Source organism: Aquisphaera insulae (assembly GCF_011064615.1).
GTDB classification, from domain to species: domain Bacteria; phylum Planctomycetota; class Planctomycetia; order Isosphaerales; family Isosphaeraceae; genus Aquisphaera; species Aquisphaera insulae.
The window spans coordinates 1-57,671 of sequence record NZ_JAALJH010000036.1 but is presented as its reverse complement, the minus strand read 5'-3'; the positions used below and the strand labels follow the sequence as shown (position 1 = coordinate 57,671).

The following is a 57,671-nucleotide window of genomic DNA, read 5'->3' as shown; positions in this document are numbered from 1 at the left end:
TCCTGGACGACGAGTGGGGGACGCACTTCCACGGCGTGGACACCGTGGTCCACCTCGCGGCCAACGCCGACTCCGCGTCGACCGCCGCGGACCTGGTGGAACCCAACGTGGATGCGATGGCGAACGTCTTCAACGTCTCCGCCATGCTGGGCGTGGACCGGGTCATCTACGCCAGCTCCGTCCACGTCATGTGGGGCTATCGGGACCGGGGCGACGAGCCGATCAGGGTGGACCTGCCCCCGAAGCCGGTGAGCCCCTACGGCCTCTTCAAGCTCGTCGGCGAGCGACTCGGCCAGAGCCTGGCGGACGCCTTCGACCTGACGTTCATCGCGCTCCGGATCGGCTTCGTCCAGGAGGGGCGGAACCACGCCGAGACCCTGCCCGACGACTGGCACCGCAAGCTCTGGCTCTCCAACCACGACCTCGTCCAGCTCTTCGACTCGGCCGTGGAGGCGGAGATCGAGGACGATCCCTTCGTCGTCGTGAATGGCGTCTCGCGGAATCACGGCACCCGCTGGGACCTCACCGACGCCGCCGAGATCCTGGGCTACCTCCCGGAAGACGACGCATTCGCCCCGCCCCCCCGGGTGGAGGCGGTTGACGAGGTGTCGTGACCGAGGCGGCTTGCCGTGCCGAGCGTGCCGACAAGCTTGGGCGGGGACCGGCAATCGTGCCGGTCCCCCGTCCCGCGTTCGACCGGTCACGCCGTTTCCCTGAGACCCAACCCCAGACCGGTCGCTTTGGCTTCGATTGTCGCATCAGACATTTATAATGCGTAACACAAGTCCTTTGATGGACACCCCTTAACCGTGCACGAAAGCTTGGCTTTGCCCCCCGATTTCCGGGCAAGGTCGGTCCGTCGTGGCATCACGAACCTACCGGTCGCACGTCCGCATCAGGCCCCTCCTCTCAGGGCCAGCTATGCCGATCTCCGGCGCGTACCACCAGCGCGACACAGAGACTCTATCTAGAGAGTGCGCCATGTTTTGCGTTTTTCGTTCCTGGCCCACGAGTATTCCCAGAGGTTGTTTCCGCTGAAATCGGCGAAATCCGGATAACCGGGCCAATCGATCGGGAAATGGATGGGGAGGACGAGTCGATCGGCGAGCGGATCACCAGTGGGCCGAGTTTACCACCACATTTGATCCAGGCGATCCTGGCACTCGCGCGGACAGCCCAAATCAAACTCTCCTCGGCGTGTCGTGACAATGTCGGGCAATCATGGTATGCTTGACAGGGAAGGAAGAGAGGGAGTGCCATGCCGGGACGTTCAACGCGTACTGCCAAGCTGGATCTTCGGCTCACGCCGGAGGCCAAGCATAGGTTACAAACCGCAGCGGAATCGGCGGGGCGGACGGTCAGCGAATTCGTCCTGGAAAGCGCCCTGGTTCGGGCTGACGAAACCCTGGCGGACCGAACTCGCTTCGGCCTGGATGCAGAGCGTTGGACGAGGTTCCTGGAAGCGCTGGACGCCCCTCCCCGTGAACTCCCTCGACTCGGCCGGCTTCTGCAGGAACCCAGCGTCTTCGACCGTAGCGGGTGATGATGGCCGCTCCGCTTCGAATCGAGAAGCTCAAGCCCGATCACCTGGTCGCCGGATTTGACTGCGGCCAGGAGGAGTTGAACCGCTTTCTAGCGCGTTTTGCCCTGATCAACCAGCTTGCGGGCGCCGCTCAGACCTACCTGGCTCTCTCTGGCGAAACGGTGGTCGGCTACCATTCGCTTGCCGTGGGCGAGGTCGCGTATGACGATGCTCAGGGCCGATTGGGCAAGGGGCTGGCCCGTCATCCTGTCCCGATCATGCTCCTCGCCCGGCTTGCCGTAAGTACCGAGGCCCAAGGTCGGGGGATTGGCGCCGGCTTGCTCAAGGACGCGATGCTCCGAACCGTTCAGGCGGCGGATATCGCGGGAATACGTGCCCTGGTCGTTCACGCCAAGGACGAGAACGCCCGCCGCTTCTACGAGCATTTCGGTTTCAGTCCGTCACCGACCGATGCGCTACACCTGTATCTCCTGGTTAAGGATATCAAATTGCAAACACGAACAGAATCGCCCAAAGACCCGACGAACGGCGATCGAGGCTGATCGCGCTTCGGGAGCAATATCGGATCGCTGGCAGGTCGAAGCCAGGGATCAAACGGCCACGCATACAAAACAAAGAAACAAGGATACCAGGGGGAGCACCACCTGAACGGCTCGTCGATATCGCGAGCCGGCTGCTGACAGCCCCAGGGCTCCAACAGTCATGACTGGATCGACCCGAACTCCTCTCTGTATTACCCAGGATACCCGCTTTGAGTGCCTGGCCTTCGATACCTTCGATACCTTGCGAGCCAGCCAGCGCGCTGATGCTGGCCGGGGGCCTCGCCGCCGTGGCAGCGTGGGGTTCTCGCTGGCGTTGCTGACCGCCTCCATCCGGGGTTGGGGCTGAAAACTGAGCCTCAACCCCGGCGAGGAGCGTTCTCGCGAGAGGGAGGCATCGAAGGCCAGGCACCCAGGTGGTGGGAGCAGCATGCATGAAAGAAGATGCGACAAACAACGTCTTTTCGACCCTATCAGAGTTGGTCACGAACAGATCCAATGAGTTTTGCGAGCATGTACGGCAAGAGCCTGGTGTTGCCGAGCTACGGAACGAGTCTGGTGATACACTGTTGTGCATCGCTGCTTGGCAGAAGAATCTAGAGGCGGTAGTTTGTCTGATTGCCGCCGGTGCCGCAGTCAACGCTTCTGGCGACTGCGGCAAGACTCCACTTCATTATGCGGTTTATGAGGGTGATCCAGGAAGCATAGGGATCGTTTCAGCTTTACTAGCAGCAGGCGCGGATCCAGATATCATGGATGATTTCGGCTATCGTCCGGCAGATCTAGCAAAGGTAGAGATGACCGAATGCCTGCCAGAAGTACTTGTTCTGCTTGACCGCGACAATCTACGCGATCGATCGACAGTCGATAAAGGGCCTGATGCATTGTATTATGCGGTTCGCTGCGGCGACCTCACGACCATATACCACATCCTTGATAAGGATCCGGATGCGATCAATCTCCGAAATCGAGATGGCAATAGTCCTCTCCACATGGCATGCGAGGCTAAACAGCCTCACGCTGTGACTCTGCTTGTCGACGCCGGAGCAAACGTAAATGCACGCAATATCAGGGGCTGTACGCCACTCCTGATCGCAGTCGAGGGTTGTAACGTACTATCCTGGCCAATTGTACGAGTGCTATTGGCTGGCGGAGCTGACCCGAGGATTAGCGATGGCGCAGGGCGAAATCCTGTCGGAGTTTTGCTCGCTCAAGCTGAAGGTGTGAATGCCGAGGTGTTCAGCAAGACGATGAGGGTACTCGAGGAATCGACACAACGCTTTTGTGAACAAGAATAGGGAAATCGAAAGCCAGGCACCCGAGGTGGGCTGTTTGGGCAACACAGAGAGAAAGGCGGGGCTATCGAGTCCAGATTGTCGGCGGCGCGGGGCGTGCGGCGGCCGGGACGAGGTTCAACGAAGGGGCATCGAAGGACAGGCCCCCAGGGCATCGAAGATCAGGTACCCAGAGGGAGTAGACCGGGCAAAGCGGATAGCATCTTGGCTGAATCGAAAAGGATCGAAGGCCAGGCACTCAAGGGGAATACTAGGTCGCCGACAGCCCAGACTGGATCGACCCGATCTCCCACTCTGTATTACCCAGGATACGCGCTCTGAGTGGCTGGCCTTCGCGGCCGCTAGGAATGCCTGGTCTTCGATGCCGCTCTGAGATCACGCCGACAAGGCTTCAGCCGAAAACCCTACATGACTCCAACCGCCCCGTGGACTTCTCCCGGCCACAGGGTGAGTGCACCGATGGACAAGGGGCCCTGAAGGGGGGAGCCGAAGCGTAACGCCGGTCTACCTTGATGACGATCCGGCAATCCTGATTCCCTTGCACCCCATGGGGGAAAGGTACCCGGAATCAATGCGACATCTGTCCGATAGTCGAACCGCCACGAATCTGGGATCGGGCGGACGGTTAGAAGGGTGAAGGCCCAGGGGAAGGGCCCATGGGCCGCCAGCCCGAGGGCGGCTCGCCTCGCGGGCCGCAATTCACGAGAATGCGATTGACGACCCACCGGCTCATGATATAACCCGCCGGCATCACTTCGACCCCGACATCGTGCGCAGGTCGCGGGGGGCTTCGGTCTCCGGCCGGCGACGCCGACCGCTCACATCGCCTTGAAGAGGAAACCCGGCCGGGATGGCCGGGGCGGAACATCTCACGGACGAGGAGTCTGCCATCGTGGCGACGAAGAAGAAGCGCTGGCCGCTGCTGAAGAAGATCTGGGCCGTGCTGGCCATGCTGCTCACCGGCGGGGCCGGGGCCGGAGGCTGGGCGTTCAAGGACCGGCCGATCCTCCGGGCGGTCTACACCAAGATCACGGGCCAGGAGCCGCAGGCCGATACCCCGGTGGCGGAGATCAAGGACCGCCTCACGGGCGTGGTCACCGGCGCGATCGCGCGTGACGATCCCAAGCAGCCGGGCGTCTTCCGGGTCAAGATCGACGAGATCCAGCTCGACCCCAAGCTCTTCAAGCCCGGGCGCACCGTGGACATGCAGGCCCGCGTCGTCCGGATCGACCCCGCCGGCAAGCAGGCGATCGTCTGGGAGAGCAAGACGTTCGGCGAGAACCTCGTCGTCGCGGGCAAGGATGACCTGGTGGCGTCGTTCAGCGTCCGCCCGTTCGAGGTCGAGTGGAACCCCGAGGACGAGATCGTCGTCCAGGTCTGGGACCGCAAGGGGGGCCTCTTCGATCGCCGCGAGCTGAAGATGGCCCTCCCCGAGCCCGGCAAGTTCCCCCTCTCCAGCGGCGACCACGCGCTCGAGGTCGTCGGCCAGCGGTCGGACTCGCTCAACTCGCCCCGGAACCGGATCGCCTTCAAGTCGGAACGGCTCCGCTCGGTCGCCGACGCGTCGGCCGCCCGGGTCGCCCGCGGGTCCGCCGATCGGTCCATCCTCATCAAGTAATCCTGTGGAGATTTCACGGTGCAAACGACCGTCTCCCTCGACCGCTTCGAGGGGAAGGATAAGTCCGTCGCCGTGCTGGTGACCGACGGGGGCGAGTCGATCGACGTCCCCCGCTCGCTGCTCCCCGCCGGCGCCAAGGCCGGCGACGTGCTGCGGCTCTCGCTGGAGCGGGACGAGGGGGCGACGCGGAAGCTGGCGGACGACACGCGGAAGGTCCAGGCGGAGCTCCGCGCGACCGATCCGGGAGGTGATATCAAGCTGTGAAATTCCTCAAGCCGTTGCGATATCTGGTCGTCCTCGGCCTCGCTCTCGCGGCGGCTGGCGGGCTCCCTGCCCGGGGCCAGGATGAGGGCCCCGCCCCGCCCGCGTCCAGGCCGCTGATCGTCGACTTCCTGGACGTCGGCCAGGGGGATTCGATCCTCATCCGCTCGCCGGAGGGCAAGGTCGCCCTGATCGACGCCGGGCCCACCCGGGACGCCACCGCGGCCCATCTCAAGTCGCGGGGGATCGATTCGGTGGACATCGCGATCCTCACGCACCACCACCTCGACCACTTCGGGGGGATGGAGCGGGTCGTCCGGGAGTTCAAGCCGAAGTACTTCGTCGTCACCGGCTCGTCCCACACCACCAAGTCCTTCCTGAAGGTCCTGGAGGCGGTCCGGGACCAGGGGATCACCTCGATCGAGCCGACGGCGAAACCCCGCCGGATCGAGCTCGGGTCCGTGCTCCTGACGATCCTGCCGCAGCCCCCGTACAGCACCGACGAGGAGAACGACAACTCCATCGGCGTCCGGCTCGATTACGGCGGATTCTCGGTCCTGATGACCGGGGACAGCGAGGAAACCGAGCGCGCGACGTGGGTCTCGAAGAACCCGGATCTGCTCCGCGAGTGTACGGTCCTCAAGCTGGCGCATCACGGCAGTCGGAATGGGACCGACGAGGGCCTGCTGGACCTGGTCCGCCCCGAGATCGCCGTGGCCAGCCTGGCCACGGGGAACTCGTACGGCCACCCTCATTCGGAGACCGTCTCGTTGCTGCGTCGCGAGGGGATCCCGCTCCTGAGGACCGACCAGCGCGGGACCGTCACGATCGTCAGCAACGGCGAGTCGTGGAACCTGGTGAAGCCGGGGCTGGCGAAACGGAAGTCGTCCCGTGGCTCGGGGGATGACCGGGTCGCCACGGCCTCGGGCCGCGAAGGGCGGACCGCCGCCAAGCCGTCCCGATCGTCCCGGACCAAGAGCGGTTGGCGGTGACGCCGCGTCCTCGATCCGCGATCCGACTTTCCCCCCCGAAGGAATCCGCTATGATCCGGCCGGACGAGGGGGACTCTGGCGTCTCGAGTTCTCGACCGAGGAGGGGCCTGCGATGTCGCTGCCGATCCAGCCCGCCGCAGCCCGCCCCGCCCCTCGTGCCGGAGGGCGCGGCTTCTTGCAAGATCCCGGGCATTTCATCGACGTCTTCCTCGGATCGTTCCGACGTGACCTCCTCTCGTTCTATCCCGGGAGCACGCTGGAACGGGACCAGGACCTGGGCTTGGCCGGCGAGCTTTCGCCCCCGCGTCGGATCGCGGAAGGGGCCGAGATCTCGCTCGATTTCCGGATCGAGGAGGACGATGCGTGGCCGCCCAATACCTTGCGGGTGTCCCTCTTCGGTTGCCGGTATCGGATCAGCGTCCCGTCCCACGCGGCCCTCGGGCCCCGCGATCGGGACCTGATCCGGGCGATCGGCCTCGTGATGAGCCTCTATTTCCGGATCCTCTTCCGCTCCTCGGAGGTCTCCCTGCTCCAGTTGCGCCGGGGGATGCCGGAGGATCACTACGTCGCCGCCTCGGTGGAGCCGGGGCCCTACGCTTCCCCGAGCACCTTCTCGAGCCGAATCGCGGAGGCCATCCTGACCCTCCGGACGATGGCGCTCTCCACCTATGAGAACCGGCGGGTCGCGACCGGCGCGCTGATCCTCGGGCCTCCCGCGGCATCCTCGCCCCACGACGCTCGACCGGCCGCGACGGAGGCCATGCCCTTCGGCGTGGAATTGACGGCGCTCCGGACGCTCCACCGCCTCTGCGACGGCCGGCGGACCCTCTACCTCGTCGATGAGCAGGGGCGCCTGGAGGAGGTCATCGACATCCAGCGCTGGGCACGAACGCGCCGCGGCCGCGGCCTGCGGATCGCGGACCCGAACGCGGGACCATCGGCCGGAGCGGCCGAGCGAGGTCGCGGATCCGCGCTCCCGGTCCCGTGTCCTCGCGTTTACGAGTCTCATGCCCTGGCCACGCAGGGCTCGGGGCACATCTGCCTGGTGCTCAGCCCCAACCAGGAGATCAAGGTCTTCGCGCAGGGTGTCCAGGCGTTCGTCTTCGCCCAGGGCCGCTGGCGGGTCCAGGATCCGGAGACCCGGTTCGCCGAATGGTCCCGCGCGGTGAGGAACCCGGGACTCGCCCGCCGGCTCTTCCAGACCGCGCTCGACCTGGCCGAGGAGCGTCAGGGGGGCCTCCTGGTCGTCGTGGAAGAGGCGGACCGGGCCGTCGGCAACCTGATCTCGGTGCAGGACCTCGTGGAGGGATCGCCGGCCGTATCGCCGTGCGACGACGAGGCCGAATCCCCGTCGCATCTCTTCACGCTCCATGGGCTGACCGTGGATGAGAACTCGGGCACCCGAATCGGCGATCCGACGCGCAGGCCCTCGGCCGCCGCGGCCGATTCCCCGCTCTCGAAACGCTCGATCCACTACCTGGCCCGCGGGGCCCGCGTCATGGAGCTGGCTCCGGCCGTCCTGGAGGCGCTGGCGAGCATCGACGGGGCCCTCGTCACCGACTCGGCCGGGCGGCTGATCGCGTTCGGCGCGATCCTCCGCCACGATGCCCGCGGGCTCGACGCCGAGGGCACCGGTCCCGGTACGGATCCGCCCGTCGCCGAGGGCGCCCGGACGACGGCCGCCCTCGTCGCGAGCCGTTTCGGCCCGGTCCTCAAGGTCAGCGAGGACGGGATCATCTCCTGCTTCATGGACGGTCGCAGGATCTGGGATCTGTGAGGATCAGGGCCCCGACCGGGCCCGGCCGGCGGATCCGGGCGGCCTCACTTCACCTTCGCCCCGGGGACGCACTCCGGATCGTCGGGCGTGAGGACGATCACCTTGTCGCCGGACGTGGCCGCCAGGAGCATGCCCTGGCTGGTCTCGCCGCGGAGCATCGCGGGCGCCAGGTTGTTGACGATGACGATCCGCTTGCCGATGAGCTGCTCCGGCGTGTAGTGCTGCCGGATCCCGGCGACGATCTGCTTCTGCTCGTCGCCGATGTCCACCTGCAGGAGCAGCAGTTTGTCCGCATTGGGATGCGGCCGGGCCTCCACGACCCGGGCCACACGCAGCTCCAGCTTGGCGAAATCCTCGTAGTTGATCGTGTCGGCCATCTTGGTTTCCTTAGCGAGTCGGGTTGCCGGTCAGGATATTGCGAGCGCCCCGGGCCATCTGGCGGATCACCACCCAGGCCATCACGAACGGCGTGCTCGGATGGCGGAAGACCGTGGGCAGATTCCGCTCGAAGACGAAATGCCCGGTCCACATGATCCCGTACGACAGGAAGAAGAGCCCCAGCGACCACCAGGGGCGGAACGGGATCAGGATCACGGCGAGCGCCATGATCGGCCAGCCGACACCGACGTGGAGGGCGTGGTTCACCGGGTTGCGATGGTCTTCCCGATACTTGGCCGTCAGCCGCTCCCAGCGGGTGGATTCGGGGACGGAGGCGAGGACCGGCGATGCGGAGGGTTCACTCATCGGCGAGGCTTCCTGCTCGAGGCTCTGGCGTTTCGACCACGCGATTCACTTCCCGGCCGCGGCGGCGGCGGCGGCCCCCGGCTTGGGTGCGCCCCGGGGGGTCACCGGCTGGTGGACCTTCGGGTCCTTGTACTCGTCCAGGCCCTTGTGGACGATCTGGCCGTAGAAGGTCGCGAACGTGAACTTGGGGGAATTGTCCTCGTCGTGGCAGCGGATGCACATCCGGCCCTTGTCCGCCTGCTCGGCGGTGATCTTCATGGGGGTCCTGGCCGCGAGGTCGTCCGGGTTGGCGATGTGCCGCGAGCCGGGCCCGTGGCAGTTCTCGCACTGGTTCCCCTTCAGGTGCGGGGTCGCGGCCTCGGACTTCCAGCCCGAGGTGTATTCGAAGCCCGTCGTATGGCAGCTTATGCACTCGGCATCGAAGATCGTATTCGGCTTGGGGTCCTTCTCCAGCGACACGAAGGCCTGGGCGTGCTTGGTGGTGGACCAGCGGGCGAAGGTGTTCGGATGGCACTGCTTGCACGTCTCCGCACCGACGAACGTCGCGCCCGCGGAGCCCCCCGTGTAATCGTGGCGCGGGAAGGTCTCGACGGTCCCCGCCGCCTTGAGCATGCTGCGGTATTCGTCCTCGATGACCTTCTTGACGGCCGTGCCGGGGCCGTCGAGCCGGGTGCCCAGGGAGTACAGGTAATAGCGGATCTTCTGTTCGCCGTCGGCGAAGAACCCGACCGCGCCCACCGATTTCCCCCGCCGGCCGACCTGGACGACCATCGTCTTGCCGCCGTTGAGCATCAGGGGATCGCGGTCCACGGGATCGGCGAACTGGGAGCCGGAGACCACGACGTCGAAGCCCGGGTACGAGGTCGCCAGCCGCTTCGCCAACTCGGGCGGCCCCTGGACCATCAGGACCTGATAGTCGCTCTTCGGCTCCATGTCGGCGAGGACGGTGCCCAGGACCTCATCCGGCCGCTTGATCGCGGCGAGCAGCTCCTTCTTGTCCGGATCCGTCAGCTTCTCCAGGAGCTCCGGATCGATGACCGCGGTCACGCCGAGCTTCACCGATCCGGCGGGGAGGATCCGGCTGGCCTCGATCTTGGACTCGAAACCCGCGCCGGGCGTCACGTTGGCGACCACGATCCTCGCCGGGTCGTTGAGGTTGTTCAGGAGCTGGCCGAAGGCTTCCATGACCCCGATCTTGAGGTCCTCCGCGCTGAGGGCGATCGCGTCGTACTTGAGCGTGGAGAGGGCCTTGAGGGCGATCCCATACTTGATCTTGGCCTGCTCGAAGCCGCCGCGGGCGGCGGCCGGATCCTTGATCAGGCTCCCCAGGTCGATGAGGGCGACCTGGCCGTACTGGGCGCGAAGACGGTCGAGGAAATCGAGCCGGCGGATCAGGCCGCCGACCTGGCCCTGGGTGCACCCGCACGGCTCGAGGTAGCCGTCCATCTCGCCCGAGATCACCAGCAGCCCCGCCGGCTTGGGCCAGTCCGCCAGGAGCTTGCCCGATTTCGACATCCCATCCCCGCTGCTCCCCGCGGGCGGACTGTTCTTGGCGGTCTCCTTCGTGGGCGCCGCGGGAGGGGTGCCGGGTGCCTCGGACTTCGAGCACGCCGGGAGGGTCAACCCGCAAGCCAGGAAGAGGACAACCAGGCACATCCGAGATGGGGCGGCAGGCGACATCGTGATCCCTTCGTGAAGCGATTACGGCACCGGGCGAGCCGACGAGCCCGGTCCAGGGGCGGAGATCCTTCCGCCGTCGCCACTCTAGCGACAGGGGACCACGCGGGTAAGTCCAATCGACCCTCCCGCGTGAGCATGGTCAACATGGAGAATTCGGGCCGACCGGCGGGCGCACGACGCGACCTCGCACGGATCCGCGATGTCGCCGGCCGGGGGAGGCAGCAAGGCGTCGGCGAAGGGCCCGTCGTCCGAGGGTGAGGGTATCAGCCCGCACCCACGACGATGCTCACGGGGACCTTGATCTCGGGGACCCCCGGCAGGTCGGTCTTGAGGATGATCGTGTCCTCGACGACGCCCGGCGGGAGACCCGGGGGGACCGAGACGGTCATCCGGTATCGCCCCATGGCACCCGGGGCGTCGTTGGGGACGATATCGACGTCAAGCTTGTCGGGCTTGTGGGCCACCGTGAACTTGGCGGTCTGGCCTCCGCGGACCAGGAGGTTGACCTGAGAGCTGGCGTTCCCTCGGCCGTCGAGCGCCATCAGGCGGAGGCGGGCCGGGACGACGCTGACGGGGCCGGTCGCCGTTCCAGAGAGCGTCAGGGTGATCTTGGGCTCATCGGGATGATCGGTCTCGACGATCAGCTCCTCGCGGAACTCGCCCTGGCCGAACCCCGGCTTGACGTTCAGATTGACGCGGTGCCCCCCCTTGGTCTTGAGCTGAGCCTGATCCTCGGCCGTCAGGGGCACGATGTTCGGGGTGATCAGATCGGGCTTGGAGCTGGTGATCTTGCTGATCTTGAAATCGGGTCGGTTGGGCGAGAAGACCGCGATCGAGATCTGGGACGGCTTGTCCGTGGAGATCGAGCCGACCGCCACCACGCCGTCCAGCGGCTGGGGCAGGATCATCACCGGGGCGCTCACCTGGCCGTGGACGCCGAGCTTGAACTCGGGCCGGGTCGGGTCGTTCGTGGTGATTGTCACGTTCTTGCCGTACTCGCCCACCTGGTCCTTGGTCTTCCACTCGACCTCGACCTCGGTGGATTCGCCCGGCTTGATGGTCTCCTTGGAGCCTTCCTTCTTGAGCTTGCCCACCGTGCACATGCAGCTCGAGGCGCCGAGGTAGATGTCCAGGTCCCCCTCGCCCTCATTCTTGACGACCCACTTGCGGGTGCCCGTCTTCTGGGTGGCCATGTCGCCGAACTCGTACGTGAGCTGGCCCTCGACGACCACCTTGGGCTGCGGCCCCTTCGTTTTCGGGACGGCCGGCAGGTCCCACTCGGCGCTCGACCCACCGACAAGCTGCGTCACGACCGTCGCCACACCGGCCAGGAGGACGACGGCCACGCTCAGAATGACCCACCGCATCATGATAGTCGATAACTCCGGATGAGCGGACCAGCGAAGAAATATGCAATGATGGCCGAGCCGGGTGCGGACCGGGTCGTGAGATGACACCCGGTGCCGAAGGTCCCTCGACTCGTACCCCTTGATCTTAGGTTCGCCTCATCTTCAGGGTCAAGCGCTGGAAACCTCCGAGGGCCTCCGGCCCGCGAGGTTGATCCCATGTCCCTGGCCTTCGTGGAAGAACGTTTGGAGGGCGGAGAGGTCCTCGATCTCGACCAGGCCGGCGGCGCGGAACCATCCCCGGACCTCGTCCGCGGTGTGCCGCGAGAGGAACCCGGGCGCGTACCAGTCCAGGGTGTCGCAGACGCGGACCTCCGGATCCGGGTGCATGGACACCCCGATCGTGGCCAGGTGGAGCGCCACGCCGGCCCGCTGCACGATCCAGGCCCGGCTGCCCATCAGTCGCCGCTTCAGGCCCCCGATCGGCGCGGCGGCCTTCGAGAGCCCGAGCAGGAGCCCCAGGGGGAGGCGGCGGGAGATCGCCCGGTGGACGTCCATGATCCGCTCCACCGCGGGCCGCTCCTTCCGGTAGATCCAGATCGCGATCCGCCCGCCCGGTTTCAGCAGCCTCGCCAGGCCGAGGAACGCGGCCCGGGGATCGGGCGTGTGATCGAGCACCCCGATCGAATAGATGTGATCGAACGAGCCGGGAGCGAACGGCAGCCGGAGCAGGTCGCCGCGGACGACCGCGACCGTGTGCAGGTCCGAGGTCAACTGGGTCGCCGCGCGGGTCGCCTCGCTCAGGTCCATCCCCACGACGATCCTCGGCCCGAGCTCCGCGGCCATCCGGAGATACCTCCCCATGCCGCACCCGGCGTCGAGGACGACCCGACCCGCGAGCTCGTCCGCGGTCAGGGCCGTCCGATTCCGGAACGTGGCCCGGTCCTCCTCGGGTCGGAGGATCCGGAATCGGTTCCACTGGAGGCCATAGGTCGACTTCGTCCGGGCCTGGTCGGCGACGGTCATGACGGCGAGCATCCGAAAGATCCGGGCCCCGGGGAGGAACGACGGCCGGACTCCCCTGGAGGCTGAGAGTCCCGACCCGATAGTGTATCAGGGAGTCCCGGCCCGCGTGCGGTCCACATCGACGCGAATTCCCGCCATCGGGACCGATCACCTGATTGAACCTTCGCGGGATCTCGATCCCTTCTTCGAGGAGACCGACCGTGAGCATCCCCAGGTCCGCGACGCCCGACCACCCGATCCAGGAGCTGCTCGCGACGCGGTGGAGCCCCTACTCGTTCTCGGATCGCCCCGTCTCGGAGGAGGACCTGCGATCGCTCTTCGAGGCGGCGCGGTGGTCGGCCTCGTCGTACAACGAACAACCGTGGCGGTACATCGTCGCGACCAAGGGGGACCCCGACGGCTTCGAGAAGATCCTCTCCTGCCTGGTCGAGGGGAACCAGGCATGGGCGAAGTTCGTGCCGGTGCTCGCGATCGGATGCCACAGCAAGACCTTCGCCCGCAACAACAAGCCGAATGCCGCGGCGGAGCACGACCTGGGAGCCGCCAGCGCCAGCCTGACCTTGGAGGCCACGGCACGCGGGCTCTTCGTCCACCAGATGATCGGCATCCTGCCGGAAAAGGTCAGGGAGACCTACGGGGTCCCCGACGACTACGCCCCCCTCACGGGCATCGCGATCGGCTATCTGGGCGACCCGCCCGACCTGGATCAGCGATACCGGGACCGCGATCAGGCCCCGCGTCAGCGAAAGCCGCTGACCGAGATCGTCTTCAGCGGCACCTGGGGCAGGCCGTCCCCGATTCTCGGCGAGGAGTCCTGAGGCTCACGGGCGCGGGCCGGGCACCGGATTGGCCATCGAGGCCAGCTCGCTCGCGACGCTCCGGAAGACCGAATCCCAGTCCCCCCATCGCGGCTGGCGGAAGAGGCGCATGCTCGGATACCACGGGGTGTCTTGGCGATCCATGAGCCATCGCCACTCCGCCGCGAAGGGGAGGACGACCCAGGCCGGCTTGCCGAGGGCCGAGGCCAGGTGCGCCACGGCCGTGTCCGGCGCGATCACTAGGTCGAGATTCGCGATCGCGGCGGCCGTGTCCATGAAGCTGGCGCAGTCCCGCCCGAGGTCGCGGATCGGGAAGCGGCCCTTCATCTCCTCCAACTGGTCGGCGCCGACGTTCTTCTGGAGGCTGTACAGCCGGACGCCCGGGATCCCTGCCAGCGGCTCGAACCGAGAGAGCCGGAACGACCGAAGGTAGTCCTTCTTGTGATCCGGGTTGCCCTGCCAGACGACGCCGACCTTGAGGCCGATCTCCGGACGCAGCTTTTCGGACCAATCGGCGACGAGGCTCGGATCGGGGTGGAGATAGGGGACCGTCGCCGGGATCGTCTCGAGGGTGATCCCGAGCAGATAGGGGAGGCTCATGATGGCGGCCTGGCAGACGATCTCGGGGTCGACCGGCGGCTTGTCGTCGGTGTAGACCCTGGAAACCCCGGGGCAGGTCGCGGCCAGCGCGAGGAGGGTCCGGGGGCAGCAGACGGCGACGCGGCCGTCGCGTTCCCGGATCATCGGGGCGAACCGAAGGAACTGGATGACGTCGCCGAGGCCCTGCTCGGCGCGGAGGAGGACCGTCTTGCCGCCGAGCGGCCGGCCGTCCCAGAGGGGCAGGGGGAGCTCGGCCTGGATGTGCTCTGGGCATCCCCAGCGGGCCTCATAGGCCTCCCAGCCGCGGACGAAGTCCCCCTTCTGGAGCAGCGTGTAGGCGCGGTTCATGGCGATGTCCGCGTTCGTCGGCGCCAGCGTCAGGGCTTCCTCATAGGCCGCGATCGCCTCGTCGAGCCTCCCCTGACTCTGGAGGACCAGCCCCAGGTGCTCGCGAGCCCCGACGTACCGCGGGTTGAGCTCGATGGCCCGTCGATAGCAAGCCTCGGCCTCGGCGAGCCGACCCGTCGCCTGGAGGGCATTGCCCAGGTTGTTGTGCGCCTGCTCGTAGCGGGGATCGAGCCTCAGGGCCTGGATAATGCACGGCTCGGCCTCTTCCGGCCGGCGGAGGGACAGGAGCGAGGCCCCCAGGTTGTTCCACGCCTCGGCGTTGTAGGGGACGAGCCCGAGCACCTTGCGGTAGTGCTCGACCGACTCGGCGAGCTTGCCCAGGAGCTGGCTGGCGACGGCCAGGATGAACCAGCCGTCCGGAATCCACGGATTTCGGTCGACGGCCAGCCGTGAGGCACGCTCCGCGCCAAGGTAGTCTCCGGCGTGGAGGCAGGCCCCCGCCATCGCGAGCGGATCTTGTGCGATCATCGGAACGCTCCCCGAGGCCCAGATCGAGGGCATTGCATCAGCCCGCCCGGCTCATCCCACGTTCCCGACCGAGCGCGTCCGCGACTCGCTGGAAGACGTCGCCCCAATCGCCGAGCGTCCGCTGGCGGAACAGCCGCATCGTGGGATACCAGGGCGAGTCGTCGCGGACGCTCATCCAGCGCCAGTCGCAGACGGCCGGCAGCACCGTCCAGACCGGGACGCCGAGCGCCCCGGCGAGGTGGGCGGGCGAGCTGTCGGCCGAGATGACCAGGTCCAGGTTCCGCATCAGGGCCTCGGTGTCGAGGAAGTCGTGAAGTCGATCGCCCAGGGGCGTGATCGCGAACCGCCCGGACACCTCGCCGAGCTGGTCGAGGCCGAAGTTCTTCTGGAGCGAGAAGAGCCGGACTCCCGGCAGCCGCGACACGGGCTCGAGGCAGGCGAGCGGGAACGATCGCTCCGCGTCCCGCGTATGGGTCGGGTTCCCCTGCCAGACCACGCCGACCTTCAGGCCGGCGACCGGCTCCATCTCCGCCTTCCAGGCGTCCAGCCGCTGCCGGTCGGTGGCGAGATACGGGACGACCGCGGGGATCGTCTCGAAGGTCGTGCCGAGGATCCGGGCCAGGCTCATCACGGGAGCGATCCGGTCGGCCGGCGGGAACGGGCCGTGCATGGGGACGACCTCGTCCACGCCGGGCGCCGTGGCCAGGAGCTTGGCCAGGATCGTCGGGCACGCCACCACCACTCGGGCACCGCGAGCCTTCGCCAGGGCGGCGTAGCGGATGAACTGGATCGTGTCGCCGAGTCCCTGCTCGGCGGAGACCAGCAGCGTCCGGCCCTCGAGCGGTCGGCCGTCCCACTCCGGCAGCCCCAGGCCGTGGATGGGCAGGCCCTCGCCGCGGAATCGCCATTCGCACTCGGCGAACCCCACCGGCAGGTCCCCCTTCTGGATCGAGACCAGCCCCTTCGCGGTGTGCAGCAGGATGTGGCCGGGATCGAGCCGCAGCCCCGCCTCGTAGCAGTCGAGGGCCTCGTCCAGCCGGTTGAGCGCCCGCAGGGCATTGCCCAGATGCTTCAGGGCCTCGACGTCGTTCGGTCGCACCTCCAGGCAGCGCCGGTAGGCCATCACGGCCTCGTGAAACCGACCCTGATCCTGCAGGACGTTGCCCAGGTTGTTGATCGCCTCGGGATAGCTCGCGTCGATCTCGATCGCCGTGCGGAAATGGTCCTCCGCGGCCGGGAAGTCACGGCGAGCCTGGAGGATCAGCCCGAGGTTGTTGTGGGCCTCCGCGAGGTTCGGGTCGATCTCGATGGCCCGCTCGTAATGCCCCGCCGCGGTCGATGCCTCGTTCCGCTGCTGGCTGACGACCCCGAGCAGGAACCAGGCATCCGCGCAGTCCGGTTCCACGGCGAGCAATCGCCGGAGGAGCGAGCGTGCCCGCTCGCGATCGCCGGCCTGGAGGCACGCCGATGCGGCCCGGAGCGCATGCTCGCGAGCGATCTCCGGCGGGGCGGCAACGCCCACGCCCGTGCTCCGGTCTTCCATGACCTCACCTCGGAATTGGCTGTCCCGACAGAAATGCCCGGCCCAGGCCGGGTCGAAGGGCGCCGAGATCCTGCCGCGGGCGGGGGATTTCGTCAAGGCGGAGCCGGAACCGCTGGCGATTCTCGCCGAGGTCCGCTCTTGGTAAAATCGGAGAAATAGGGTAAATACGACACCAAGAGAAGCGTCGCTTCGCAGTCTCTCATGTCGGACTGGGCCGCTTCGCGAAGTCAACCAGGGCATGACACCATGGCTCATCTCAGGTCGCTCGCCGCGCGGATCCGTTCCCTGGTCGGGACGAGGAAAGCACGCGTCCGGGATTGCCGGCCGGTGGTGGATGGCCTGGAAGCCCGCTGGTTGCTGACGACGCTCCCCAGGGGGTTCGTGCAGTCGGTCGTGGCCGGTGGGCTGGTCCAGCCGAGCGGGATGACGACGCTGCCCGACGGCCGGATCCTGGTCCTCCAGCAAACAGGCCAGGTGCGGGTGATTCAGGGAGGCAAACTCCTGCCGACTCCAATGCTGACCGTGAATACCGAGGCGGTCGCGGAGCGGGGGCTGGTCGGGATCGCGGCCAATCCGAACTTCGCGACCAATCCTTATCTCTTCCTCTATTACACCGTGCCGGGGGCGCCGGCCCACAATCGGATCAGCCGCTTCACCGTCACCGGGAACGTGGCCGATCCGGCGAGCGAGATCGCCCTCATGGACCTCCCGGCGCTGGGGAGCACCCATCACAACGGCGGCTCGCTCCAGTTCGGCTCGGACCTGAAGCTCTATGTCGGCGTCGGCGACAATGAGGTCTCCTCGAATGCCCAGTCGCTGGCCACGCCCTTCGGCAAGGTCCTGCGGATCAACGCCGACGGCACGATCCCGACGGACAACCCGTTCTACAACCAGACGACCGGCGTGAACCGCGCGATCTGGGCCATGGGCCTGCGCAATCCCTTCTCCATGGCGGTGCAGCCGGAGACCGGGGCACTCTACATCAACGACGTGGGCGATTCCACCTGGGAGAAGATCGACCGGGGCGTGGCGGGCGCGAATTACGGCTGGCCGATCACAGAGAACGCCACCGGGGATGCCCGCTTCACCCCGCCGCTCTACGCGTACAACCATGGCAAGAACGACAGCAATGGTGCCGCGATCACCGGGGGCGCGTTCTACAGTCTTGCGCGAGGCAATTTCCCCCGATCCTTCTCCGGCCTCTATTTCTTCGCCGATATCGTGGGCTGGGTGAAAGCGTACAACCCGGCCAACGGGCGCGTCCGGTCGTTTGCGACCAAACTCCCGCCGGTCGTGGACGGGCTGGCCGTCGACAACTCGGGCAGCCTCTACGTTCTGAGCGTGGGACACGACCGCACGTCCGGCACCTTGCTCCGGATCCGCTACGGCCGTCGCTGAGGGAAGGACCTCCCGACAACTCGGAGCCAGACCGATGGAGGATCGGCGGATCCGGGTTCCGATGGAGGAATCGTCCGGATCGTCTCGATGGGTCACGGATCGGGAGAAACCCACGCGGGGAAGGGGTTGGAGACGTCTCGCGCGTCGCCCAGGGCGATGGCGCAGCCGAAGTCGCCCGAGATCGGTGCGGGAATGGTGCCCGGTGAGGAACGGGTACTGACCGCCCTCGGCGAGCCCGCCGCCAACATCGTCCGCCCGCCCCGCACGAGCCGGCCCTGTCAACAGGTAACTGGAGGCCGTGACTTGCGCCCATTGAACGGTATTGTGCCTAGCTCCCCGACGTGGCGTTTGATCAGAGCGGAGGTACTGTCATCAGGCCGAAGTTCCCATCTGGGCTCGTCACGTCCCGAGACGAGGATTTCGTCAAGGCCCAGCGGGTGCTACGGTAGCTCTTGCCGGCCGAGGATCTACGTCGATCGCGGCGGCGGGAGCAGAGGATCATGATCGGTTCGTGGATGATGGCGGTGTCGTTGCTGGGCCTCGCGGGGGAGGACGGGGCAAGGAACACGGGCGGTAACTCGCCGGTGTTCGTGCGCACCTTCGAAGAGCGAAAGCCGTTCGAGGGAACGTCTCCAACCGGGCCCGGAATTCGGGTGCTTGCCGGCGAAGGCCGGGCGGGAACCGCCGGACTCGTGATCGAGCGAGAGCCCGCGTCGGGGTCCGGATCGGCCATGGTGAGCTGGTCACTCCCGATCGAGAAACTACGCGGCGCCCGCGTTCGGGTCGAGGCGTTCGCGCGGGCTGAGGGGGTGTCGCCTCCGCCGAAGTCGTGGAACGGAATCAAGGTCATGCTCCACGTCCGCGGCGCGGGCGACGAGTGGCCGCAGGCTCCGATCGACGCCGGCTCCTTCGGCTGGTCGCGGGTCGGATTCACCGCGACGATTCCCGACGACTCGAAGTCGGCGGACCTGGCCCTCGGGCTCGAACAGGTCACCGGCCGCGTGGTCCTGGACGACGTCCGCATCTCCATCCTCTCGCCCCGCCGTACCGCCGCGACCCCGGCCGCGAACGCGACCGCGGCCGAGGCCCGACCTGGCCACGGCCGACTGCGTGGGGTGATGATCGGGACGAAGGTCGACGCCGACGACCTGACGACCCTGGCCCGAAGCTACGGAGCGAACCATGTACGATGGCAGCTCCTCTGGGACGGTTTCCCGAACGGCCCGGCGGATACGGCCACGGCCGAGGAGTACGACCGCTGGCTCGGCCGCGAGCTCGACCGCCTGGCCCGCCTGCTGACGGTCTGCCGCCGCGAGGGGATCTCGGTCCTGATCGACGTGCACACGCCCCCCGGCGGTCGCGAGCAGGGGACGAGCGTGATGAAGATGTTCCGCAAGCCCGAGCACCAGGCCCATTTCCTCCGGGTCTGGGACAGGATCGCCGGGCGGTTCCACGACGATCCGGCGGTCTGGGGCTATGACCTCGTGAACGAGCCCGTCGTGGGGATGATCCCCGACGGCGTCAAGACCTGGCCGGAGCTGGCGCTCGAGGCCGCGAAGCGGATCCGCGCGATCGATCGCGGGAAGGCCATCATCGTCGAGCCGACGCCCTGGGGTAGCCCGGAGGGCCTGGACGACTTCGAGCCCCTGCCCGGAATCGACGGGGTCGTCTACAGCGTGCACATGTACCAACCTCATCACTTCACCCACCAGGGGGTTTACGACAACCCGGGCCGCGTTTCCTACCCGGGCGTGATCGACGGCAAGCCCTGGGACAAGGCGGCGATCCGACGGGCGCTGGAGCCGGCCCGGCGGTTCGAGCGGGATTTCCACGTGCCGATCTACATCGGCGAGTTCAGCGTCATCCGCTGGGCGCCGGGAGCCAGCGGCCGGGACTGGCTCCGCGACGTGATCGAGGTCATGGAGGAATACCGCTGGGACTGGGCCTATCACGCCTATCGCGAGTGGGACGGCTGGAGCTTCGAGCACGGGCCGGACCGGAATGACCACACGCGCAGCCCGTCGCTCACCGACCGCGGGGCGCTCTTGAAGTCCTATTTCGAACGGAACCCGAGGCAACCGCGGCCGTGAGGAAGAACCCGGTCACGCGTTGGCACCTGGTCCCGGTGACCCTGGACCACGGCCGACTCGGGGGATGGCCTGAGATCCCAGGGCGACCGGCCGGTCAGGCCGGCCCAGGGTCCGCGGGCGGCTCAATGCCGATCCGCGCGGGCAGGATCTCACGGAGGGGGCAGCGGAAGCCCGGCAGGACCACGTCGCCGGTCAGGTCATCGTCCTCGTCCACGACGACCGTCGAGCCATCGCCGCCGAAGACGCGGGCTCGGCGGCGCTCCGGGTAGATCACCCAGACAAGGGGCACACCGGCCTTCGCGTAGTCTTCCAGCTTCCCCTCCAGCTCCTCGGCCGAGTCGTTGGGGGAAACGACCTCGACGACCAGGTCGGGCACAATCCGGACCCAACCCCGGGGGGCAATGTCGCCGGACAGCCGCCCGGCCTTCACAAACGAGATATCCGGCTTGCGAACCATCCCAGGGGCGTGGGGGAAGCACTGATAGCCGTTGTCGGCCCCCCAGACGATCCCCAGGCCGTTGTCTTCGCTGAATCGATCGAGGCGTGAACAAAGCCGCGTCCCCACTCGACTCGACTCCGCCCCCATGGGCCTCTCGAGCAAGCGGCCATCGACGAGTTCGTAGTCCTTGCCGTCGGGCAGGGCGAGCAAATCCTCGGGAGTGAGGCGGCGGGCCGCGATCGCGACGGCGGTGCTCATCCTCGGGCTCCGTCGGGGTTTAACTGCCCAGAATCCACCTCAACGATCCTACCACCGGCCCGGCCCGGCCGCCGCTCCGGCGTCGAGGCGGATCGGAGCGCCGGTCCCGGGACCGATACCAACGGAGGGTTCTGACGGCGCTCAGGCCACGACTTCCTTGACGACGTTGCCGTGGATGTCCGTCAGTCGGTAATCGCGGCCGGCGTAGCGGAAGGTGAACTGCTCGTGGTCGAAGCCCAGGAGGTGGAGGATCGTCGCGTGCAGGTCGTGCACGTGGACCTTCTTCTCGACGGCCTGGAAGCCCATCTCGTCGGTGGCGCCGTGGACGTAACCCCCCTTCACGCCGCCGCCGGCCATCCAGACGCTGAAGCCGTAGTGGTTGTGGTCCCGGCCGTTCATCTTGCCGGCGTTGGCGCCGGGGGTGGGTAGCTCGACGGTCGGCGTGCGGCCGAACTCGCCGCCGCAGACGACCAGGGTGTCGTCGAGCATCCCCCGCTGCTTCAGGTCGGTGAGGAACGCGGCGATCGCCTGGTCGCACTCGACGCCGAGCTTGCGATGGCCATCGGCGATGTCGTCGTGATGGTCCCAGGGCTGGCCGGCTCCGTGCCAGAGTTGGATGAAACGCACGCCGCGCTCGAGGAGGCGGCGAGTGGCCAGCAACTGGCGGGCATGGACGCCGGGCCCGTACATGGCCCGGATGTGTGAGGGTTCGAGGCTGATGTCGAACGCCTCGGCGGCCTCGGACTGCATCCGGTAGGCCAGCTCGAACGACTGGATCCGCGCCTCGAGCTCGGCCTCGTGGCGATGGCGGTCCAGGTGCCGGCGGTTCAGCTCGGCGAGCAGGTCGAGCTGGGCCCGCTGAGCCTGCCGGCCGACGCCGTGATTGCGGATGTGGGCGATCAGCTTCTCGATGTCGGTCTGGCGAGGATCGACGTGCGTCCCCTGGTAGATTCCCGGCAGGAACGCGGACTGCCAGTTCTGGGACTCGGCGATCGGGAACCCGTCGGGGCACATGACCAGGAATCCGGGGAGATTCTGGTTCTCCGCTCCGAGGCCGTAGAGCACCCACGAGCCCAGGCTGGGGCGGGCCTGACGGGCCTCGCCGCAGTTCATGAGCATGAGCGAGGGCTCGTGATTGGGCACGTCGGCGTGCATCGACCGGATGACGCAGATGTCGTCCGCGTGCTCGGCCGTCCGGGCGAAGATCTCGCTGACCTCGATCCCGCTCTCGCCGTACTTGCGGAAGCGATAGGGTGAGCCGAACGCGGCTCCGGTCTTGCGCTCGGTCGGGAGATTGGAGGGGACCGGCTTGCCGTGATGCTTCGCGAGCAGCGGCTTGGGGTCCCAGGTGTCCACGTGCGACGGCCCGCCGTTCATGAACAGGTGGACGACTCGCCGCGCCTTCGCGGGGAAGGGGGGCGCCTTGGGGGCCATCGGCGTGATCGAGGGCGCCGAGGCGCCGGCCGCGGACGTCCCGCCGGTGGCGTCGCCGGCCCTGGCGACCCGGCCCAGGCCGCCGGCGTCGGCCAGGAGGCTCCCCAGCGCGAGTGCGCCGAAACCGGTCCCCGAGCGACAGAGGAGCTGGCGTCGGGTCACGACGGCCTCGGTCAGTCGATCCGGTGCATGCGGCATGGCGGAGGACTCCTGCGGCGACTCGACCCGCGCGGGGGCGTCAGTCGACGAACGTGAACTCGTTGGTGAGCAGCAACACCTGGGCGAGCTGTGCCAGGGGGGGCAGGGCCTCGCGACTTTCTTTGGCCCGGTTCGAGTCCAGGAACGAGGCCCCGAGCTCGAGCTCGCCGGCTTCCGGCTCGCGCCCCAGGACGCGGCGGTAGAGGAGGCGGATCCGGTCCTGCGCGGGGCCGGCATCCGCGGCGGAGGCCGGTCGCGCGTCCTGTTCGACGGAGGCGGCCAGGCGCGTCGCCTGCTGCTGGATGAACGGGCTGTTCATGAGGAAGAGGGCCTGCTGGGGCACCGTGGTCACGAATCGCCGGGGGCTGGTCGCGTCCGGGATGGCGAAATCGAACGTGCGGAAGAGGCTATCGAGGTTCTGCCGATCGATGAAGCCGTAGATGGTCCGCCGGGTCGGGAACGGTGGCTCGCCGAGCATGGTCGAGGGTCCGCCCATCGTGCGGTCGAGCGTCCCGGAGGCGGCCAGGATCGAGTCGCGCATCGCCTCGAAGTCCAGCCGCTGGCGATTGAACCGCCAGACCAGCCGGTTCTGAGGGTCGCGGTCGTGGACCTCGGGCCTCAGGTCGCTCCGCTGCTGATACGTGCTCGAGAGCATGATCCGGCGGTGCAGGGCCTTGACCGACCACCCTCCGTCGCGGAGCGACGCGGCCAGGTCGTCCAGGAGCTCGGGATGCGACGGCGGGTCGCAGCGGAGGCCGAAGTCGCTGGGGGTGGTCACCAGCCCCTGGCCGAAGTGCCAGGCCCAGACTCGATTCGCCAGCACCCGGGCCGTGAGCGGGTTCGAGGGGGCGATGATGGCATCGGCCAGCTCGCGCCGGCCGCTCCCCTTCTGGAACGGCTTCCGTTCCGGACCCGCCAGGACCTGGAGGAACTGGCGAGGGACCGGCTTGCCCGGGCGGCCCGGGTTGCCCCGGAGGAAGACGCGGGGCTCGACGGGATGCGGCGAGTCGTGCATCACCATCGCCCGCCCGGCGCGGCCGGTCCACTTCGCCTCGACGGCCTTGAGCGCGTTGCCGAGATCGGCGTACCGCTCGATGTCGGGCTGGGTGTAGATCGCGACCTTCGGATCCACGTGCGCCAGCGAGGTTAACCCGTCGGGGCCGTACACGAGGAGCCTCAACGAATCCCGTCCGCGGTCCGCGAAGGGGCTCGCCAGGGCGGGGGCCTCGATCGAGGCGAGCAGGTCGGCATAGCGGCCGACCACCTCGTCCATGCTCCGGGGCGGCTTCCCATCCGTGAACAGCGCGGCAACCAGCGGATGGGGGCCGTCGGGTTTGCCGAGGGTCGCCGTGACGTTACGGCAGACCTCGGCCGAACCCTCCACGAACCGGTCCTTGGGCAGCTTGGCGAATGCGGCCAACGGACCGACGACCGCATCCTTCGACGACTCCTCTCGCTCGATCCGTCGCTTCAGGACGGCGAGCGCCGCCCGCAATCGATGCGGCTCCAGCTTGCGCTCGGCCGCGATGGCATCGAGGCGGCCCCCTTTCCGGTTCATGCCGGCTGCGTAGGCGGCCCGGAAATACTGGGAGAAGCGGTCGCGGAACTCCTTCTCGATCTCCCCACGGCGCGAGGCGACGAAGTCATCTCGCTCCCGGCGGGCCTTCATCACCTCGGGGCCGAGGGATTCCGCGTCGGGATCCATCACCACGCCCGGGCGGTGGATTCGGGGGAGCTCGCCGGGCTCCACGGAGCTGGCGAAGACGCCGTAGAGCGAGTAATAGTCCTCGCTCGGGATCGGGTCGAACTTGTGGTCGTGGCAGCGGGCGCAGCTCAGGCTCAGCCCGAGCAGCCCCCGGCCGACCAGGTCGATCCGATCGTCGATGATCTCGTTCTGATCGTTCAGGAACCTCCGGCCCACGGTCAGGAAGCCCATGGCGGCCAGCGGCCGGGGATCGCCGCCGAGCTCGAGCTGGTCGGCGGCGAGCTGCTCGACGATGAAGCGATCGAAGGGCCGGTCCTCGTTGAATGCGTCCACGACGTAATCGCGATAGGTAAACGCATACGGGTAGCGCCTGTCCTCGGTGAAGACGTAGCCCTTGGTGTCGGCGTATCGGGCCACGTCCAGCCAGTGACGCCCCCAGCGCTCGCCGTAGAGGGGCGAGGCGAGTAGGCGGTCGACGACCTTCTCGAAGGCCCGGGGCGACCGGTCGGCCTCGAAGGCCTCGATCTCCTCGACCGTCGGGGGGACGCCCAGCAGGTCGATCGTCGCCCGACGGATGAGGGTCCGCCGGTCGGCGGGTTGCGAGGGGCTGATCCCTTCGCGCTCCAATCGAGCCAAGATGAACGCGTCCACCGGCGTGCGGACCCAGGCCCGATCCCGGACGGCCGGCTCCGCGACGGCATGGAGGGGACGGAACGCCCAGTGCTCCTTCGGATCGGGGGCCGTCGCGGCCGTCGCCGGGTGTTCCTCGGCCCAGGGTGCGCCCATCTCGATCCAGCGCCGGAAGGCCTCGATGGCCGGGGCCGGGAGCTTGCCCTTCGGGGGCATCTTCAGTTCTTCATGCGTGTGCTCGACGACCTGAAGCAGCAGGCTCTCCGCAGGCTTACCCGGGACCATGGCCGGCCCCAGGTCCCCCCCCTTGAGGATCGCCTCGCGACTGTCCAGCCTCAGGCCGGACGACTGCTTCTTAGGGCCGTGACAGCTCGTGCACGACTCGCTGAGCACGGGGCGGACGTATGTCTCGAAGAAATCGCCGCCGGCCCGCTGCGTCACATCCCCCCCCGCCAGGGCCGGGGCGCCAAGGAGGGCGAAGACGGCCAGCGAGATCGATAACTTCGGCGCTTGGCTCATGGCGTGATCACCGAGGAGGGCTGGACGTCATCATCGCTGCGGCACGAAGGCGGGATGCGGGGCGACCGAATCCGTCGACCTCGCTGCCCATATGATTCCCCTCTCGGGCCCATTCGGCAACCACGATTTTCCTCGTTGACTCCCGGAAACTCCGATTTAGAATATGGACTGACTGGTCAGTCCGTTTCAAGGAATTGCGAATGGAACACCTGGGTGAGAAGAAGCGGAAGCGGTGCAGCACCGACGAGGAGATGCTCGAGCGGCGCGAGCAGATCCTGCTCGAAGCGACGGAACTCTTTGCAGAACATGGGTTTTCCGATGCACTCACCCAGGCCCTCGCCGATCGGATGGGGATCGGCAAGGGGACCATTTACCGCCACTTCCCGAGCAAGCGCGACCTGTTCCTGGCCGCCGCGGATCGGGTGATGCGGAAGTTGCAGGAGAAGATCCTGGCGAACATCGCGGGTGTCGAGGATGGGCTGGAGCAGGTCTCTCGCGGTATACGGACGTTCCTGCGGTTTTTCTCGGAGCACCCCGAGTATGTCGAGATGTTGATCCAGGAAAGGGCCCAGTTCAAGGACCGCACGCGTCCGACCTATTTCGAGCACCGCGAGGTCAACGTGCAGCGCTGGCGGCAATTGTACACGAGGTTGATCGCGGACGGCCGGGTCCGGCCGCTGGCCGTGGAGACGATCACCGATGTCATCGGCAACCTGATCTACGGCACGATCTTCACCAATTACTTCGCGGGCCAGGCCAAGCCGGTCGACCAGCAGGCGGACGATATCCTCCGGATTGTCTTCTGCGGCATACTCACCCTCCCCGAAAGTGATCGGTGGCTTTCCGCAAGATCGACGGACAGGGCCGCCTCCTGAGACGCTTACAGGAAGAGCATTGAAGAACCTACTCTCGAAGTCCGGAGTCGCACCGATGGATCCCCGCGTGAGTGCTGCGCTCGTGTTGCTGGCCGCGGCCTCCGTGGCCGGATGCGGACAGGCGAACTCGTCTCCCGCCGGGATGCCGACACAGGCCGAGCCCATGGTCGTCTACGATCGACCGGTCCGGCAGGTCGTGACCGACTTCGAGGACTTCCCCGGGCGGACCGAGGCGATCACCACGGTCTCGGTGCGGGCCAGGGTCTCCGGCTACCTCAAGCGGGTCTACTTCCAGGACGGCCAGCGGGTGAGGAAGGGGGACGTCCTCTTCCAGATCGACGATCGCCCGTTCCAGGCCGCACTCGACCGGGCCAGGGCGACGCTCATGCAGGCCGACTCCCACGCCAAGCGGCTGGGGAACGAATTCCGCCGCGCCAAGGTCCTCTACGACCAGGGGCGATCGATCAGCCGGGAGGAGTTCGACCGCTACACCTTCGACCTGGCCGAGTCCGAGGCCAGCCTGGCGACGGCGAAGGCCAACCTGGACCTGGCGGCCCTCGATCTCGAGTGGACCAACGTGACGGCGGACCTGCCCGAGGGGGCCGTCGGACGGCTCAGCCGGCGCCTCGTCGACCCCGGCAACCTGATCAAGGCCGATGAGACGATGATGACCACGATCATCACCGAGGATCCCATCTACGTCTACTTCGACGTCCACGAGCAGGCCATGCTCCGGATCCGCCGCCTGATCGCCGAGGGCAAGGTCAAGGCCCGGTCGGAGAAGGAGGTCACCATCCAGATCAGCCTCTCCGACGAGAAGGACGCGCAGGGCAACCCGAGGTTCCCGCACGAGGGGACCGTGGACTTCACCGACAATCACGTCGACCTGAGCACCGGCACCCTCCAGTTCCGGGCCCGGATGGCGAATCCCGGCCAGTTCATCACGCCCGGGCTCTTCGTCAAGGTGCGGCTGCCGATCGGCGAGCCCCACCCCGCGCTGCTCGTCCGCGAGCAGTCGCTCCAGTCCGATCAGGGCCTGAAGAAGGTCTTCGTCCTCCAGGCGAAGGACCAGGACGGGAATCCCTATGCGATCACCGACCCGCTCACGGGTAAGCCGGCGATCGACAAGGCGGGCAAGCCGGTCCTGGGTTACCGCCCGGTCGCCGTGGACGTCGGCGAGCTGGGCGTGCTCCGCGGGCGACTCCGGGAGGTCAACGCGGGCGTCAAGGAGGGTGACCTGGTCGTCGCCCAGGGGATGCAGAAGATCCGCCTGGGGACCAATCCGGTCACCGGCAAGCCGTTCCTGGTGAAGGCACGCCCCTGGACACCGGAGGACGATCTCGACTCCCCCGCCTCGACCCGAGGCTCCGCCACGGCCACGCCCACCGCCACGGCGACCCCGGCCGCCGCGACCGCGACGGCCAGCCCGACCTCCGCCCCGACATCCGCGGGCCGTCCCGGGCCCACCGCCGAGGCGCCCGCGGCGCACCCGGGCGGCGTGAAGGGACCTGGGGGCTCCGGCACACACGGGAAGCACTGAGTCGCAGCCAGCAGGACCGACCGGACACCTCCCCTCGGGAGCCTGACTTGTTCACGCGCTTCTTCATCGACCGGCCGATCTTCGCGTCGGTGCTCTCCATCGTGATCACCCTGGCGGGGGGGCTGGCCCTGGCCTCGCTGCCGATCGCGATGTTCCCGCAGATCGCGCCGCCGACCGTCTCCGTCTCCTGCCAGTACCCGGGCGCCAGCGCGCAGGTGGTGGCCGAGACGGTCGCCGCGCCGATCGAGCAGCAGGTCAACGGCGTCGAGAACATGATGTACATGTCCTCGGCCAGCACCAACGACGGCAACTACTCGCTGACCGTCACGTTCAAGCACGGGGTGGACCTGAACCTCGCCCAGGTGCTGGTGCAGAACCGGGTCTCCCTGGCCGTGCCGCTCCTGCCGGACGTGATCAAGGCCACGGGCGTGACCACGAAGAAGCGGTCGCCCGACATCCTGCTGTCGATCGGCCTCTATTCGCCGAACGGGCGCTACGACCAGCTCTACCTGAGCAACTACGCCTACATGCGGATCCGCGACGAGCTGGCCCGACTCCCCGGGGTCAGCGACGTCAGCATGTTCGGCCAGCGCGACTACAGCATGCGGATCTGGCTCGACCCGGACCGGCTGGCCCAGCGCGGGCTGACGGCCGGCGACGTCGTCCGCGCGCTCCGCGAGCAGAACCTGCCGGTGGCCTCCGGCTACGTGGGGCAGTCGCCGGCCATCCCCGGGCAGCAGACCCAGGTCACGCTCACCACGCTCGGCCGGCTGGCGAGCGTCGAGGAGTTCGAGAAGGTCATCGTCCGGAGCACGCCCGACGGGCGCCTGGTGCGGGTCCGCGACGTCGCCCGCGTCGAGCTCGGGGCCAAGAACCAGGACATGAGCGCGGAGATCGGCGCGCGGAAGCATCACGACGACGAGAGGATGGACCTGTACCCCGTGGCCAACCTGGCCATCTTCCAGTTGCCGGACGCCAACGCGCTGGATACCGCGGACGTCGTGAAGGCCAAGATCGAGGAGCTGAAGAAGGACTTCCCCGACGGCATCGACTACATGATCCGGTACGACACCACCCCCTTCATCCGGGAGTCGATCCAGGAGGTCTTCAAGGCCCTGATGGATTCCGTCCTCCTGGTGGCCCTGGTGGTGCTGCTGTTCCTCCAGAACTGGCGGAGCGCCCTGATCCCGCTGATCGCGGTCCCGGTGGGGATCATCGGCACGTTCGCCGTGATGGCGGCGTTCGGGTTCTCGCTCAACAACCTGACGCTCTTCGGGCTGGTGCTGGCGATCGGGATCGTGGTGGACGACGCCATCGTCGTCGTGGAATCGGTGGAGCACCACATCGAGCACGGCCTCTCGCCCCGCGAGGCGACGATCCGGGCGATGAGCGAGGTCTCGGCCCCGGTGATCGCGGTCGGCCTGGTCCTCTCCGCGGTCTTCATCCCGTGTGCGTTCATCTCCGGTATCACCGGCCAGTTCTTCCGCCAGTTCGCCCTCACGATCGCGTCGGCCACCGTGCTCTCGACCATCAACTCGCTGACGCTCAGCCCCGCCCTGTCGGCCATGCTGCTGAAGCCCCGAGAGAAGGGGGCCTACCAGGCCCTGCCGCGGCTGGCCTTCGTCGCGATCGGGATGTGGCAGGGATACGAGCGACTGGGGCCGCTGCTCATGCCGCTCTTGCCGCACTTCGGCCCCGGATCGGCGGCCCACGTCTCGACCGCGAGCACGCTGCCGGGGCTGGGGGGCGTCGAGGGGCTCACGCGGGAGACCGCGAGCGGATTGGCCGGGGCGGTGCTCGGGGGGATCCTGGGCTGGCTCCTGGCCGGTCCGATCAACGTCCTGCTGGGCCGGTTCTTCGACGCCTTCAATCGGGGATTCACGGCGACGGCGCACGGCTATTCTCGGGTCGTCGCCGGGATGTTGCGGGTCTGCGGCCTCGTCTTCCTGGTCTACCTGGGCCTGCTCTACCTGACCTTCGGCAAGTTCGCGAGCACGCCGCGGGGATTCATCCCGAGCCAGGACATGGGCTACCTGCTGGTCAACATCCAGCTCCCGGACTCGGCCGCGGTGGAGCGGACCAAGGCCTCGGTCCGCAAGATCAGCGACGTCGCCTCGGCGACGCCCGGCGTCGCGGCCACGGTCGGGATCACCGGCCAGTCGCTCCTGCTGAATGCCTTCGGCTCGAACTTCGGCACGATGTTCGTGACGCTGGATGAGTTCGCCAAGCGGCCCTCGCCGAGCCCGATGAGCCATGCGGCCGCCAACTGGTTGCGGAGGAAGCTCGGCTGGAAGGAGCTCCCCCCGGAGCCCGACCTCTATTTCGAGACGATCATGAACCGGCTCCGGGGGCAGCTCGCGATGGCCGTGCCGGAGGCGACGGTGTCCGTGTTCGGCCCGCCGCCGGTCCGGGGCGTCGGCCGCGCCGGCGGCTGGATGCTGATGATCGAGGACCGGGGCGACATCGGCGCCGCCGGGCTCCAGAGGGAGGTGGAGGGACTGGTCCGGAAGGGGAACGACGGCATCGACCTGACGGGCACGCCCATCGCCGCGGCGGGCCCGGGCGCCACCCCGGCCAGGGCCGGCGCGGCCGGGGTGGCCTCCGGGGCCGCGGCCGGCGCCAGGCAGGCCGTGCAGGGGCTGACCTCCGTCTTCCGGGCCAACGTCCCCCAGGTCTACCTGGACGTCGACCGCACCGCCTGCATGATCAAGGGCGTGGCGCTCCGGGACGTCTTCACCACGCTCCAGGCCTACCTCGGATCGCTCTACGTCAACGACTTCAACCGCTTCGGCCGGACCTGGCAGGTGGTCGTCCAGGCGATGCCGACGTATCGCGACCAGCGGGACGACATCCGCCGCCTCAAGGTCCGGAACCGGGCCGGGACGATGGTACCCCTGGGGGCCCTGGCGGCCCTCCGCGAGATCAACGGCCCGCTGGTCCTGACCCGCTACAACATGTACCCGGCCGCGTCGATCAACGGCAACGCGGCGCGGGGCGTCAGCTCCGGCAGCGCCATCCACGCCATGGAAGAGCTGGCCACCCGCGAGCTGCCCCAGTCGATGAGCTACGAGTGGACCGAGATGGCCTTCCTCGAGCTCCAGGCCGGCAGCACGGCGGTGATCGTCTTCGGCTTCTCGATCGTGATGGTCTTCCTCGTCCTCGCGGCCCAGTTCGAGAGCTGGGCCATGCCCCTGGCGGTGATCCTGTCGGTCCCGCTCTGCATGCTCAGCGCCCTCCACGGGGTGACGAACGCCCCGCTCCTGGGGGCGAACAACACGGGGCTGGACATCAACATCTTCACGCAGATCGGCCTGGTGGTCCTGGTGGGCCTGGCGAGCAAGAACTCGATCCTGATCGTCCAGTTCGCCAAGCTGATCCACGGCCGCGGCGATTCGCTGCGCGAGGCGACGGTCGAGGCCTGCCGGCTCCGGCTGCGACCGATCATCATGACCTCGATGGCGTTCATCCTGGGGGTGGTCCCGCTCCTCTTCGCCCACGGCGCGGGCGCCGAGATGCGGCAGTCCCTGGGGGTGGCGGTCTTCAGCGGGATGCTCGGCGTGACGGTCTTCGGCGTGCTCCTGACGCCGGTCTTCTTCTACATGATCGAGGGCATGGCGGAATCCCGCTTCTTCTCCAACCCGGTGGTCCGACGCGTCGGGAAGGTCCTGCTCCTGACCCTGTTCCCGGTGCTGATCCTCCGAGACCTCGCGAGGGTGTCCGCCCGCCGGATCCGGGCCCGGGCGGGAAGCCCCGAGGCGTCCTCCCCGGCGGACGCGGAGCTCGACCAAGAGGCCGAAATCGTCCAATCCAAGTGAGGGGTCCCCGTGTTCTCGCGCTTCTTCATCGATCGGCCGATCTTCGCCTCCGTGCTCTCGATCGTCGTCACGCTGGCCGGGGCGATCTCGCTCATGAAGCTGCCGGTGGCGCAGTATCCGGAGATCACCCCACCGACCGTGGAGGTGTCCGCCTACTACCCGGGGGCCAACGCCGAGGTCGTGGCCGACACCGTGGCCGCGCCCATCGAGCAGCAGGTCAACGGCGTGGAGGGCATGATGTACATGTCCTCGCAGTGCACCAACGACGGCACCTACATCCTGACGGTCACGTTCAAGCCGGAGACGGACCTGAACATGGCCCAGGTGCTGGTGCAGAATCGCGAGTCGCTCGCCGAGCCGATCCTGCCGGACCTGGTCAAGCGCCGCGGGGTCTCGGTGAAGAAGAAATCGCCGAGCATCCTGATGATCATCAACGTCTTCTCCCCGGAGGGGACCCGGGACAACCTCTATCTCAGCAACTACGCGACGATCCAGCTCCGCGACGAGCTGGCGCGGCTCGAGGGGGTGGGCGACATCACCTACATCGGGCAGCGGAACTACAGCATGCGGATCTGGCTCGACCCGCAGAAGATGACCTTCCGGGGCCTCACGTCCTCCGACATCGTCTCGACGATCGAGCAGCAGAACATCCAGGTCGCCGCCGGCCAGCTCGGCCAGCCGCCGGTCGACACCGGGCAGGCGTTCCAGTTCACCATCACGACCAAGGGGAGGCTCTCGGAGGCCGACGACTTCTCCGACATGATCCTCAAGACCGACGCCAACGGCGGCGTGGTCCGGCTCCGCGACGTCGGCCGGATCGAGCTGGGGGCCCAGGGATACGACCAGGCCTGCACGCTCGACGGCAAGCCCACGGTCGCCCTCTCCGTCTACCAGCGACCGGGCTCCAACGCGCTCGACACGGCCCGGCTCGTCCGCGAGAAGATGGAGGAGCTGAAGCAACGCTTCCCCGAGGGCGTGGACTACGCCATCGTCTACGACACCACGCCGTTCATCACCGAGTCGGTCAACGAGGTCTTCAAGACCCTCCGCGACGCCGTCATCCTGGTCGCCATCGTCGTCCTCCTCTTCCTCCAGAACTGGCGGAGCGCGCTCATCCCGCTGATCGCGGTCCCGGTGGCGATCGTGGGCACCTTCGCCGTGATGGCGGCGTTCGGGTTCTCGCTCAACAACCTGACGCTCTTCGGGCTGGTGCTGGCGATCGGGATCGTGGTGGACGACGCCATCGTCGTCGTGGAGGCCGTCGAGCATCACATCGAGCACGGACTGGCGCCGCGCGAGGCGACGATCCGGGCGATGGAGCAGGTCTCCGCGCCCGTGATCGCGGTCGGCCTCGTGCTCACGGCCGTCTTCCTGCCCTGCGCCTTCATCACGGGGATCACGGGGCAATTCTACCGCCAGTTCGCCCTCACGATCGCGACCTCGACGGTGATCTCCGCCTTCAACTCGCTGACCCTCAGCCCCGCCCTCTCCGCCCTGCTGCTCCGGCCGCGTCGGAAGGGAGTCTACGAGGCGCTGCCGGTGCTCGCGTTCGTGGCGGCGGGTGGTTGGGCGGGGGCGGCGTTGCTGGGGCCGGAGGTGACGCGATGGCTCGGCGTCAGGCTGAACGCGCCGCTCCCCGCCTTCCTGACGCTCGATCGCCTCGGCCTGCTGGCCGGGCTGGCGTTGGGCGCCCTCGCCGGCTGGCTGGCGAGCTGGCCGCTCAATCGAATCATGGGCTGGGTCTTCTTCCAGTTCAACCGCATCTTCGACGCCGCGACGGGCCTGTACACGACGATCGTCGCGGGGCTGCTCCGGATCAGCGTGCTCGTCATCCTGATCTACGGCGGATTGCTCGGGCTGACCTACTGGGGCTTCACCCGGACGCCGACGGGATTCATCCCGGCGCAGGACAAGGGATACCTCCTGGTGAACGTCCAGCTCCCGGATTCGTCGTCCCTGGAGCGCACCCAGGGGGTGATGAAGCAGGTGGAGCGGATCACCGGGGCGCAGCCCGGCGTCACCCACACGCTCGCGATCGCCGGCCAGTCGATCCTGATGAACGCCAACGCGCCGAACTTCGGGGCCATGTACGTCATGCTGGACGACTTCCACCATCGGGCCCGGTCGGGACACACGGGCCCCGCCGTGGCGGCCCATCTCCAGGCGTCGCTCGCGGAGGAGATCAAGGAGGGGCTGGTCAACGTCTTCGAGGCCCCTCCGGTGGACGGCCTGGGCACGGCGGGCGGCTTCAAGATCGTGGTCGAGGACCGGGGCGACCTCGGCTCGGCCGAGCTGGAATCGGTCGCCAATCGGGTCGTCGCCTCCGGCTCCGCGCACCCGATGCTCCAGGGCCTCTTCACCAGCTTCCGGGCGGACACGCCCTGGCTCTACCTGGACGTCGACCGCGAGAAGGCCAAGCTGCTGGGCGTCTCCATCGGCGAGCTGTTCAACACGCTCCAGGTCTACCTCGGCTCGCTCTACGTCAACGACTTCAATCGCTTCGGCCGCACCTGGCAGGTCAACATCCAGGGCGACGCCAACTTCCGCAAGCAGATCGAGGACCTCTCCGGCCTCCGCGTCCGGAGCGAGCGCGGTGGCATGGTCCCCCTGGGGTCGCTGGCCCATATCCGCGACGTCAGCGGGCCCGTCATGATCATCCGCTACAACCTCTATCCGTCGGCGACCGTGAACTTCAACGCCTCGCCCGGCACCAGCTCCGGGCAGGCGCTCCAGGGCATGCAGGAGGTCGTCGATCAGGAGATGCCCCAGTCGATGCGGTCCGTCTGGACCGAGCTGGCGCTCCTCCAGCTCCAGACCGGGAACACGGCGATGTACGCCTTCACCCTCGCCGTGGTGCTGGTCTTCCTGGTGCTGGCCGCCCAGTATGAGAGCTGGTCGCTCCCCCTGGCGGTGATCCTGGTGGTCCCCATGTGCCTGCTCTGCTCCACCGTCGGCGTGAACGCGTGGCGGATGGACATCAACATCTTCACCCAGGTCGGCTTCATCGTCCTGGTGGGCCTCGCCTGCAAGAACGCGATCCTCATCGTCGAGTTCGCCAAGTCCCGCCGCGAGGCCGGCGCGACCCGGCAGCATGCGACGCTCGACGCCTGCGAGCTGCGACTCCGGCCGATCATGATGACCTCGTTCGCGTTCATCCTGGGCGTCGTGCCGCTGATCACCTCCGCCGGCGCCGGCTCCGAGATGCGGCAGACGCTCGGCGTGGCGGTCTTCAGCGGGATGCTCGGCGTCACCCTCTTCGGCATCTTCCTCACGCCGGTCTTCTTCTTCGTCATCCAGTGGGCCGAGGACCGACGATCCGCCGCGCGGGCGGCGGAGGAGAAGGGGGACAAGGGTCAGGACAAGCCGGCCCCCCCGATCGACGCCGACAACGACGGCGTGCTGGCCCTCCATTAGCGCGGCCGTTCGATCGCCCACCGGGACGGCGGATTCCTCGGCCATCTTTACATCCCCTTATTCCTTGAGCGGGACCAATCGCGGTTGTACCCTGGGAGGAAAGAGACGCGCCCGCATCGCAATGTTTCCTACAACGAAGAATCGAGCACGTCATGGAGACCAGGGCCCGAAGCAGGGTCGCGATCGCGTGCCAGGGGGGCGGCAGTCATACGGCGTTCTCCTCGGGAGTCCTCCAGGGACTGCTCGCCGAGCTCCCGGAGGAGGTGGACGTCGTCGGGATCAGCGGGACGTCGGGGGGCGCCATCTGCGCGGCACTCGCCTGGGATGGCCTCGTCCGGGGCGAGCCTGACGTCTCGATCCGCAAGCTCCGGCAATTCTGGTCCGACGTCGGGGCCCGCGAGCCCTGGGACAAGCTGGTCAACGAGGCGCTGCTCGCGTCGATTCGCCTCCGCGAGCACATGGCGTTCCCCGAGGTCAGCCCGTACCTCCTGCCGACCTGGGGCGAGGAACGCTTCCTCCAGATGCTCCGCGAGCACATGGACTTCGCCGAGCTCCGCGAGCTGGCGAAGCGCCCCGGCGCCCCGGCCCTGCACATCGGAGCGGTGGAGGTCCTCACGGGGCACTTCGAGGTCTTCCAGGGCCACGAGCTGACCGCGGAGTGCCTGCTGGCGTCGGCGGCGATCCCGCAGCTCTTCCGGGCCGTGCACGTGGAAGGGAAGGGGATGTACTGGGACGGGCTGTTCTCCCAGAACCCTCCGATCCACGACCTCCCCCAGCTCAACATCAACGAGCTCTGGGTGATCCAGATCAACGCGAACACCTGCGCGCGGGTCCCGATGATGACCCACGAGATCATCGACCGCCAGAACGACCTCTCGGGCAACCTCTCGATGGAGCAGGAGCTCCGGCAGATCGACCTGATCAATCGGCTGATCGCCCAGCGCAAGATCACCGACCCGAGGTTCCATCCGATCCACGTCCAGCGGCTCGTCTTCGACCGCGCGCTCGATTACTCGACCAAGCTGGACCGCTGGCCGGATTTCCTCGACGAGCTGAGCGAGTATGGCCGCAGCAAGGCCCGCCGGTTCCTCAAGGAGCGGGCGAGCCAATCGTTCGCCGTCAGGGCCGGCGGCCGGCCCGCCGTCGGTCAAGCGACCGCCTGAGGGTCGCGCCGGATGGTCAGAAATCGGTGAACCACTGGACCTGCCCCAGGGTGCCGGACTCTCCGGCCCGATAGCCGGTGAGGATGTTCTGGGCCGGCGAATGGTTGATGCTGAGGATTTCCGCCGTCATCCGCCATTCGCGCGTCCCCAGGACGTACCAGTTGATCCCCCCTCCGACCTCGTAGCCTCCGCCGAACGCGCCGCTCACGAACGAGGTCCGCAAGTAGCCCTCGAGCCGGCGCGGGATCACGAAATAGCCGGCCTGGAGGAGGCCCCCGTGGTCGAAGATCGACCGTATCGGCGAGCTGATGCCCGCAGAGCGGAAGCCGTCCAGCCAGCGGAAGAAGTACTCGCCGTTGATCGCGAAGCCCCGATATTTGAGCGCCGCGTCGATCGTCCAGAGCTGGACCGCCGTCGAGATGAGTTCGACCCCCTGGCCGAGCGCCCCCACCCGGAACAGGGGCGTGCCGTCGGAGAGCCGGATGATCGTGTCTTCCGGGTTGCCGAGCTGGAGCGCGCTGAAGCCCTGGTTCTGCTCCCGGGCCAGGGCGACGCTCGTGCCCAGCCTGGGGGTGATTCGCTCGTGGTGCTCGGCATCCGAGGGCCCCGGGCCGAACGCGCCCAATGGCTCCCACCGGAGCGTGCCGCCGAAGTTGGCGGAGGACCCGACCCGCTCGATCCCCTGCGTGAATCGATTGAGCGAGTTGGCCAGCATCGCCACGTAGTGGAGACCCTCGATGGGCTCGCCCTGGATCCAGATGCCGGGGCTGATGTTGGGGCGGAAGAAGGTCGTGGCCATGAGTCGCTCCGCCCCCATCGTGTAGCGGAAGGACTCGTACCACTCGCGGGTCCCGGGGACCTGCCAGTTCCCCACCCGCACGTCCAGCGCCCGGTTGAAGCGATAGTTGATCCACCCCAGGTAGACCGTGTCGTTGAAGGCCGTCGATGAGAAGATCCAGGCCGTGTACTGGAGCCGGGGATCGAGCGCGAAGCCCTGGAATCCGATGAAGTTGCGCGTGATCTCCAGGGACTGGAAGCTGCGGACGGGCAGGACCACGCCCTGATGATCGGTCCACGTCCTCTGGGAGCGACCGAAATCGAAGTAGCGAGCCTGCGTGAACACGTCGACCCGGAGCTCGAACGGCACGCTCTTCTCGTCGCGAGGCCGGACCAGGACGAACTGGCCTCGGTCGTCGTCGTACTCGCCGAACAGGAAACGTGCCGAGCCCATCGGCCCACCGCCCGCGGACGCTGCGGAGGGGACGAACGATTCCGGATCCCAGCCCTCGGCCTTCGGACCGGCCGCGGCCGCGTCGCGAGGCCAGCCCGGCAGCATCGACGCCGGCGGGGCAGGAGGGGGCATCAACGAGCGACCCTCGAGGATGCCGGCCGGCGACGCCGCGACGGGCGCCGGGAAGATGGGGGTGGGTTGTTCGAGTCGATGATTGAGGGCGTCGTATTGCCGGGAAATCTCCCGGACGTGCTCGCCGAGGGCCTTGTTCTCGCCGGTCAGCCTCGCGTTCTGTTCTGCGAGCCGTGCGTTCTGCTCCTCGACCCGTTGCAGGCGGCGAGCGAGCTGCTCGACGGTGATCTTCTCCCCATCCGTCCTCGGCCCGGCCGGTGCGGCTCCTCCGGTCCTGGCGTCCTCCGCCGAGCACCGGACGGACGGGGCGTGCAGGAGCAACAGGACGACGGCCGTGGCAAGCCCGCGGGTCCCGCGCCCATCACGGGGCGTCTGCGATCGCAGCTCCCTTCCTGCTCGGGAGGTCATTCCAAACGTCCTGCGGTCCCAGGAATGGTCCGGGTGCCGCGCGCACTCAATGCGCAGGGAACCAGTTTCCGCTATCGTCACGATCGACACATCCGCTCCAGCCAGACTTTCGAACCGTCGCGTTTCGCCTTTCGGGCAGCGTGTTGGCGCGGGACGGTCCGCCTCATACGATGACGGTATGTTTGGACGGTCGGCCGGCGGATCGGGCCTGTCTGGAAGTCGAGGCGCGACGCCACTTGGCGCCGGCACCGGTCTCAATCCCGCGGATTCCCCGGAAGGAAAGTCCCCGTGCGACAACCACGAGTCCGTCTGATTCTCGCAGGCGCCTCCACCATGGCGCCCCCACCCCGCCGGGCCGTGGCCTCGAGGCCCCGATGGCTCATCGCCGCGATCGCGGCCGTCTTGCTCTGCGGGACGCTCCGCGCCCCCGGGGCATGCGCCCAGGATCCGCCGGCCGCGGCGCCCGCCGCGAAGGTGGACGCGCCCGCGCCGTCGGCCTCGACGTCGCTGGCGCGCTACGTCCCCAAGGACAACCTCCTCTTCCACCTGAACTTCGACGGCCTGGACGCCCACGCCGAGGCCTGGCAGAAGACCGCCGCTTACAAGATGCTCACCACGACGCCGCTCGGCGCCATGCTCGAGGAGGTCGCGGCTCAGCTCCTCGATCGGGCGATGGAAAACGCCTCGAGCAAGCGTCTGACCGGCGCGGAAGTCGTGACCCTGCTGGAGACCATCGCACACAAGGGCTTCTCGTTCTCCCTCAACGTGCCGCAGGTCAAGGGTAGCCCCGGTGCCGCGATGGTTGTCTTTCGGGGACTGGCGGCCAAGGAGAATCGCCTGCTCACGAGCAAGGCGCTCGGATCGCTCATGGGGGCCGAGAGGCCGCGCACCGAGCGGAGGAAGGGCAGGTTCGTCGTCCTGTTGAACGAGTCGGGTAGCGCCTGGTGGGCCGAGAAGGAAGACATCGTCATCGGCCCTTCGAAGGCCAGTATCGATTACATCATCGACGTCGTGGAAGGCAAGATCCCATCGGCGGTCGACCATGCGGTGGATAAGCAACTCTCGCAACCCGAGGAGTCGTTCCGTCCGGTCCTGACGTTCTTCGTCTCCGAGCTGGGCGTGACGGACCGGCCCCTGAGCCAGTTGGAGATCTTCCTGGTCAACCTCAAGGAAAAGCTCGGCATCACCCGCCTCGATTATCGCTGGGGCTTCGACAACGACGCGCTCATGAGCGTCCTGAGGTTGACTGCTCCCGCCCCGCGGAAGCCCGCCCTCGCGATGTTCGATCAGCCCAAGCTCGACCTCAAGCAGATCATGCCCGTGCCGGAGGGCGTGGACTCGTTCGCGACGGTCTCGGCCTCTCCGGAGAAGATCCTCCAGGCCATCGCCGAGATCGGCCCGCCGGGAGAGATGAGGGCCAGGCTGGACGAGGTGATGGAGAAGCTGAAGGGCCAGACCAAGCTGAACATCGAGAAGGATCTCCTGGGGAACCTCGGCCCCCGGATGATGTTCTACATGGCACCCGGGCGGTCGGCGGCCGCGACGGACGAGTCGCCGAAGCCGAGCGCGGACCCGATGGCCATGCTGTCGTCGCTCCAGAGCGTCTTCCCCAAGCCTACCCTCGTCGCCGAGCTCCGTGATCCGGTCGCCTTCACGAGGGCGCTCGAGTCGGTGGTGATCGCCGTCAACAAGGAGCTCAAGGCCATGGCCGTCGAGAAGGCGGCCGCCATGAGCGCGGAGGACGCGAACGCGAACAACACACCCAACGGACCCGAGGGCGGCCGCGGCCGAGGCGGCGCGGCCGAGGGAGCCGGCCGGCGGAAGAGCAACAAGGAAACGCCCGCCCCCGAGCTCCGGCTTTCGCCGGGACCCGTCAAGACCTACATGCTGATCGTCCCCCCGGATTCGCCGATCAAGCTCAACCTCCCGGGCGTGCGCCCGACGATCCGACTCGAAGGGAAGTACATCGCAATCTCGACGACCTCCGAGGCGGCCCGCGTCGCCCTGGAGGCGGTCAAGAAGAAGGAATGGAAGCCCACCCCGGACGTCGCCCAGGCCCTCGACCATGCGCCGGCCAACTCGATCCTGGTGGCCGTCGATGATTCGCGGTCGACGACTCCGGCCATCCTGGCCAGCTTGCCGGGCACCCTCCAGACTCAGATCAACACGATCATCGCGATGGGGGCGGCCCAACCGGGACAACCCGGGCAGCCTCAGGGAGGATCTCCGGGAGCTCCGGCGAACGCCGGCGCCCCCCCCGCGGTCCCCGGCGGGTCCAACTTCGGGAACCGCAAGCTCGGGCGGCTGGGCCAGGGCGGGCCCAATGCGGAAGGATTCGACCCCGGCGGCCAGCCTCCTCCGGCCGGCTACCCCGGCGCCGGCGGCTCCCAGGGCGCGCCGATGTCCCAGTCCTATCCCGGGATGGGCAGACAGCCGCAGCCCGGCGGCGGAAACAACGGCAACGCGACGGCCCCCGCGATGATCGAGATCAAGGTGGATCCCGCGAAGCTGCCCCGGGCGGAAGACCTGAAGGCGCTGATGTTCCCGGGGACCATGTCGGTCTCGGTCGATGACCAGGCCATCAAGCTGGTGAGCCGCGAGTCCTTCCCGAACCTGGTCGCCGGCCTTGCCGCCGGAAGCGCCGGCACGGCGATGCTGATGCCGGCGGTGCAGGCCGCTCGCAGGGCGGCCCAGGAGGCCGCCGCACGGAAGGCGGCCGCGGCCGGCGAGGGCGGGCAAACCCCGCCCAACGGCCAGGCCCCGGGGGCCGGATTCCCCGGCGCCCGCCCGAACTCCCCGCAGGGGCCGGGCGGCCGCCCGGGCGCCCCGGCGAGCCCGGGCGGACGGGGCGGCGGCGGGCGGAGAGGAGAAGGCCCCGTCGACTGAGCCGGCCGCTGGCGGGATGATCGTCGCGGGGGGAGGGGAGCGTCCCGTTCTCCTCCCCCCCGCGTCCACGGCAAGCCACGCCCCGGCCGGCGATCGCTCGCCCCGAGGCGCCCGCGCCGGGCCGGCCACGCGGACGCCCATCGAACCCGTCACCTTGCCACGGAGAGCACGCATGGAGATCATCCACGAAGTGACCGCCCACCTGGAAAACAAGCCCGGGCGACTCGCCAAGATCTGCTCCGCGCTGGCGCAGGAGAAGGTCGACATCCGCGCCATCACGGTGATGGAGGCCGACGGCCCGAGCGTGCTCCGCCTGATCGCGTCCGACCTCGAGGGCGCCCGCAAGACGCTGACCTCCCTGGGCGTCGAGCACTCGGTCGGCGAGGTGCTCGCCGTCCAGCTCGAGAACCGCACCGGCTCGCTCGCCAGGGTGCTCGAAAGGCTGGCGGAGGATCACATCAATATCGACTATGCCTATGCCTCCACGGCGTCCGTCGGGAACAAGGCCCTGGGCATCTTCCACACCAACAACACCAAGCGTGCGCTCCAGGTCCTCGCCGAGGCGACGCCCCCGGGCGCGGACAAGTCCGCGGGCCGGCGGCCGCTGCACTCGCGATAACGCGACGGTCGCCGACTCCCGTGTATCCCGTGGGCGAGGCCCACTCCACTCCGAGCGAGCCCCCCGCCGTGGCCAAGAAGAAGAAGGTCCGCGTCGCCCTCAAGAAGAACCGCCAGAAGCGGACCCGCGCCAACGACCTGACGCGAGCCTATGAGGGGGACGCGGAGCACGCCGGCCCCGCGCCGGCCGCGGGGCCCGTGGACGCGGCCTCCGGCGAGCGGGTGCGAGCCAAGGGGGACCTCTCCCGGTACAGGACGATCCTGACCGACGACGAGGACGCCGGCGGCGAGGCCGGCGGCGACGCCTCGGCCGGCGCGGCCTCGCGCCGCGCGGTCGACGTCTCCACGAACGTCCGCGGGCGGGTCGTGCGAGTCCACGGCCTGGTCTCGATCGTCGAGGCCGACGACGGCGGCACGTTCCCCTGCCACGTCCGCCGGCTGCTCAAGAACCTGGCGATCGACGGGCGCAACGTGGTCGCCGTCGGCGACGTCGTCTGGTTCCGGCCCGGCGGCCGGCCCGGGGAAGACGGCCTGATCGAGAAGGTGGAGCCCAGGGGCGGCGTGATCAACCGGGGTTACCGGAACCGGCGGCACGTCATCGCGGCCAACGTCGACACGGTCCTCGTCGTCGCCTCGATGGCCGAGCCGCCCCTCAAGCTCGGGCTCGTCGACCGCTACCTCGTCGCCTCCGAGATCGGCGGCGTGCGGCCCGTCATCGTCCTCAACAAGGCGGACCTGGTGGACGTCGCCCCGTTCCAGTGGGTCGCCGGCCTGTACACGCAGCTCGGCTACGAGACGGTCATCAGCTCCGCCGCCGACGGCCGCGGCATCGACCGGCTTCGAGAGCTCATGGCCAGGGGCGTCACGGCCGTCTCCGGACAGAGCGGGGTCGGCAAGAGCTCGCTCCTGAACGCGATCCAGCCGGGCCTCAACCTCAAGGTCCGCGAGGTCTCCGACTGGACCTCCAAGGGGAAGCACACGACGACCGCCGCGGAGCTCATCCGGATCGAGGCGGGGGGCTATGTCATGGACACCCCGGGCCTCAGGCAGTTCGAGCTCTGGGGAGCCCCGCCGGGGGAGATCGAGGGGCATTTCGTCGAATTCCGACCCTACATCCCGCTCTGCCGCTTCCCCGACTGCTCCCACACCCATGAGAGCCGCTGCGCCGTCAAGGACGCCGTCCACTGGGGGCAGATCCACCTCGGACGCTACGAGAGCTACCGCAGGCTCTTCGAACAGCGCCCGCTGGACATCGACTGATCCCGGGACGTCCACGGCCAATAATCAGCCCCCGCGGCCGAAGAGGATCATGTGCGGCCCACGCCTCGCGCGGGAGCCGATCCGCACCGCGTCGAGCCGGAGGCTCGCTCACGGGCGCGTTCCGAGATCTTCCAATTTCGCGGCGCGATCCCGCCCCGTTCCGCGTCTAAGACCCTGAAGGACGGACGATGACGTATCGACACGCGGCCAGGCTCCTGAGTAGAGGCTTGCATTTCCTAAAGAATTCGTTATGACTGACGGAAGTGCGATCCTCGCATTCTCACGCGGGGCCCGGCCGACCCTTCCAGGGGCTGCCGGATTGGGTTGAGTCAGGTGGCCAGGTGACCTCCGGCGTTCGCCGTCGCGAGCGCCCGCAGGCCGTATCGTCCGTCGATGAAGCAATCGCCCGCACGCCCGGGCCGTGGGTCGGCGTGCGCGCTGTCGTGGCCCGGAAACAGGCGGTCTCAAGCGATCCTCGCGTCGGCTGCACCGACGCGGTTCGATTTCAGGACGAATCTCCATGAGCGTGTTGCGACGGACGGTCGATGATTCGGTCCCGGATGTCGTCGGCTCCGCCGGCTCCCCGCGAAACCGTGGCGGGCGTGTGCGGTTCTCGATCCTGAGCCGTGAGCTCCTCCTCCTGCTGATCCTGGCGGGCATGATCGTGATCGGGGCCGGCCTCTTCGGCAGGGGCCGCGGCGACGATCAGGACAGGTCCCGGGGCTTCCAGGCGCACGAGACGCTCGTCGAGTCCACGCGATTCTCGGCCGACGGCCAGACGCTCTTCACCTGCGGCTGGGACAAGCGGATCAAGGTCTGGGATGTCCGGAGCAAGGAACCGCCCTTGCGTCGCGAGCTCCTCGCCATCGAGCACGAATGGCACGTCTTCGACGTGGCGATCACCCCGAACGACTCGATCCTCGCCAGCGGTGGCGCCGGCGGACTGCTCGTCTGGGAGCCGGACGGCCGAGGGGGCTGGACGCTCGTGGCCGAGGAGCGGGGCGTCTCCCGTCGTTGCGTCGCGGCCTCGCCGGACGGCCGGCTCGTGGCCTCCGGAGGCGGGGATGGCTCGGTGCGCCTCTGGGATGTCGCCAGCCGCAAGGAGACGCCCGTGCTCGGCGGGGTCTCCGACGAGCCCCGCGCGATCGCCTTCTCTCGCGACGGGGGCCTCCTGGCCGTGGTCACCTTCGGCGGGCAGTTCCGGATCTGGGACCTGAAGGCCCGCGGCGGCCCCAGCATCCTCCCCACGTCTCTGGATTCGGTCCAGTGTTTCGCCTTCACGGGGGACGACGAGACGATCGCCGTGGCCCGCGGGGGTGATGAAGGGAGGGGGCTTGTCCTCTGGAACTACCGGAAAGGAACCCCCGTCCTCCGCCTCTCCGACCATGCCGCCGAGACCACGGCCCTGGCCATCTCCGAGGATGGGAGCACCCTGGCCGCCGCCGGCAAGGACCGGACCGTCCGCCTCTGGGACCTGCAGACCGGCCTGCTCAGGCAGTCGTTCCCCCATGATGCGGGCTGGATCCAGACCGTGTCATTCAGCCGGGATGGTCGGCAGCTCGCGTTCGGCGGCAAGAGCGGGTTCCTCTACTTCCGCACGCTCGACGAGCGGGGGCGTTTCGTCGAGACCCCGGCCGCCGCCTCGGCCGCCGGCGGCGACGGCCTGAGCTGAGCTGGGCCGAGCACCGCAACCCGGCCGCGCGGCCCCGACGCCTCGATCAGCCGTGGCCGTAGCCGCGATCGAACGCGTCCAGGTCACGCATGTAGGCGGAGAACGTCGTCCGGAAGGTGTCCGCATCGACCTCCCATTTCGGCCTGTCCTCGGTATGCCTGTGGCAGTGTTCCTCGATCAGCCGGTGGAGGAACTTGAACAGGTGCCGGGGCGTCCGGAGGTTCCCCAGGGCATCCTTCAACGAGTCGTCGCTGACGGTCTCCTCGACCATGTCGCGGAGCCGGGGGCCGGAGGCGACGGCGTCCCCCGTCGCCTCGCCCGCGACCTCCGCACCGCCGGCTTCGCCGTTGGCGGAGGGGGTTGCCTGGCAGGCGCGGAGGCGATCGCTGGCCAGGTCATAGAGGGAGGGGCCGGTCCAGCGGAGCGGCTTGATCATGTTCAACTTGTCGGGCCTGGCCCGATCGTAGAATTCCTTGTCCTCCTTCTCGAGGTAATAGGCCAGCTCGATCGGCAGCAGGAGCTTGACGCCGATCCCCGGATGGCGGAGGAACTTGTTGTCGAGCAGGGGCCAGATCAGGGCCCGCATCTTGCGCGGGTCCCCCTCGATCTGCTGCGGCTCGTCGACCCGGTCGATCAGCACGATGATGCCCGCATAGCCGAGCGTGCTGAGGACCCCCTGGAACTTGCGGAGGAGCTCATAGCGTTCCTCGGCGCGGCGGGCCGGCGTCGGTAGGGGTTGGCCCCCGAGCTCGCTCGGCTTGAACCAGAGCAGCTCCCAGCGGAGCGCCGAGGGATCTCGGCTGAGGACCTTCAGGCCCTTGCGGATGTCCCGGGCGTACCGCTCGGCCCGGAGCAGTCGCCAGCCCCAGTAGAGCCAGCCGGCGAGCATCGGCACGAGCAGCCAGGGGAGCAGCCTCCATTCCCGGAGCGTGGGGAAGAGGTAGATCAGCAGCAGGACGATCAGCGTCGTCCCGAAGCCGATCTGGAGGTCGCGACGGCTCCAGAGCGGCCGGAAGCCGGAGCGGCGGCGGAGCCGGCTCCAGCGCTTCTCGATCGGCTCCCCCGTCGAGGCATCATACAGGGCCGCGAGCAGGAGGAGGTCCCGGCGCTGGTCCAGGCTGAGCGTCGTCAGGTCGACCTTCTCCGCGGACAGCAGGTCGACGAGCTGCGTCACGCCCAGCGAGAGGATGGCGTCCATGTGGTCCTGGAGCTGCCAGCGCTTGAGGACCTCGTTGGTATCGCCGGCGCGGATCGCCTGGCGGTAATGGTCGAGATACGGGTTGAAGTCATCGTATGAGATGACGAAGACGCGTTCGGCCGGATTGGCCCTGTTGTAGGCCTCGATCTCGGACGTGGCCTGGAGCCGCAGGGCGGTCTTGCCGCTCCCCTTCTCGCCGAAGACGAGGGCCGTGGAAGGGTCCGCCGGGCTGCCGAAGAACTTGTTCCACGCGGGGTGATGGATCGTGTCGAGGCAACGCCGCTTGAAGATCGTGTCGGTCTGCGCGTCTTCCTCGCTGAACGGATTGCCCTTGATGCCGTGATGCCTGAGAAACTGTTCCGTCTTCATCCCCGGGGAGACCTTTCCCGTAGGATCGCGAAGGCCGATTCACGACCCGATCCGCCGTGCCGGCGAGGGCTCGCCCGTTCCGCGATCGTGCCAAGATACCATGGGATCGTTCTAATCGATTCGGCGGCCCGCCGCAATCTCTGGCGATTGACGGCCGGGCGGGCCGCCCCTTACCATGCATCCGCCCAGGTCCGTCGGCGCCGATCGCGACTCCCGGAGACCCTGCCGCAATGAGCCCACCGCGAGCCGGCTTCCCCGTCCGATTTCCGCTCATCGCGCTCCTGCTCCTGGCCGGTTGCGCGGGGGGCCGCGACGGCTCGAACGACCGCGCCGACCGGGCCGCGAAGGAGGCCACCCCGCTCCGGATCGCCGCGGCCTCGGACCTCCAGCAGTCCCTGCCGAAGCTCGTCGAGCGCTTCCAGGCGGATTCCGGCACGACCGCGACGATCACCCTCGATGCCTCCGGCCGCCTCGCCGAGCAGATCCGCGCCGGCGCACCTTACGACGTCTTCCTCTCCGCCAACGAGCGGTTCGTGCGGGACCTCGAGAAGGGGGGCCTGATCGTCCCCGAATCGATCCGGCCGTATGCCCGAGGCTCGCTCGTCCTCTGCGTCCATCCGTCGGTCGCGCCGGTCGTGAAGGGGGTGAAGGACCTGGAGAAGCCTCAAATCCGCAAGGTCGCGATCGCCAACCCGGAGTTCGCGCCGTACGGCGTCGCGGCCCGCCAGGCGCTCGAGAAGCTCGGCCTGTGGACGACCCTGGGGCCAAGGATCGTGCGGGCCGAGAGCGTGCGCCAGGCCCTCGTCTATGCCCAGCACGGGGATGCCGAGGCGGCCCTCGTCAGCCGCTCGCTGATCGGGCCCGATTCGGGCGTCGTCACGATCGATGTCGATCCGGGCATCTATTCCCCCATGGTCCAGTTCCTCGGGATCGTCTCGGACTCGAGCCACCCGGACCGCGCCCGGGCCTTCGCCGAGCTCGTCCTCGGCCGCGAGGGGCAGGCCATCCTCAAGGAAAGCGGCTTCGCCGGTCCCGCCGCCGACACGGCCACTCCCGCGCCCGCGGCGAAGGCCGAGAAACGTCCATGATCGACCCGGGGCCATTGCGTCTCTCGCTCCTGGTCGCGACCGCCGCCACGGCCCTGATCGTCGCGATCGGCCTCCCGATCGCCCTCTTGCTGGCCCGCGTCCGCTTCCCCCTCAAGGAGCTCCTGGCCGGCGTCCTCGTCCTGCCGCTGGTCCTCCCGCCAACGGTCCTCGGCTATGTCCTGCTCCTGACGCTCAGCCGCCGCGGGACGCTCGGCGGCTGGCTCGAACAGGCGTTCGGCGTCGTCTTCGTCTTCCACCGGTCCGGGGCCGTGCTCGCCTCGGCCCTGGCCGCTTTCCCGCTCTTTCTCCTGCCGGCTCGAAGCGCCCTCGAGGCGGTGGACCCGGCGCTCGAGGACGTGGCCAGGCTCCTGGGCCGGGGCGAGCTCTCGGTCTTCCGGTCGGTCACCCTGCCGCTCGCCTGGCGCGGGCTCGCCTCCGGGATGATCCTGGCCTTCGCCCGGGCGCTCGGGGACTTCGGCGCCACGATGATGGTCGCGGGGAACATCCCGGGCGAGACCCAGACGGCGTCGCTCGCCCTCTACGACGCGGTGCAGGCCGGCGATGCCCGCCGGGCGGCGGTGCTCGCGGGCTGCATCTCGTTGATCTCGATCCTGGCCATGCTGGCCGTCCAGTGGACGGCACCCCGCCGAGGGATGTCGCCGTGAGCATGCCAACCCCCGCGCCGGTCCTCGACGCCCGGCTGGTCCGGAGGCTTCGCGACGGACTTCGCGTCGACGTCGGCTTCCAGCTCGTCCCGGGCATCACCGTCCTCTTCGGCCCGTCCGCCGCCGGCAAGACCTCGATCCTTCGCCTGATCACGGGCCTCCTCCGACCCGAGGGGGGATTCGTCCGCCTTGACGGCAAGGCCCTGTTCGACGCCGAGCGGGGGATCGACCTGCCGCTCCGCCGCCGGGGGATCGGCATGATCTTCCAGGACGACCTGCTCTTCCCGCACCTCCGCGTCCGCGAGAACATCGGCTTCGGCCTCTCGGCGATGGGCCCCGGGGACAGGGAGTCGAGGATCGAGCGGGTTGCGTCGCTTTCCGGCGTGGAGCACCTCCTCGACCGCCGACCCGCCACGCTTTCCGGCGGGGAGCGTCAGCGGGTCGGCCTGGCACGGGCCCTCGCGCCCCGGCCCCGGCTCTTGCTCTGCGACGAGCCCGTCTCGGCCCTCGACGTCGCGGGCCGCCAGGTCCTCCTCGATCGGCTCCGGGCCGTGCAGAGGAGCGAGGCGATCTCGATCCTGTACGTCACCCACAGCCCGGCCGAGGCCGTCGCGCTCGGGAGTCGCCTGATTCTCGTCCGCCGCGGCGAGATCGCCGCCGACGGGCCGCCGCTCGAGGTCCTCACCGGGCCGGCCGCGGCCTCGCTCGGGCTGACGCACCTCGACGGGGTCCGGAACACCCACCCGGCGACGGTCGAGGGCCACGAGTCGACGCGGGGCGGGACGCAGCTCCGCCTGATCGACGGCCCCTCGTTGATCGTCCCCCCCGCGCCCGCCGCGCCCGGCTCCGCCGTCACCGTGACCGTGCGCTCGGAAGACATCCTCCTCTCGCGGGGCTTCGTCCCCGGCCTGAGCGCCCAGAACCAGCTCCCCGGCACCGTCGAGCGGATCGCCGCACACGGGGGAGAGGCCGAGGTCGTCGTCCGGACCGTCGGCGTCCGCTGGATCGTCAGCGTCGTCCTCCCCGTCGTCGAGGACCTGGGCCTCGCCCCCGGCGCGGACGTCCACCTGATCATCAAGGCCAGGAGCTGCCAGATCGGCGTCTGCCCGCCCGATCCGCTCGGCTGAACCCCGCCCGCGGAATTCCCCCCGAACCTCCTTGACAACCCCAGCGACGGGTCTACGATAAAACCAAATCTAAAAAACCAAATCTCACCAGGTGAAGGGGAGGGCAGGCATGGCGCGACCGCGGGCGAAGGAGCTGACCGAGCGGGAGCTCGAGGTGATGCACGTCTTCTGGAACCGGGGCGAATCCGGCGTCGCGGACATCCGCGACGCGCTGGCGGCCGAGGGGCTGGACCGGGCCTACACGACGATCGCCACGCTGGTCCGGATCCTCGCGGAGAAGGGCTTCCTCGTGCAGACGAATGAGGAGCGGCCCTTCTCGTACAGGCCGGCCCAGACGTATGAGGAGGTGTCTCGCAAGCTCCTGAGGGACGTCGTCGATCGCGTCTTTCGGGGCTCTCGGGAATTGCTGCTCGTCCGCTTGATGGAGCAGAAGACGCTCTCGCCCCGGGAGCGGGCGCTGCTCGAGGAGGTACTCGGGAAGAAGGGGGGGAAGTCATGATCACGCTCGGCTCGGCCCTCTGGCTCGGGATCCTGCATTCGACGCTCTTCGCGATCCTGGGAATCGCGGCCTATCTGTGGCTTCGGCGGCGAAGTCCGGCCGCCGGTGCCCTCGCGGCGTCGAGCGTACTGGTCGTCATGACGTTCGTCTCGGCGCTCGCCTTCAGCCCCTGGCCGCGGTGGGATCTGCCCTCGTTCCGGGTCGTTCAACGAACCGCCATCGAGCCGCCTGCCCGCGATCCCGCGCCCGCCGAGGGTCGCGACCCGATCCCGCGCGTCGATCTCGCGGCTCGAACCGGCTGGCTGGAGACCGTGGCCAGCCTCTTCCCGTCGATGGCGTCCGTCGAGGCGCATCGGCCCACCGCCCCGGAGCCGGCTCTCGCCTTCGGATCTCCGGCTCGCGACTGGCGGAGCTGGCTGGCGATCGCATTCGTCGCCGGGTTGATCATCGGCCTGACCCGGCTGACGATCGGCCTGGTCTCGATGAGGGCGCTGCGACGAGAGAGCCTGCCCCTGGTCGATCCCTCGCTCCTCGAGCTCGTCGAGGTCCTCCGCGCGGAGATGGGCTGTACCCGGACGGTCGATCTCCGGGTCGCCCCGAGCCTGAGCACGCCGGCCACGATCGGCGGTCGACGCCCGCTGATCCTCGTCCCGTCCGAATGGGCGAGCTGGGACGACGACGAGCGGCGAGCCGTGATCGCGCATGAGCTCGCGCACGTCTGCCGGGGCGATTACCTCGCCGGCCTGGTCGCCCAGATGGGGCTGGCCGTCCAGTTCCATCACCCGCTGGCGCACTGGCTCGTCGCCCGGCTTCGGCTGGAGCAGGAGCTCGCCGCGGACGCCTGGTCGGCCAGGCTCAACGGCGGTGCCGGCCCGTATCTCTCGACCCTGGCCCGGATGGCCATCCGCCGCGACGACCGCCGCCTCCGGTGGCCGGCGCGGGCGTTCCTCCCGTCTCAGGAAACCTTCGTCACGAGGATCAACATGCTTCGAACCGATCATGCCGACCGACACGCCCGGCCCTCGTCCCTGATGCGAGCGACGACCCTCGCCGCCACCGTGGCGACGGGCCTCGCCGTCGCCGGTTTCCGCCCGCCGCTGGCCGCCCAGGAGACGCCGGCCCGAGCGGCCACGCCGAAGAGCCCGGTGGTGCAGGGTGGGGTCGCTCCTGCACCCGTGCCGGACGACTTCGATCCGAAGTCCGTACCTCCCGAGACGCGGATGTTCTTCGAAGTCCGTTTCGCCCCCCTGATCTCCCGAGCCGATTGGGGGCCGCTCGTTGAGCTTCTGGCCGCGGGCATCCGCACGGGCGACGGACTCCCCGTACCGCTCACCGTCACTCAACAATGGATACACATCTGGGAGGATGTCAGGCTCGGTTCCGGTCAACCGACCTTCCTGGCCCCGCCGTCGGCCGTGATCACTCGGGCGATTCGGCCCCAGGACTGGACCGCGGTCACGGCCCCGATGCGCGGGCCCTCGCGCGAGGTCAAGCACAGAGATCGGAGCTACATCCTGATCGATCAGGGAAGCCTCCCGAAAGCGGCGTTCCTCACCGTCGACGATCGCACGGCCATCATGGGTCGTGAAGATCTGATTCGACTGATGATTGAGGACCGCAGTGAGCCCAGCTCCCCTCACGCCTGGGATAACGCCTGGGATCGGCTGACGCGCGGTCAGGTCAACCTCGCGGTGGAAACTCGATGGCTGCGCAGGCAGTTGGCGAACACCTCCGCCCGGATCAATCTCGACGTCATCGCCCCGCTGCTGGAGCGGACCAGGGCGTGCGCGGCCGGGATCTCGGTCGACCGGGAGGTCGTCGTCGACATCGTCGCCGAGGCCCACTCGACGGACGACGTGAGGACCATCGTCGAGACGGCCAGGGCCGTCCTGACGCTGGCCCGCAACGCCATGCCGTCGCTCCGCGAGAAGGCCGAAAAGCCGGAGCTTGTCTTCCTGGCCGGCTCGCTCGCGGCACTCGTTGACGCGGCGACCGTGGAAGCCGACGGCCGGTTCGTACACCTCCGCTCGCGTGCGCCGCTCGACGCGGCGAAGCTCGCCGAGGTCGCCGCCGCACTCAACCGGCAGAGGGCGACCTTTCTCGACCAGACGGCGGCCGCCAACCACCTCAAGCAGATCAGCATCGCCCTCCACAATTACCATTCTCGATTCGACCACTTCCCCAGCCCGGTCGTCCTCGGCGGCAAGAGCGGCAAGGTGCCCCATAGCTGGCGGGTGGAGATCCTGCCGTTCCTCAATCAGTCGGACCTGTACAACGCGTACAACTTCGATGAGCCTTGGGACGGCCCGAACAACATCAAGCTGCTGGATCGCATCCCCGAGGTCTTCCGATCTCAGGTGACGAAGGGGAAGCCCTCCACGAACTCCGGCATCTTCACGTTCAGCGGCCCCGCGACCATGTTCGGGATCAAGGACAGGCCCACCGTTAGCAATGTCCGTGACGGCTGTGCAAACACGCTCATGCTGGTGGCGACGACGCGAGACATCCCCTGGACCAGGCCCGACGATATCCCGTTCGACCTGAACAGGCCGCTCCCGGATCTCTTCGGCCCGGGCGTCGAGGGAACGCCCGTCGCGTTCGGGGACGGCTCGGTCCGATTTCTCAAGAGGTCGATCGAGCCCGATATCCTCAAGGCCCTGATCACACCCGCCGGACGAGAGGTCATCCCGAGCGATTCGTATTGAAGCGGACAGAGCCGGAGATCGCCCATCACGGGCGATCCCCGACCACCGGCCATAGCACGCGCCGGAGGAGCCGCGACAAGGCCTCCCGTAGGGTGTGTCAAGCGCAGCGCAGACGCACCGGATCAGCTCGGCCACAGGTGATGACGCCGGATCGCCACTCGGGAAAGGTCTATCGATCTCGAATCACTCGCTCCTCCCAGGTGCTCCAGCGGTCCGGTGCGTCTGCGCTGCGCTTGACACACCCTACAAAAAACTCTGCATGTCTCCACTAATACCCTCAGCCTTCACGACCGGCGCAAGCTCCTGCCGGATGAGCCAAGAAGCACCCTGCTGAACCGCAACGGGCGAGGTGATATAGTTGATGGTCGCGTTCCCTCATGATTTCGCGCCCGCCCGGCTTGACCCGTCGTGAACCCCATGCCACATCCCGAGGATCAGTCGGAGGCGTCGAAGTCCGCCCGGCGGCCCGATGTCGACGCCGCGGGACTGCCCGACAGCTTCGCCCTCGCCCGGCGCGTGGTCGCGGCCAGCCGGCACGAACGCGACTGCGAGTCGCGCGACCTGCTCCGCGATCGGCTCTTCGCCGCGACCCTGGTGATGGCGGTCAGCCTCGGCGTCTTCCTCATCCGCGACCTCTACTTCACGAGGTTCTTCCGCCAGTCGGCGGTCCACGCCGCGACCTTCACCTGGCTCGTCCTGGTCCTGCTCACGCTCGCGAGCCGGCTCGAGATCAGCGTCAGGCGGCTCCGGATCATGGAGCTGCTCGCATTCGGATCCGTGATCGCCTGCCTGGTGGCCAGCCAATCGGCGGGCTACCAGGCGCGGCTGGACCGCGATCTCCTCACCGGCAATGAGATCCGGGTGCTCTTCAAGGCGAGCATCATCGGCGTCCTGATCCTGATCTTCACCTACGCCATCTTCATCCCCAACACCTGCCGTCGGGCCGCGATGGTCATCCTGCCGATGGCCCTGTCGCCCCTGGTCGCTCCCCTCCTCCTGGGCCTGACCTCGGAGGGCTTCCGGCAGCACGCCGAGGAGGCCCGGACGCTCGACAGGCTGACCGAGAACTCGCTCTATCTGATCCTGGGCGCGGGGGCGGCCATCTACGGGACCTGCGTCATCCACCGCTGCCGGACCGAAGCCGACGAGGCGAAGCAGCTCAGCGAGTACCAACTGAAACAGCGGCTCGGGGCGGGCGGGATGGGGGAGGTCCACTACGCCGTCCACCGCCTCCTCAAGCGGCCGTGCGCCATCAAGCTGATCCGCCGAGATCTCCTCGAGAGGCCGAACGCGCTGGCACGGTTCGAGCTGGAGGTCCGCGCGACCGCCCGGCTCTCTCACTGGAATACGGTGGAGGTCTACGACTACGGCCGCTCGGAGGACGGCACCTATTTCTACGTGATGGAGTACCTCCCGGGCCTGAGCCTCCAGGAGCTGGTCGAGCAGCACGGCCCGCTGCCGCCGGCCCGCGTCATCTACATCCTGAGCCAGGCCTGCGAGGCCCTCCGCGAGGCCCACCTCTGCGGGCTGATCCATCGCGACATCAAGCCCCCCAACATCTTCGCGGCCTACCGGGGCGCCCGCTACGACGTGGCCAAGCTGCTCGATTTCGGGCTCGTCAAGCCGACCAAGGGCGAGGACTCCACGCTCCTGACCCGGGAAGGCATGGTGACCGGCTCTCCCCTCTACATGGCGCCGGAACAGATCACGAAGTCCCGCATCCCGGACGCTCGGACCGACCTCTACGCGGTCGGCGCCGTCGCCTATTTCTGCCTCACGGGTCAGCCCCCCTTCGTCGACTCGGATTCGATGGCCGTGATGATCTCCCAGGTGAAGGATCCGGTGGTGCCGCCATCGAGGTTCCGGGAGGGTATCCCCACCGATCTCGAGCGCGTGGTGCTCCGCTGCCTGGAGAAGGAGCCCGCCGATCGTTACCAGGACGCCGAGAGCCTGAGTGCGGCCCTCCTCGCCTGCCGCGATGCCCCGGGCTGGTCCGCCATGCAGGCGGAGGCATGGTGGCTGGCCAACCATCCGCTCGACGATCCCGAGCGGGTCCCGGCCCCGGCCCCGACCTCGACCGGCCCGGCATTCGCGGGCGACCCGGAGGAGCTGACCCGCATCGAGACCTCCGACCCGACGCTCGAGGCCGGCGCGATCGAGGACCTGTCCTCCCCGGAGCGGCACGGATGACGAAAACCGGTGAACCGGCGTCGCCGATCGGTCACGAGGCGGGATGGTTGCACGAGCCCCAGTCCGTGGTGGTCCACCTGGCCTACGCCCTGGATATCGGCGACGAGATCGACCTGGAGGCCGCACGACGGCTGCTCCAGGGCGAGCCCGGCCTCTTGCCCCGACGCAAGCGAACGCCCGGATCCATCGGCTACCGCCCGGCGCCGATCCGCGTCGCCGTGGATGCCACCGGCATCCAGCTCCCCGGCGCCCCCCGACTTGCCGCGGACGCGCGGGCGGACCTCTCGCTCTTCGACTTCGGGGCGGTCTCCCTCGCCGTCCAGTTCCCGCTCGTGATCACGCCAGGGGCCCTCCTCGAACTCGCGGGTTCGCTCGCCGATCCGGCGGACCTGGACGAGGCCGCACACCGGTCCATCGCCCCCTGGATCGAGCGGCTGAGGCCCGCCGTCTACGACTTTTCCCCGAGCGACCTCTCGGAAGAATACCTGGTCTTCCAGCTCTCCGAGTCGCGCGCGGGTTGGCTGAAGGAACATGCCCCGTGGATCGCCGGATTGGTCCGGCTCGAGGCCGAACCGCTCAGCGCCAGCGAGGTGGCCGAGGCGACCAGGCTTGCCATTTCCTACACCCCTCATGACCTCGTCGTGCTCGACTGGGCCGCCGGCTTCATCGCCGACGCCGACTGCGAGGACACCCTCCGCGTGATCGAGTTTGCCAACGTCCAGCTCCTGGAGTTCCGCCACATCGACGATCGCCTCGACGACCGCCTCGAGGCCGCCTACAAGCTGATCCGCCCGGAGCGACGCAAACGCCGCTGGCTATCCTACTGGAGGAGCCACGAGCACGCCGTCCGCCAGGTTCGCGAGCTCGAGATCGAGGCCGCCAGCCTCTTCGAGCGAGTGGACAACGCCCTCAAGCTCGTCGGCGACCACTATCTCTCCCGCGTCTTCGACCTGGCCTCGACCCGCTTCCACCTCCGCGGCTGGCAGCAGTCGATCCGCCGCAAGCTCGAGACCGTCGGCGACGTCTACGACCTCCTCATCCAGCAGGCCGGCGGCCACCGCATGGAGGCCCTCGAGATCACCGTCGTGATCCTCATCGCGCTGGAGATCCTCCTGGCCCTCTGGCGGCACTGAGGAAATTGGCTTTGATCGTCACGCGAGCGGCCGCCGTCGATCACCACAAAACATTAATATTAAAAGACTTAGAGCCATTTCTTCGATTGGCTTTGATGGCGCGTTTCGGCGCGAATCTGACAACGATCCGAAAACCGCTGGTGCTTTGTCAGGGCCGCGTTTTCGGATTGGAATCGGGACAGGCAGGAATGCCTGTCCTCCGAAATTCCCAACTCACCCGGCTTTGAACCCGGGGGCCAGGCATTCCTGTCTGTCGGCAACCCGAAAGCTCGGCGTTGTCGGAGCGCAGCGGCTCCTGATGGCTGCCAGGGTCGAGCCCAGATGCCCTGAGGTCGCACTTCACCGCGGAAGCTCCCCCGTCGCCGCCTCTCGGCTCGATCCGAGCCATCGGCGCGCATCATCGCTGGATGGCAATCTCCCTATCTTGAGAATGCGCCATGTTTTGCCATTTTCGTCACGGGCCGACGAGATTTCTCGCGGATTGTCCTCGCTGAAATTCGCGAAAGAAAGGACGTGACCCGATTCACGAGCTCGCGGTTCGAGGGAATCAACGAGTTCCGCACGGAATTTCGCGAGGGCGCGTGACCTTTTCCCGGTCCGTCGTCAAAAGCCTGTCGTGGACTGTTGCGTTGCATTCGGCGGAGAAGAGGAGCGTCACTTCGAAGTCTCCGCCCGTCGATGTCCGGCCCTCCGCTCGAGACCGAGGTGCAGGATGCCCCGTTCCACATCACGTTGAACGACCCGGAAAAGGAGTCCCGCTCGATGAACGCGTTCCGTTTGGCCTCGTGCGTCGTCTCGCTCGCCTTCATGCTTGGGCTCTTGGCAACCGCCCCGGCGCGGGCCGGAGAGGTCTATCTCTCGCTCGGCGACTCGGTCGCCTTCGGATATGACCCGTCCGATCCCAACTACCTGACCCCCTCCCATGGCGATCAGGGCTACGTGAAGCCCTTTGCCGACACCCTGGGTGCCATGAACGGCGGCGTTCGCCCCACCGTGCTGAACCTGGCCATCCCCGGCGAGCAATCGACCAGCTTCTTCGATCCCAAGAATCTCTCTCCCACCGGGCCGCCCCGGGCCTGGGAGCTGAACCTGAACTATGCCGGCACCAACGGCATGGTCTCGCAGAATGACCTGATGCTGTCGGAGATCATGAACCTGCCCGCGAGCGACCACATCACCGCCGTCTCGCTGATCTTCGGCGCCAACGACATCTTCGCCGTCCTGGGGTCGGATGCCTACAAGAACGGCGACGCGGCGACGAAGCTGGCGCTGATATCGGGCGCGATCTCCACCGCGCTGCACAACTACGGCGTGGTCCTCACCGAGCTTCAGCAGGTCGCCCCCGGGGCGCACGTCTACCTTCCCGGCTACTACAACCCGTTCCCGGAAGCCTACGATCCAACCGACCACGCGCTCTATGACCTGGTGCTCAGCTATTTCAACCCCAACCTGACCGCACTCGCCCACCAATTCGGCGCAACGTATGTCGATACTTACTCGCTCTTCGTCGGCCACGAGCTCGAGTTCACCAACATCGCGACGGGCGATTTCCATCCGAACGCGCTGGGCTACGCCGCCATCGGCGCCGCCCTGTCCTCCGCCGCGGTCCCCGAGCCGTCGAGCGTGATCTCCCTGGCCCTGGGCATCGCGGGCGCCGCCGTCGTGGCGAGGCGCCGGACATTGGCCGCGTGAGGCCACGGGGCCGCTTCGGGCCGGCGGTCGGTCGGAGTGTTTTGCGATCTCCGACCGACCGGGTTGCTTCACATCGTTCAACAAAAACTGCCAGTGCCCGGGATCCCAGAAAGGGACAGGGAGACCATTCCGATGGAACCCTCGCGTCACTCGACGAAGGCCAGGCCTCGGAATCGTCTTTCTCAACAGCTTCAGATCGATCTGTAGGCCGTCGTGGCCGGCCCTCGCCGCTCCGGTTTGATACGTTTTCTCTGGGTTGCATCTGGGGCGCCAGGGAATGACCGTCCGCACGAACCCCGATTTCCATCCGGATTGATTCTTCGGAAACATCAGGGTTTTCACTCTTTCCAGTTGTTCCTGCTCTTCGTGCGCGGTCAAATGCTCCTTGTTTGTTGCACCCGCAGTTCACGCCGCCTCCAGACCGCCCCCTTCTGACGGCCCGAAGACGACGCCAGGACTGGAACGTCTCTCAATCAATCCGTCGCCACACCCGGACATTCCCCTGGGAGGTAACATGGCCCGGTCTCGTTTTGCGCGCAAGGATCGATGGCGCCCCCCCCGCTGCGTTGAAGTACCTGCAAGTCCTTGAGCTCGAACAGAGATCGCTGGACGCGCAAGCGATCAATCTTTTCCTGGTCAGTCTGGGAGTCCTCATGGCCTAA

Annotated in this window: 40 protein-coding genes (1 of these 40 running past the window's edge); 28 read left to right on the top strand and 12 right to left on the bottom strand. The window is 68.0% G+C overall.

What is annotated here, in order from left to right; translation table 11 throughout:
- From G6O54_RS19115 to G6O54_RS19080, 8 genes are all read left to right on the top strand, one after another.
- Positions 1 to 614, top strand: the 3' portion of a protein-coding gene (locus G6O54_RS19115; protein WP_165227258.1) for an NAD-dependent epimerase/dehydratase family protein. The gene continues 304 nt to the left of window position 1, outside the view; 614 of the gene's 918 nt are visible here — the last part of the coding sequence; the start codon falls outside the window, past its left edge; it ends in the stop codon at positions 612 to 614.
- A 644-nt stretch (positions 615 to 1,258) separates the two neighbouring features.
- Complete coding sequence (locus G6O54_RS38880) at positions 1,259 to 1,543, top strand: type II toxin-antitoxin system TacA family antitoxin (protein ID WP_165227257.1); 285 nt, start codon at positions 1,259 to 1,261, stop codon at positions 1,541 to 1,543.
- Between the two features lie 2 nt (positions 1,544 to 1,545).
- Positions 1,546 to 2,085 (top strand): GNAT family N-acetyltransferase, encoded by a 540-nt coding sequence (locus G6O54_RS19105; RefSeq protein ID WP_165227283.1) that lies wholly within the window; start codon positions 1,546 to 1,548, stop codon positions 2,083 to 2,085.
- A gap of 431 nt (positions 2,086 to 2,516) precedes the next feature.
- Positions 2,517 to 3,380 carry an ankyrin repeat domain-containing protein gene (locus G6O54_RS19100; protein ID WP_165227256.1) on the top strand — a complete coding sequence of 288 codons (864 nt, stop codon included), beginning with the start codon at positions 2,517 to 2,519 and terminating at the stop codon, positions 3,378 to 3,380.
- 889 nt (positions 3,381 to 4,269) lie between these two features.
- Positions 4,270 to 4,995, top strand: a complete 726-nt coding sequence (locus tag G6O54_RS19095; protein ID WP_165227255.1) for a hypothetical protein — start codon at positions 4,270 to 4,272, stop codon at positions 4,993 to 4,995.
- A gap of 18 nt (positions 4,996 to 5,013) precedes the next feature.
- Positions 5,014 to 5,259 (top strand): DUF3006 domain-containing protein, encoded by a 246-nt coding sequence (locus tag G6O54_RS19090; RefSeq protein ID WP_165227254.1) that lies wholly within the window; start codon positions 5,014 to 5,016, stop codon positions 5,257 to 5,259.
- On the top strand, positions 5,256 to 6,248 hold the full coding sequence (locus G6O54_RS19085) for a ComEC/Rec2 family competence protein (protein WP_165227253.1): 993 nt from the start codon (positions 5,256 to 5,258) through the stop codon (positions 6,246 to 6,248). Before G6O54_RS19090 ends, G6O54_RS19085 begins: the two co-directional genes overlap by 4 nt.
- Positions 6,249 to 6,360: 112 nt before the next feature.
- On the top strand, positions 6,361 to 8,025 hold the full coding sequence (locus G6O54_RS19080) for a hypothetical protein (protein WP_250846980.1): 1,665 nt from the start codon (positions 6,361 to 6,363) through the stop codon (positions 8,023 to 8,025).
- A gap of 44 nt (positions 8,026 to 8,069) precedes the next feature.
- Here the strand turns inward: G6O54_RS19080 and metG are convergent, their stop codons facing one another.
- The 5 genes from metG to G6O54_RS19055 form a co-directional block, all read right to left on the bottom strand.
- Positions 8,070 to 8,402 (bottom strand): methionine--tRNA ligase subunit beta, encoded by a 333-nt coding sequence (metG, locus tag G6O54_RS19075; RefSeq protein ID WP_165227252.1) that lies wholly within the window; start codon positions 8,400 to 8,402, stop codon positions 8,070 to 8,072.
- Between the two features lie 10 nt (positions 8,403 to 8,412).
- Positions 8,413 to 8,769 (bottom strand): Mpo1-like protein, encoded by a 357-nt coding sequence (locus tag G6O54_RS19070; RefSeq protein ID WP_165227251.1) that lies wholly within the window; start codon positions 8,767 to 8,769, stop codon positions 8,413 to 8,415.
- 45 nt (positions 8,770 to 8,814) lie between these two features.
- Positions 8,815 to 10,449: a multiheme c-type cytochrome gene (locus G6O54_RS19065; RefSeq protein WP_165227250.1), complete on the bottom strand. Its 1,635-nt coding sequence runs from the start codon at positions 10,447 to 10,449 to the stop codon at positions 8,815 to 8,817.
- A gap of 263 nt (positions 10,450 to 10,712) precedes the next feature.
- Positions 10,713 to 11,819, bottom strand: a complete 1,107-nt coding sequence (locus tag G6O54_RS19060) for a DUF1573 domain-containing protein (RefSeq protein WP_165227249.1) — start codon at positions 11,817 to 11,819, stop codon at positions 10,713 to 10,715.
- A gap of 147 nt (positions 11,820 to 11,966) precedes the next feature.
- Positions 11,967 to 12,833 carry a class I SAM-dependent methyltransferase gene (locus G6O54_RS19055; protein WP_250846979.1) on the bottom strand — a complete coding sequence of 289 codons (867 nt, stop codon included), beginning with the start codon at positions 12,831 to 12,833 and terminating at the stop codon, positions 11,967 to 11,969.
- A 188-nt stretch (positions 12,834 to 13,021) separates the two neighbouring features.
- On the opposite strand from G6O54_RS19055, the gene G6O54_RS19050 reads away from it, so the two are divergent.
- Positions 13,022 to 13,639, top strand: a complete 618-nt coding sequence (locus G6O54_RS19050) for a nitroreductase family protein (protein WP_205678915.1) — start codon at positions 13,022 to 13,024, stop codon at positions 13,637 to 13,639.
- 3 nt (positions 13,640 to 13,642) lie between these two features.
- On the opposite strand, the gene G6O54_RS19045 is transcribed toward G6O54_RS19050, so the two are convergent.
- Complete coding sequence (locus G6O54_RS19045) at positions 13,643 to 15,115, bottom strand: tetratricopeptide repeat-containing glycosyltransferase family protein (protein ID WP_165227248.1); 1,473 nt, start codon at positions 15,113 to 15,115, stop codon at positions 13,643 to 13,645.
- Positions 15,116 to 15,152: 37 nt separating this feature from the next.
- Complete coding sequence (locus G6O54_RS19040; RefSeq protein ID WP_165227247.1) at positions 15,153 to 16,658, bottom strand: tetratricopeptide repeat-containing glycosyltransferase family protein; 1,506 nt, start codon at positions 16,656 to 16,658, stop codon at positions 15,153 to 15,155.
- A gap of 246 nt (positions 16,659 to 16,904) precedes the next feature.
- Here G6O54_RS19040 and G6O54_RS19035 point away from each other — a divergent pair, with 246 nt between their 5' ends.
- Positions 16,905 to 18,056 carry a PQQ-dependent sugar dehydrogenase gene (locus G6O54_RS19035; RefSeq protein ID WP_165227246.1) on the top strand — a complete coding sequence of 384 codons (1,152 nt, stop codon included), beginning with the start codon at positions 16,905 to 16,907 and terminating at the stop codon, positions 18,054 to 18,056.
- A gap of 500 nt (positions 18,057 to 18,556) precedes the next feature.
- Complete coding sequence (locus G6O54_RS19030; protein WP_165227245.1) at positions 18,557 to 20,146, top strand: glycoside hydrolase family 5 protein; 1,590 nt, start codon at positions 18,557 to 18,559, stop codon at positions 20,144 to 20,146.
- 94 nt (positions 20,147 to 20,240) lie between these two features.
- Here G6O54_RS19030 and G6O54_RS19025 read toward each other — a convergent pair whose 3' ends face one another.
- The 3 genes from G6O54_RS19025 to G6O54_RS19015 form a co-directional block, all read right to left on the bottom strand.
- Positions 20,241 to 20,843 (bottom strand): Uma2 family endonuclease, encoded by a 603-nt coding sequence (locus G6O54_RS19025; protein WP_165227244.1) that lies wholly within the window; start codon positions 20,841 to 20,843, stop codon positions 20,241 to 20,243.
- Between the two features lie 141 nt (positions 20,844 to 20,984).
- On the bottom strand, positions 20,985 to 22,475 hold the full coding sequence (locus tag G6O54_RS19020) for a DUF1501 domain-containing protein (RefSeq protein ID WP_165227243.1): 1,491 nt from the start codon (positions 22,473 to 22,475) through the stop codon (positions 20,985 to 20,987).
- A gap of 40 nt (positions 22,476 to 22,515) precedes the next feature.
- Positions 22,516 to 25,329, bottom strand: coding sequence for a PSD1 and planctomycete cytochrome C domain-containing protein (locus G6O54_RS19015; protein WP_165227242.1), 2,814 nt, complete (start codon positions 25,327 to 25,329; stop codon positions 22,516 to 22,518).
- Between the two features lie 200 nt (positions 25,330 to 25,529).
- Between G6O54_RS19015 and G6O54_RS19010 the strand changes: the two genes are divergently transcribed.
- From G6O54_RS19010 to G6O54_RS18990, 5 genes are all read left to right on the top strand, one after another.
- On the top strand, positions 25,530 to 26,204 hold the full coding sequence (locus G6O54_RS19010) for a TetR/AcrR family transcriptional regulator (protein ID WP_165227241.1): 675 nt from the start codon (positions 25,530 to 25,532) through the stop codon (positions 26,202 to 26,204).
- A gap of 55 nt (positions 26,205 to 26,259) precedes the next feature.
- On the top strand, positions 26,260 to 27,744 hold the full coding sequence (locus tag G6O54_RS19005) for an efflux RND transporter periplasmic adaptor subunit (protein ID WP_165227240.1): 1,485 nt from the start codon (positions 26,260 to 26,262) through the stop codon (positions 27,742 to 27,744).
- A 47-nt stretch (positions 27,745 to 27,791) separates the two neighbouring features.
- Complete coding sequence (locus G6O54_RS19000; protein WP_165227239.1) at positions 27,792 to 31,559, top strand: efflux RND transporter permease subunit; 3,768 nt, start codon at positions 27,792 to 27,794, stop codon at positions 31,557 to 31,559.
- Between the two features lie 9 nt (positions 31,560 to 31,568).
- Entirely contained in the window at positions 31,569 to 34,973 is a 3,405-nt protein-coding gene (locus G6O54_RS18995; protein WP_165227238.1) for an efflux RND transporter permease subunit, read from the top strand.
- Between the two features lie 152 nt (positions 34,974 to 35,125).
- Complete coding sequence (locus tag G6O54_RS18990; protein WP_165227237.1) at positions 35,126 to 36,136, top strand: patatin-like phospholipase family protein; 1,011 nt, start codon at positions 35,126 to 35,128, stop codon at positions 36,134 to 36,136.
- A gap of 16 nt (positions 36,137 to 36,152) precedes the next feature.
- On the opposite strand, the gene G6O54_RS18985 is transcribed toward G6O54_RS18990, so the two are convergent.
- Positions 36,153 to 37,907 carry a cell division protein ZapB gene (locus G6O54_RS18985; protein ID WP_165227236.1) on the bottom strand — a complete coding sequence of 585 codons (1,755 nt, stop codon included), beginning with the start codon at positions 37,905 to 37,907 and terminating at the stop codon, positions 36,153 to 36,155.
- Positions 37,908 to 38,240: 333 nt separating this feature from the next.
- Here G6O54_RS18985 and G6O54_RS18980 point away from each other — a divergent pair, with 333 nt between their 5' ends.
- The 4 genes from G6O54_RS18980 to G6O54_RS18965 all read left to right on the top strand — a co-directional run bounded on the left by G6O54_RS18980 (position 38,241) and on the right by G6O54_RS18965 (position 44,343).
- Positions 38,241 to 40,793, top strand: coding sequence for a hypothetical protein (locus G6O54_RS18980; RefSeq protein ID WP_165227235.1), 2,553 nt, complete (start codon positions 38,241 to 38,243; stop codon positions 40,791 to 40,793).
- 172 nt (positions 40,794 to 40,965) lie between these two features.
- Positions 40,966 to 41,412, top strand: coding sequence for an ACT domain-containing protein (locus G6O54_RS18975; protein ID WP_165227234.1), 447 nt, complete (start codon positions 40,966 to 40,968; stop codon positions 41,410 to 41,412).
- A 68-nt stretch (positions 41,413 to 41,480) separates the two neighbouring features.
- Positions 41,481 to 42,671 carry a ribosome small subunit-dependent GTPase A gene (gene rsgA, locus G6O54_RS18970; protein WP_165227233.1) on the top strand — a complete coding sequence of 397 codons (1,191 nt, stop codon included), beginning with the start codon at positions 41,481 to 41,483 and terminating at the stop codon, positions 42,669 to 42,671.
- 520 nt (positions 42,672 to 43,191) lie between these two features.
- Entirely contained in the window at positions 43,192 to 44,343 is a 1,152-nt protein-coding gene (locus G6O54_RS18965) for a WD40 repeat domain-containing protein (RefSeq protein WP_165227232.1), read from the top strand.
- A 46-nt stretch (positions 44,344 to 44,389) separates the two neighbouring features.
- Here G6O54_RS18965 and G6O54_RS18960 read toward each other — a convergent pair whose 3' ends face one another.
- On the bottom strand, positions 44,390 to 45,910 hold the full coding sequence (locus tag G6O54_RS18960; protein WP_165227231.1) for a hypothetical protein: 1,521 nt from the start codon (positions 45,908 to 45,910) through the stop codon (positions 44,390 to 44,392).
- A 230-nt stretch (positions 45,911 to 46,140) separates the two neighbouring features.
- On the opposite strand from G6O54_RS18960, the gene modA reads away from it, so the two are divergent.
- The 8 genes from modA (at position 46,141) to G6O54_RS18920 (ending at position 57,009) form a co-directional block, all read left to right on the top strand.
- Entirely contained in the window at positions 46,141 to 46,998 is an 858-nt protein-coding gene (gene modA, locus G6O54_RS18955) for a molybdate ABC transporter substrate-binding protein (protein ID WP_165227230.1), read from the top strand.
- A complete protein-coding gene (gene modB / locus G6O54_RS18950) occupies positions 46,995 to 47,663 on the top strand; it encodes a molybdate ABC transporter permease subunit (protein WP_165227229.1) in 669 nt (222 codons plus the stop codon). The genes modA and modB overlap by 4 nt, the downstream gene beginning before the upstream one ends.
- A 2-nt stretch (positions 47,664 to 47,665) precedes the next feature.
- Positions 47,666 to 48,790 (top strand): molybdenum ABC transporter ATP-binding protein, encoded by a 1,125-nt coding sequence (locus G6O54_RS18945; protein WP_250846981.1) that lies wholly within the window; start codon positions 47,666 to 47,668, stop codon positions 48,788 to 48,790.
- A gap of 109 nt (positions 48,791 to 48,899) precedes the next feature.
- Entirely contained in the window at positions 48,900 to 49,289 is a 390-nt protein-coding gene (locus G6O54_RS18940) for a BlaI/MecI/CopY family transcriptional regulator (RefSeq protein ID WP_165227227.1), read from the top strand.
- On the top strand, positions 49,286 to 51,994 hold the full coding sequence (locus G6O54_RS18935) for a M56 family metallopeptidase (RefSeq protein WP_165227226.1): 2,709 nt from the start codon (positions 49,286 to 49,288) through the stop codon (positions 51,992 to 51,994). The genes G6O54_RS18940 and G6O54_RS18935 overlap by 4 nt, the downstream gene beginning before the upstream one ends.
- A gap of 417 nt (positions 51,995 to 52,411) precedes the next feature.
- Entirely contained in the window at positions 52,412 to 54,184 is a 1,773-nt protein-coding gene (locus G6O54_RS18930; protein ID WP_165227225.1) for a serine/threonine-protein kinase, read from the top strand.
- A complete protein-coding gene (locus G6O54_RS18925; protein ID WP_250846978.1) occupies positions 54,181 to 55,317 on the top strand; it encodes a hypothetical protein in 1,137 nt (378 codons plus the stop codon). The genes G6O54_RS18930 and G6O54_RS18925 overlap by 4 nt, the downstream gene beginning before the upstream one ends.
- 762 nt (positions 55,318 to 56,079) lie before the next feature.
- Positions 56,080 to 57,009, top strand: a complete 930-nt coding sequence (locus tag G6O54_RS18920) for a GDSL-type esterase/lipase family protein (protein WP_165227224.1) — start codon at positions 56,080 to 56,082, stop codon at positions 57,007 to 57,009.
- Positions 57,010 to 57,671 lie beyond the last annotated feature (662 nt).

Bases quoted from the DNA above. Each gene is read 5' to 3' on its own strand.
- G6O54_RS18990 (WP_165227237.1), top strand. From the start codon at position 35,126: ATGGAGACCAGGGCCCGAAGCAGGGTCGCGATCGCGTGCCAGGGGGGC.
- G6O54_RS18960 (WP_165227231.1), bottom strand. From the start codon at position 45,910: ATGAAGACGGAACAGTTTCTCAGGCATCACGGCATCAAGGGCAATCCG.
- G6O54_RS19100 (WP_165227256.1), top strand. From the start codon at position 2,517: ATGAAAGAAGATGCGACAAACAACGTCTTTTCGACCCTATCAGAGTTG.
- G6O54_RS18980 (WP_165227235.1), top strand. From the start codon at position 38,241: ATGGCGCCCCCACCCCGCCGGGCCGTGGCCTCGAGGCCCCGATGGCTC.
- G6O54_RS19030 (WP_165227245.1), top strand. From the start codon at position 18,557: ATGATCGGTTCGTGGATGATGGCGGTGTCGTTGCTGGGCCTCGCGGGG.
- G6O54_RS18965 (WP_165227232.1), top strand. From the start codon at position 43,192: ATGAGCGTGTTGCGACGGACGGTCGATGATTCGGTCCCGGATGTCGTC.
- G6O54_RS18925 (WP_250846978.1), top strand. From the start codon at position 54,181: ATGACGAAAACCGGTGAACCGGCGTCGCCGATCGGTCACGAGGCGGGA.
- G6O54_RS18930 (WP_165227225.1), top strand. From the start codon at position 52,412: ATGCCACATCCCGAGGATCAGTCGGAGGCGTCGAAGTCCGCCCGGCGG.
- G6O54_RS19105 (WP_165227283.1), top strand. From the start codon at position 1,546: ATGGCCGCTCCGCTTCGAATCGAGAAGCTCAAGCCCGATCACCTGGTC.
- G6O54_RS19070 (WP_165227251.1), bottom strand. From the start codon at position 8,769: ATGAGTGAACCCTCCGCATCGCCGGTCCTCGCCTCCGTCCCCGAATCC.
- G6O54_RS18940 (WP_165227227.1), top strand. From the start codon at position 48,900: ATGGCGCGACCGCGGGCGAAGGAGCTGACCGAGCGGGAGCTCGAGGTG.
- G6O54_RS18920 (WP_165227224.1), top strand. From the start codon at position 56,080: ATGAACGCGTTCCGTTTGGCCTCGTGCGTCGTCTCGCTCGCCTTCATG.
- G6O54_RS19080 (WP_250846980.1), top strand. From the start codon at position 6,361: ATGTCGCTGCCGATCCAGCCCGCCGCAGCCCGCCCCGCCCCTCGTGCC.
- G6O54_RS18935 (WP_165227226.1), top strand. From the start codon at position 49,286: ATGATCACGCTCGGCTCGGCCCTCTGGCTCGGGATCCTGCATTCGACG.
- G6O54_RS19005 (WP_165227240.1), top strand. From the start codon at position 26,260: ATGGATCCCCGCGTGAGTGCTGCGCTCGTGTTGCTGGCCGCGGCCTCC.
- modB (WP_165227229.1), top strand. From the start codon at position 46,995: ATGATCGACCCGGGGCCATTGCGTCTCTCGCTCCTGGTCGCGACCGCC.
- modA (WP_165227230.1), top strand. From the start codon at position 46,141: ATGAGCCCACCGCGAGCCGGCTTCCCCGTCCGATTTCCGCTCATCGCG.
- G6O54_RS19045 (WP_165227248.1), bottom strand. From the start codon at position 15,115: ATGATCGCACAAGATCCGCTCGCGATGGCGGGGGCCTGCCTCCACGCC.
- G6O54_RS18985 (WP_165227236.1), bottom strand. From the start codon at position 37,907: ATGACCTCCCGAGCAGGAAGGGAGCTGCGATCGCAGACGCCCCGTGAT.
- G6O54_RS38880 (WP_165227257.1), top strand. From the start codon at position 1,259: ATGCCGGGACGTTCAACGCGTACTGCCAAGCTGGATCTTCGGCTCACG.
- G6O54_RS19020 (WP_165227243.1), bottom strand. From the start codon at position 22,475: ATGCCGCATGCACCGGATCGACTGACCGAGGCCGTCGTGACCCGACGC.
- G6O54_RS19060 (WP_165227249.1), bottom strand. From the start codon at position 11,819: ATGATGCGGTGGGTCATTCTGAGCGTGGCCGTCGTCCTCCTGGCCGGT.
- G6O54_RS18945 (WP_250846981.1), top strand. From the start codon at position 47,666: ATGCCAACCCCCGCGCCGGTCCTCGACGCCCGGCTGGTCCGGAGGCTT.
- G6O54_RS19040 (WP_165227247.1), bottom strand. From the start codon at position 16,658: ATGGAAGACCGGAGCACGGGCGTGGGCGTTGCCGCCCCGCCGGAGATC.
- G6O54_RS19010 (WP_165227241.1), top strand. From the start codon at position 25,530: ATGGAACACCTGGGTGAGAAGAAGCGGAAGCGGTGCAGCACCGACGAG.
- G6O54_RS19055 (WP_250846979.1), bottom strand. From the start codon at position 12,833: ATGCTCGCCGTCATGACCGTCGCCGACCAGGCCCGGACGAAGTCGACC.
- metG (WP_165227252.1), bottom strand. From the start codon at position 8,402: ATGGCCGACACGATCAACTACGAGGATTTCGCCAAGCTGGAGCTGCGT.
- G6O54_RS19015 (WP_165227242.1), bottom strand. From the start codon at position 25,329: ATGAGCCAAGCGCCGAAGTTATCGATCTCGCTGGCCGTCTTCGCCCTC.
- G6O54_RS18975 (WP_165227234.1), top strand. From the start codon at position 40,966: ATGGAGATCATCCACGAAGTGACCGCCCACCTGGAAAACAAGCCCGGG.
- G6O54_RS19035 (WP_165227246.1), top strand. From the start codon at position 16,905: ATGGCTCATCTCAGGTCGCTCGCCGCGCGGATCCGTTCCCTGGTCGGG.
- G6O54_RS19025 (WP_165227244.1), bottom strand. From the start codon at position 20,843: ATGAGCACCGCCGTCGCGATCGCGGCCCGCCGCCTCACTCCCGAGGAT.
- G6O54_RS19065 (WP_165227250.1), bottom strand. From the start codon at position 10,449: ATGTCGCCTGCCGCCCCATCTCGGATGTGCCTGGTTGTCCTCTTCCTG.